The organism is uncultured Roseobacter sp. (genome assembly GCF_947495275.1).
Lineage (GTDB): Bacteria > Pseudomonadota > Alphaproteobacteria > Rhodobacterales > Rhodobacteraceae > Roseobacter.
On sequence record NZ_CANLYL010000001.1, the window covers coordinates 628,772 to 684,285 of the forward strand.

General features: G+C 60.2%; 56 protein-coding genes and 1 tRNA gene (1 of these 57 cut by a window edge). 23 read left to right on the forward strand and 34 right to left on the reverse strand.

What is annotated here, in order from left to right; genetic code table 11:
• Both Q0802_RS03045 and Q0802_RS03050 read right to left on the reverse strand, forming a co-directional pair.
• Positions 1–873, reverse strand: the beginning of a protein-coding gene (locus Q0802_RS03045) for an ABC transporter ATP-binding protein/permease (RefSeq protein WP_298913320.1). It extends 969 nt beyond the left edge of the window; only the first 873 of its 1,842 coding nucleotides appear in the window; it begins with the start codon at positions 871–873; its stop codon lies beyond the left edge, outside the window.
• Positions 874–1,013: 140 nt separating this feature from the next.
• Positions 1,014–2,642: a LysM peptidoglycan-binding domain-containing protein gene (locus Q0802_RS03050; RefSeq protein ID WP_298913321.1), complete on the reverse strand. Its 1,629-nt coding sequence runs from the start codon at positions 2,640–2,642 to the stop codon at positions 1,014–1,016.
• Between the two features lie 136 nt (positions 2,643–2,778).
• Between Q0802_RS03050 and Q0802_RS03055 the strand changes: the two genes are divergently transcribed.
• Positions 2,779–3,330 carry a TIGR00730 family Rossman fold protein gene (locus Q0802_RS03055; protein WP_298913323.1) on the forward strand — a complete coding sequence of 184 codons (552 nt, stop codon included), beginning with the start codon at positions 2,779–2,781 and terminating at the stop codon, positions 3,328–3,330.
• Here the strand turns inward: Q0802_RS03055 and rarD are convergent.
• The 8 genes from rarD to Q0802_RS03095 all read right to left on the reverse strand — a co-directional run bounded on the left by rarD (position 3,270) and on the right by Q0802_RS03095 (position 10,357).
• Positions 3,270–4,190 carry an EamA family transporter RarD gene (gene rarD / locus Q0802_RS03060; protein WP_298913325.1) on the reverse strand — a complete coding sequence of 307 codons (921 nt, stop codon included), beginning with the start codon at positions 4,188–4,190 and terminating at the stop codon, positions 3,270–3,272. The genes Q0802_RS03055 and rarD overlap by 61 nt on opposite strands.
• 103 nt (positions 4,191–4,293) lie before the next feature.
• On the reverse strand, positions 4,294–4,893 hold the full coding sequence (locus Q0802_RS03065; RefSeq protein ID WP_298913327.1) for a superoxide dismutase: 600 nt from the start codon (positions 4,891–4,893) through the stop codon (positions 4,294–4,296).
• Between the two features lie 100 nt (positions 4,894–4,993).
• On the reverse strand, positions 4,994–5,407 hold the full coding sequence (locus Q0802_RS03070) for a hypothetical protein (RefSeq protein WP_298913330.1): 414 nt from the start codon (positions 5,405–5,407) through the stop codon (positions 4,994–4,996).
• A gap of 105 nt (positions 5,408–5,512) precedes the next feature.
• Entirely contained in the window at positions 5,513–5,941 is a 429-nt protein-coding gene (locus Q0802_RS03075) for a hypothetical protein (protein WP_298913333.1), read from the reverse strand.
• A 139-nt stretch (positions 5,942–6,080) separates the two neighbouring features.
• Positions 6,081–6,647 (reverse strand): sarcosine oxidase subunit gamma family protein, encoded by a 567-nt coding sequence (locus tag Q0802_RS03080; RefSeq protein WP_298913336.1) that lies wholly within the window; start codon positions 6,645–6,647, stop codon positions 6,081–6,083.
• Positions 6,640–9,654, reverse strand: coding sequence for a sarcosine oxidase subunit alpha family protein (locus tag Q0802_RS03085; protein WP_298913338.1), 3,015 nt, complete (start codon positions 9,652–9,654; stop codon positions 6,640–6,642). Before Q0802_RS03085 ends, Q0802_RS03080 begins: the two co-directional genes overlap by 8 nt.
• A gap of 79 nt (positions 9,655–9,733) precedes the next feature.
• Entirely contained in the window at positions 9,734–10,063 is a 330-nt protein-coding gene (locus tag Q0802_RS03090; RefSeq protein ID WP_298913341.1) for a sarcosine oxidase subunit delta, read from the reverse strand.
• A gap of 90 nt (positions 10,064–10,153) precedes the next feature.
• Positions 10,154–10,357, reverse strand: coding sequence for a hypothetical protein (locus tag Q0802_RS03095; protein WP_298913344.1), 204 nt, complete (start codon positions 10,355–10,357; stop codon positions 10,154–10,156).
• A gap of 242 nt (positions 10,358–10,599) precedes the next feature.
• Between Q0802_RS03095 and Q0802_RS03100 the strand changes: the two genes are divergently transcribed.
• Positions 10,600–10,788: a hypothetical protein gene (locus tag Q0802_RS03100; protein ID WP_298913347.1), complete on the forward strand. Its 189-nt coding sequence runs from the start codon at positions 10,600–10,602 to the stop codon at positions 10,786–10,788.
• A 2-nt stretch (positions 10,789–10,790) separates the two neighbouring features.
• Here Q0802_RS03100 and Q0802_RS03105 read toward each other — a convergent pair whose 3' ends face one another.
• The gene (locus tag Q0802_RS03105) at positions 10,791–12,035 is read right to left on the reverse strand and encodes a sarcosine oxidase subunit beta family protein (protein WP_298913350.1); all 1,245 of its coding nucleotides are present in this window, start codon (positions 12,033–12,035) and stop codon (positions 10,791–10,793) included.
• Between the two features lie 221 nt (positions 12,036–12,256).
• On the opposite strand from Q0802_RS03105, the gene ccmI reads away from it, so the two are divergent.
• From ccmI to Q0802_RS03120, 3 genes are read left to right on the forward strand one after another with little or no spacing between them, the layout of a single operon-like run.
• A complete protein-coding gene (gene ccmI / locus Q0802_RS03110) occupies positions 12,257–13,486 on the forward strand; it encodes a c-type cytochrome biogenesis protein CcmI (RefSeq protein WP_298913353.1) in 1,230 nt (409 codons plus the stop codon).
• A complete protein-coding gene (ruvX, locus tag Q0802_RS03115) occupies positions 13,483–13,971 on the forward strand; it encodes a Holliday junction resolvase RuvX (RefSeq protein WP_298913356.1) in 489 nt (162 codons plus the stop codon). Before ccmI ends, ruvX begins: the two co-directional genes overlap by 4 nt.
• Positions 13,972–13,974: 3 nt before the next feature.
• Positions 13,975–14,205: a DUF1289 domain-containing protein gene (locus Q0802_RS03120; protein ID WP_298913359.1), complete on the forward strand. Its 231-nt coding sequence runs from the start codon at positions 13,975–13,977 to the stop codon at positions 14,203–14,205.
• Positions 14,206–14,215: 10 nt separating this feature from the next.
• Here Q0802_RS03120 and Q0802_RS03125 read toward each other — a convergent pair whose 3' ends face one another.
• The 3 genes from Q0802_RS03125 to Q0802_RS03135 form a co-directional block, all read right to left on the reverse strand.
• Complete coding sequence (locus Q0802_RS03125) at positions 14,216–15,367, reverse strand: DUF3095 domain-containing protein (protein ID WP_298913362.1); 1,152 nt, start codon at positions 15,365–15,367, stop codon at positions 14,216–14,218.
• 220 nt (positions 15,368–15,587) lie between these two features.
• Positions 15,588–16,682: a hypothetical protein gene (locus Q0802_RS03130; protein ID WP_298913365.1), complete on the reverse strand. Its 1,095-nt coding sequence runs from the start codon at positions 16,680–16,682 to the stop codon at positions 15,588–15,590.
• An 85-nt stretch (positions 16,683–16,767) separates the two neighbouring features.
• The gene (locus tag Q0802_RS03135) at positions 16,768–17,673 is read right to left on the reverse strand and encodes a LysR family transcriptional regulator (protein ID WP_298913368.1); all 906 of its coding nucleotides are present in this window, start codon (positions 17,671–17,673) and stop codon (positions 16,768–16,770) included.
• A gap of 88 nt (positions 17,674–17,761) precedes the next feature.
• Between Q0802_RS03135 and metF the strand changes: the two genes are divergently transcribed.
• Together metF and Q0802_RS03145 are read left to right on the forward strand one after the other, a co-directional pair.
• Positions 17,762–18,631: a methylenetetrahydrofolate reductase [NAD(P)H] gene (gene metF, locus Q0802_RS03140; protein WP_298913370.1), complete on the forward strand. Its 870-nt coding sequence runs from the start codon at positions 17,762–17,764 to the stop codon at positions 18,629–18,631.
• A 60-nt stretch (positions 18,632–18,691) separates the two neighbouring features.
• Positions 18,692–19,171, forward strand: coding sequence for a PaaI family thioesterase (locus Q0802_RS03145; RefSeq protein ID WP_298913373.1), 480 nt, complete (start codon positions 18,692–18,694; stop codon positions 19,169–19,171).
• Positions 19,172–19,191: 20 nt separating this feature from the next.
• On the opposite strand, the gene Q0802_RS03150 is transcribed toward Q0802_RS03145, so the two are convergent.
• From Q0802_RS03150 to Q0802_RS03160, 3 genes are all read right to left on the reverse strand, one after another.
• Entirely contained in the window at positions 19,192–19,566 is a 375-nt protein-coding gene (locus tag Q0802_RS03150; protein ID WP_298913376.1) for a hypothetical protein, read from the reverse strand.
• Positions 19,567–19,632: 66 nt separating this feature from the next.
• Positions 19,633–20,673 (reverse strand): DUF2235 domain-containing protein, encoded by a 1,041-nt coding sequence (locus Q0802_RS03155; RefSeq protein ID WP_298913587.1) that lies wholly within the window; start codon positions 20,671–20,673, stop codon positions 19,633–19,635.
• A gap of 16 nt (positions 20,674–20,689) precedes the next feature.
• Positions 20,690–22,987: a xanthine dehydrogenase family protein molybdopterin-binding subunit gene (locus Q0802_RS03160; RefSeq protein WP_298913379.1), complete on the reverse strand. Its 2,298-nt coding sequence runs from the start codon at positions 22,985–22,987 to the stop codon at positions 20,690–20,692.
• Positions 22,988–23,187: 200 nt separating this feature from the next.
• Between Q0802_RS03160 and Q0802_RS03165 the strand changes: the two genes are divergently transcribed.
• The 4 genes from Q0802_RS03165 (at position 23,188) to Q0802_RS03180 (ending at position 28,282) form a co-directional block, all read left to right on the forward strand.
• Positions 23,188–24,066, forward strand: coding sequence for a phytanoyl-CoA dioxygenase family protein (locus Q0802_RS03165; RefSeq protein ID WP_298913381.1), 879 nt, complete (start codon positions 23,188–23,190; stop codon positions 24,064–24,066).
• A gap of 11 nt (positions 24,067–24,077) precedes the next feature.
• Positions 24,078–24,683, forward strand: coding sequence for an HD domain-containing protein (locus Q0802_RS03170; protein ID WP_298913590.1), 606 nt, complete (start codon positions 24,078–24,080; stop codon positions 24,681–24,683).
• Between the two features lie 95 nt (positions 24,684–24,778).
• Positions 24,779–27,943, forward strand: coding sequence for a valine--tRNA ligase (locus Q0802_RS03175; RefSeq protein ID WP_298913384.1), 3,165 nt, complete (start codon positions 24,779–24,781; stop codon positions 27,941–27,943).
• A 9-nt stretch (positions 27,944–27,952) separates the two neighbouring features.
• Positions 27,953–28,282 carry a DUF1992 domain-containing protein gene (locus Q0802_RS03180; RefSeq protein ID WP_298913387.1) on the forward strand — a complete coding sequence of 110 codons (330 nt, stop codon included), beginning with the start codon at positions 27,953–27,955 and terminating at the stop codon, positions 28,280–28,282.
• A 10-nt stretch (positions 28,283–28,292) separates the two neighbouring features.
• Here Q0802_RS03180 and Q0802_RS03185 read toward each other — a convergent pair whose 3' ends face one another.
• Positions 28,293–29,081: a crotonase/enoyl-CoA hydratase family protein gene (locus Q0802_RS03185; RefSeq protein ID WP_298913390.1), complete on the reverse strand. Its 789-nt coding sequence runs from the start codon at positions 29,079–29,081 to the stop codon at positions 28,293–28,295.
• Positions 29,082–29,193: 112 nt separating this feature from the next.
• On the opposite strand from Q0802_RS03185, the gene Q0802_RS03190 reads away from it, so the two are divergent.
• Positions 29,194–30,297, forward strand: coding sequence for a pyridoxal phosphate-dependent aminotransferase (locus Q0802_RS03190; protein ID WP_298913393.1), 1,104 nt, complete (start codon positions 29,194–29,196; stop codon positions 30,295–30,297).
• A gap of 54 nt (positions 30,298–30,351) precedes the next feature.
• Entirely contained in the window at positions 30,352–30,567 is a 216-nt protein-coding gene (locus Q0802_RS03195) for a hypothetical protein (RefSeq protein ID WP_298913396.1), read from the forward strand.
• Here Q0802_RS03195 and Q0802_RS03200 read toward each other — a convergent pair.
• Both Q0802_RS03200 and Q0802_RS03205 read right to left on the reverse strand, forming a co-directional pair.
• Entirely contained in the window at positions 30,564–31,772 is a 1,209-nt protein-coding gene (locus tag Q0802_RS03200) for an aminotransferase class V-fold PLP-dependent enzyme (protein ID WP_298913399.1), read from the reverse strand. The genes Q0802_RS03195 and Q0802_RS03200 overlap by 4 nt on opposite strands.
• A gap of 97 nt (positions 31,773–31,869) precedes the next feature.
• Entirely contained in the window at positions 31,870–32,544 is a 675-nt protein-coding gene (locus Q0802_RS03205; protein ID WP_298913402.1) for a TIGR04283 family arsenosugar biosynthesis glycosyltransferase, read from the reverse strand.
• A gap of 68 nt (positions 32,545–32,612) precedes the next feature.
• Between Q0802_RS03205 and Q0802_RS03210 the strand changes: the two genes are divergently transcribed.
• On the forward strand, positions 32,613–33,353 hold the full coding sequence (locus Q0802_RS03210; protein ID WP_298913405.1) for a folate-binding protein: 741 nt from the start codon (positions 32,613–32,615) through the stop codon (positions 33,351–33,353).
• Positions 33,354–33,365: 12 nt separating this feature from the next.
• Here the strand turns inward: Q0802_RS03210 and efp are convergent, their stop codons facing one another.
• Positions 33,366–33,929 carry an elongation factor P gene (gene efp, locus Q0802_RS03215; protein WP_298913408.1) on the reverse strand — a complete coding sequence of 188 codons (564 nt, stop codon included), beginning with the start codon at positions 33,927–33,929 and terminating at the stop codon, positions 33,366–33,368.
• A gap of 220 nt (positions 33,930–34,149) precedes the next feature.
• On the opposite strand from efp, the gene Q0802_RS03220 reads away from it, so the two are divergent.
• Positions 34,150–34,470, forward strand: a complete 321-nt coding sequence (locus tag Q0802_RS03220) for a DUF6280 family protein (protein ID WP_089420757.1) — start codon at positions 34,150–34,152, stop codon at positions 34,468–34,470.
• A 57-nt stretch (positions 34,471–34,527) separates the two neighbouring features.
• Here Q0802_RS03220 and Q0802_RS03225 read toward each other — a convergent pair whose 3' ends face one another.
• A complete protein-coding gene (locus Q0802_RS03225) occupies positions 34,528–35,106 on the reverse strand; it encodes a cobalamin biosynthesis protein CobQ (protein ID WP_298913422.1) in 579 nt (192 codons plus the stop codon).
• Positions 35,107–35,168: 62 nt separating this feature from the next.
• Here Q0802_RS03225 and Q0802_RS03230 point away from each other — a divergent pair, with 62 nt between their 5' ends.
• A complete protein-coding gene (locus tag Q0802_RS03230; RefSeq protein ID WP_298913425.1) occupies positions 35,169–36,641 on the forward strand; it encodes a cobyric acid synthase in 1,473 nt (490 codons plus the stop codon).
• 15 nt (positions 36,642–36,656) lie between these two features.
• Here the strand turns inward: Q0802_RS03230 and Q0802_RS03235 are convergent, their stop codons facing one another.
• The 3 genes from Q0802_RS03235 to Q0802_RS03245 all read right to left on the reverse strand — a co-directional run bounded on the left by Q0802_RS03235 (position 36,657) and on the right by Q0802_RS03245 (position 39,632).
• Positions 36,657–37,418 (reverse strand): hypothetical protein, encoded by a 762-nt coding sequence (locus Q0802_RS03235; protein WP_298913427.1) that lies wholly within the window; start codon positions 37,416–37,418, stop codon positions 36,657–36,659.
• A gap of 70 nt (positions 37,419–37,488) precedes the next feature.
• Positions 37,489–38,877: a TolC family outer membrane protein gene (locus Q0802_RS03240; RefSeq protein WP_298913593.1), complete on the reverse strand. Its 1,389-nt coding sequence runs from the start codon at positions 38,875–38,877 to the stop codon at positions 37,489–37,491.
• Between the two features lie 101 nt (positions 38,878–38,978).
• Entirely contained in the window at positions 38,979–39,632 is a 654-nt protein-coding gene (locus Q0802_RS03245; protein WP_298913430.1) for a protein-L-isoaspartate O-methyltransferase, read from the reverse strand.
• 146 nt (positions 39,633–39,778) lie between these two features.
• On the opposite strand from Q0802_RS03245, the gene Q0802_RS03250 reads away from it, so the two are divergent.
• Positions 39,779–39,852: transfer RNA gene (locus Q0802_RS03250), tRNA-Cys, on the forward strand.
• Between the two features lie 359 nt (positions 39,853–40,211).
• Here Q0802_RS03250 and ptsP read toward each other — a convergent pair.
• The 7 genes from ptsP to Q0802_RS03285 form a co-directional block, all read right to left on the reverse strand.
• Entirely contained in the window at positions 40,212–42,455 is a 2,244-nt protein-coding gene (gene ptsP / locus Q0802_RS03255) for a phosphoenolpyruvate--protein phosphotransferase (protein ID WP_298913433.1), read from the reverse strand.
• Between the two features lie 47 nt (positions 42,456–42,502).
• Entirely contained in the window at positions 42,503–43,741 is a 1,239-nt protein-coding gene (locus Q0802_RS03260; RefSeq protein ID WP_298913436.1) for an aspartate kinase, read from the reverse strand.
• Positions 43,742–43,916: 175 nt separating this feature from the next.
• Positions 43,917–44,552, reverse strand: coding sequence for an SDR family NAD(P)-dependent oxidoreductase (locus Q0802_RS03265; protein ID WP_298913439.1), 636 nt, complete (start codon positions 44,550–44,552; stop codon positions 43,917–43,919).
• Positions 44,553–44,556: 4 nt separating this feature from the next.
• Positions 44,557–44,982 (reverse strand): DUF1178 family protein, encoded by a 426-nt coding sequence (locus Q0802_RS03270; protein WP_298913442.1) that lies wholly within the window; start codon positions 44,980–44,982, stop codon positions 44,557–44,559.
• Positions 44,983–45,061: 79 nt separating this feature from the next.
• A complete protein-coding gene (locus Q0802_RS03275; protein WP_298913445.1) occupies positions 45,062–45,517 on the reverse strand; it encodes an NUDIX hydrolase in 456 nt (151 codons plus the stop codon).
• Positions 45,518–45,643: 126 nt separating this feature from the next.
• Positions 45,644–46,405 carry an EcsC family protein gene (locus Q0802_RS03280; RefSeq protein ID WP_298913449.1) on the reverse strand — a complete coding sequence of 254 codons (762 nt, stop codon included), beginning with the start codon at positions 46,403–46,405 and terminating at the stop codon, positions 45,644–45,646.
• A gap of 36 nt (positions 46,406–46,441) precedes the next feature.
• Positions 46,442–46,951: an N-acetyltransferase gene (locus Q0802_RS03285; RefSeq protein ID WP_298913452.1), complete on the reverse strand. Its 510-nt coding sequence runs from the start codon at positions 46,949–46,951 to the stop codon at positions 46,442–46,444.
• 89 nt (positions 46,952–47,040) lie between these two features.
• Between Q0802_RS03285 and Q0802_RS03290 the strand changes: the two genes are divergently transcribed.
• Positions 47,041–47,646 carry a flavin reductase family protein gene (locus tag Q0802_RS03290; protein WP_298913455.1) on the forward strand — a complete coding sequence of 202 codons (606 nt, stop codon included), beginning with the start codon at positions 47,041–47,043 and terminating at the stop codon, positions 47,644–47,646.
• Positions 47,647–47,757: 111 nt separating this feature from the next.
• Positions 47,758–48,585: a GMP synthase gene (locus Q0802_RS03295; RefSeq protein WP_298913458.1), complete on the forward strand. Its 828-nt coding sequence runs from the start codon at positions 47,758–47,760 to the stop codon at positions 48,583–48,585.
• Between the two features lie 60 nt (positions 48,586–48,645).
• On the opposite strand, the gene Q0802_RS03300 is transcribed toward Q0802_RS03295, so the two are convergent.
• Positions 48,646–50,280: a SulP family inorganic anion transporter gene (locus tag Q0802_RS03300; RefSeq protein WP_298913460.1), complete on the reverse strand. Its 1,635-nt coding sequence runs from the start codon at positions 50,278–50,280 to the stop codon at positions 48,646–48,648.
• Between the two features lie 221 nt (positions 50,281–50,501).
• Here Q0802_RS03300 and Q0802_RS03305 point away from each other — a divergent pair, with 221 nt between their 5' ends.
• On the forward strand, positions 50,502–52,328 hold the full coding sequence (locus Q0802_RS03305) for a hypothetical protein (RefSeq protein WP_298913462.1): 1,827 nt from the start codon (positions 50,502–50,504) through the stop codon (positions 52,326–52,328).
• 130 nt (positions 52,329–52,458) lie between these two features.
• Positions 52,459–53,334, forward strand: a complete 876-nt coding sequence (locus Q0802_RS03310) for an S-methyl-5'-thioadenosine phosphorylase (RefSeq protein ID WP_298913463.1) — start codon at positions 52,459–52,461, stop codon at positions 53,332–53,334.
• Positions 53,335–53,366: 32 nt separating this feature from the next.
• Here the strand turns inward: Q0802_RS03310 and Q0802_RS03315 are convergent, their stop codons facing one another.
• On the reverse strand, positions 53,367–54,071 hold the full coding sequence (locus Q0802_RS03315; protein WP_298913465.1) for a hypothetical protein: 705 nt from the start codon (positions 54,069–54,071) through the stop codon (positions 53,367–53,369).
• A 263-nt stretch (positions 54,072–54,334) separates the two neighbouring features.
• Between Q0802_RS03315 and Q0802_RS03320 the strand changes: the two genes are divergently transcribed.
• Both Q0802_RS03320 and Q0802_RS03325 read left to right on the forward strand, forming a co-directional pair.
• Positions 54,335–54,955 carry a LysE family translocator gene (locus Q0802_RS03320; protein WP_298913467.1) on the forward strand — a complete coding sequence of 207 codons (621 nt, stop codon included), beginning with the start codon at positions 54,335–54,337 and terminating at the stop codon, positions 54,953–54,955.
• Between the two features lie 11 nt (positions 54,956–54,966).
• The gene (locus Q0802_RS03325; protein ID WP_298913470.1) at positions 54,967–55,497 is read left to right on the forward strand and encodes an adenine phosphoribosyltransferase; all 531 of its coding nucleotides are present in this window, start codon (positions 54,967–54,969) and stop codon (positions 55,495–55,497) included.
• The last annotated feature ends 17 nt before the right edge of the window (positions 55,498–55,514 follow it).

Genomic DNA, 55,514 nt, shown 5'->3' on the forward strand with positions numbered 1-55,514 from the left:
CAGCCCGCTCGTGATCAGCATCGACTGGCCGAAGTTCAGAAATGCGAGACTGTAGTTGGTCTTGATCGCCGCCGCTTCGTATTTCTCCATAGATGCGTCATAGCGCCGGGCTTCACGCGCTTCCGCGCCGAAATATTTGACCGTTTCAAAATTCAGCAGACTGTCGATGGCTTTCTGATTGGCATCAGTATCCTGATCGTTCATTTCCCGCCGCAGCTTGACCCGCCATTCGGTCACCGCAAAGGTGAACCAGACATAAAGCCCGATGGTGACGGCCACGACCAGCAGGTAGGTGATGTCGAAAACCACCGCAAGGATGATCCCCACCAGCAGCAATTCCAGCATCAGGGGCCCGATGGAAAAAAGCAAAAACCGCAACAGGAAGTCGACGCCCTTTACGCCGCGCTCGATGATCCGGCTGAGCCCGCCCGTCTTGCGGGTGATGTGATAGCGCATGCTGAGCCGGTGGATATGCTCAAAGGTCTCCAGCGCCAGCATTCGCAGCGCCCGCTGGCCGACACGCGCAAAAACCGCGTCGCGCAATTGCTGAAATCCAACCGTCATCAACCGCGCGACACCGTAAGCAATGGTCAGACCCACGGCACCCAGCGCCAGCATCGGCACGCCGTCCTGCGCCAGCGCGTCGACGGCGCCCTTGTAGAAGAAGGGTGTGGCGACCGAGATCAGTTTTGAAATCAGGAGCAGGGCCATGGCCATGACCACCCGCCGCTTCACCCATTCGGGGTCTTTGGGCCAGAGGTAGGGGGCGACTTTGCGGATGGTGCGCAGGCCTGACTGCCTGTCGTGCAATCCGGTGTCTTTTGCGTCCGCGTCCCGGGCGTCATCAGGCGCGACTGAGGTATCGGCTGGCATCCAAGGTCCTGCTTGCTGTGAGACTTGCTACGTAAGGCACAGGCCCGCCCTTTGCCAGACTCCGGGGCAAAATAAATCTCCGGCGAAATGCGGAAACTGAATTGCACCACGGCCCGTCTGATCGGAAATGACCGGCCGGGTTACTCGCCCGGCAGATCGAATATCTGGCCCGGGTAGATCAGGTCCGGGTCACGGATCGCGTCGCGGTTCGCCTCAAAGACCCGCACATAAAGCAAACCCTCGCCGTAGCGGTCACGTGCAATGGCCCAAAGTGTGTCGCCAGTCTGCACTGTCACGGCGGTGACGGGGCCGGTCTGGCCCTCGGTTGCGGCTGCGAGCACCGCAGGGGCTTCGCGTTTGAACGGTGTCTCAACCCGGCTGGTGACGTCACCTTCCGCGTTCAGCTCATCGACCCGCAATGTATAAATGCCAGCGTCGACCCCGGATATTGCCCCTCGCCAGGTGCCATCTTCGGCCACGGGAAACGCCGCGACATTCTGATTGTCGAGATAGACGCGCACCTCCACCGAGCCCGCAACCGCACGGCCGGAAAGCTGAACATCGCCGGTTTCAGAGTACCCTATCGTATCGAGTGCGATGTTGGTTTTGGGAGCCTCGGCAGGCTGCAACAATTCCACCCCTTCCGGCGTCGACTTCAGGACCGCGACGGTTTGCGAAGGCTCGGCGGGGGCGCCTGACTCGGCGGGCCGCGTTGGCTCCGGGGTCGCAACCTGCGGTGCTGCCACTTCTGCGGTTTCAGTTTCCGCCGCCGGCACGGGCGCGGTCTCGGGCTCCTGCACAGGGGGGGCATCAGCTTCAGCCACATCAGTTTGCGGAGGCTTCAATTCGGCGTTTTGCGCAAGCGTTTCGGAGGCAGGTGCCTCCGGCTCCGCGGCGGTACCCTCGCTCGGCGTCGCAATTTCCTCCGCGCGCGCTGCGTCTTCCGTGCTTGGTTCCGCAACTTCGGGTGCCTCAGCGACGGTTTCGGGTACGACCTCGGTTAACTCCCGAGGCGCTTCGGCAACCTCAACTTCGTCGGTCGCTGGCGCTTCGGGTGAGGTCTGCGCCACCGATGGCACTGCCACGTCGGTCTCTTCAGCGACCACAGCATCGTTCGACGCGGGCGCGTCTTGTTGAGCGTCTTCCGCCTCGGCTACCGCCACGGGCTTCGGCAGCGGTGCCAGAATGATCTCATCGACGGAGGCAACAGAAACATCCTGCCCGTCGGCCCGCAGGGTCAACACCTGTGCTACGTCGCTTGCCGGAATGAACCCCACTGCGGCAAAGGCTCCACGCGCATCGGCAACAGCGGTCGCCACCTCAACACCATCCACCAGAACCGAGACCTTCGCTCCCGGTGCCGCACGCCCGGCGATGACCGTGAGCCCGTCCTCTTCCAGACGCACCTCATCCACGCTGGGAACGATGGGCTCCGGCGTATCCGCCACAATCTCTTCTTCAGCCGGTTCGGCCGCTTCCGCCTCCTCGGCAAGATCGTTTTCATCGGGGACTTCGGGTTCTGATACCTCTTCGGCAGGCGCTTCTTCCTGCGGTGTCTCGGCGGCTTTCTCGGGCTCTGCTGGCGGGGTTTCGGCAACCGGCTGATCGGGTGCGTCAGAAGCAACGATAGCGGCCAGTTCCTCCGGGCTTGGCGGCCCCTGATCGCGCAATCCGAAATAGGCGCCAGCGGCGATCACCGCCGCAATCACCAATCCAGCCGTGACAAGCCCCGTACCGCCGGATTTGCTGGCAGCGTCATCTTCGCGCATAACCGTCTCTTCTTCTCGTTTAGACACCCGTCGCGAGCAGACGGACAGGCGTTGAGCCTACATAACAACTGCTCTATCACCGGTCAAAACCCAGAGCGTCACATTTCCTTTAAATTCAACAGCAAGGGATAGCCATATGAGATCGAAATCTGTTTGCGTCTACTGCGGCTCCCGCCCCGGTGCCGACCCCGCCTATATGCGCGACGCCAAGGACCTCGGGCGCGCGCTGGCCGAAGAAGGCTGGCGGCTTGTCTACGGTGCGGGCGACGTGGGCCTGATGGGCGCTGTCGCCAGAGAGGCACAGTCCGCGGGCGCCGAAACCTTTGGCGTGATCCCGCAACACCTTGTCGATTGGGAGGTCGGCAAGACCGATCTGACCTCCTATGTGGTTACTGAGACCATGCATGAGCGCAAGAAGGTGATGTTCATGAACTGCGACGCCGTAGTGGTTCTGCCCGGCGGGGCGGGCTCACTTGATGAGTTTTTCGAGGCGCTGACCTGGCGCCAACTCGGCCTACATGAAAAGCCGGTTTTCCTTGTGAATACAAATGGCTACTGGGATCCGCTTGTGACGCTCCTGACCCATGTCACAACCCAAGGATTTGCCGATGACAGCCTGCACGGCTACTACAGCACCGTGCCGGATGCCGAGGCCGCGCGTGCCGCCCTGCGCCGCGCATTGTCCTGACGCAGGGCTGAGACGGAATAGAACGCCAGCGCCGTCCAGATCAGGACAAAGGCGATCAGGTGCCAGCGTCCAAAGGGTTCGGAGAAGACAAAAACCGCGCAGGCGAATTGCAATGTCGGGTTGATGTATTGTAACAGCCCGACCGTGGTCATCGCCAGCCTGCGCGCGGCAAAACTGAACATGATCAGCGGCAAGGCGGTGATCGGTCCGGCAAAAACCAGCAGCGACATCGTGGTCAGATCGCCGCCAAAAACCGCTCCGCCATTGTGATAGGTTTGCAACAGAATGACTACGGCAAAGGGAACCAGCAGGAGCACTTCGGTGGTCACGGACACCACGGGCCCAACGTCGAGTTGTTTTTTGATCATTCCGTACAGGCCGAATGTCAGCGCCAGCGTCAGGGCAATCCAGGGCGCGGTGCCCAAACCAACCGTCAGAACCACCACCGCGACAGCCGCCAGTCCGACCGCCAGCCACTGCACCGACCCCAGCTTCTCGCCGAAAATCACCCGACCGATGACGACGGCGACCAGCGGATAAACGTAGTAGCCAAGAGAGGTCTGCGTCGTGCGCCCGGTTTGCACGGACCAGATAAAAAGCGCCCAATTGGCCGCGATCATCACAGACGCAACGGCGACCAATGCAAAACTGCGGCGGGTATTCATAGCCTGCAAGACTTCGCCCAGCCGTCCTTGTGCCCCCAGAACGACACCGAAAAACACCAGCGACCAGATCATGCGGTGCGACAGAACTTCCATCGCCGGGATATGCGACAGCATCTTGTAATACATCGGGGACAACCCCCAGACGGTACAGGCCCCGACCATCGCCGCCACGCCCTTGGCTGGCCCACTCAACATATTGGCACTCCTTCTTGCCGCCGGTTGTGATCCGAAAATCACCGCGCAACAAGCAAAAAGGCCCCGCCAGATGGCGAGGCCCTTGAATGCAGTCCGTTGAGGATCAGAGGCGCGAGGCGACGTTTTCCCAGTTCACCAGATTGTTCAGGAAATTATCGAGATACGCCGGGCGCTTGTTGCGGTAATCGATGTAGTAGGAATGCTCCCAAACATCACATCCCAGCAGCGCCGTTTGCCCAAAGCACAAGGGGTTCACGCCGTTTTCGGTCTTGGTGACCTTCAGCCCGCCATCTGCGTCCTTGACCAGCCAGGCCCAACCCGACCCGAACTGGCCCGCGCCTGCGGCCGCAAACTGCGATTTGAATTCATCCATTGAGCCAAAGCTCTCGTCGATCGCCTTGGCCAGTTCACCCGGTACGCCAACCGGGCGCGGCGACATCATTTCCCAGAACTGATTGTGGTTCCAAAGCTGGCTGATGTTGTTGAAAATCCCGTTCTGCGCCACGGCAGAACCGTCATAGGTGCCCTTGATGATCTCTTCGAGGGATTTACCTTCCCATTCCGTGCCTTCAATGGCCTTGTTGCCATTGGTCACATAGGCATTGTGGTGCAGGTCATGGTGATATTCCAATGTCTCGGCCGACATGCCCTGTGCTGCAAGCGCATCATGAGCGTATGGAAGGTCAGGTAGTTCAAAAGCCATTTGGGCCCCCTTTGGTGATTCAGATGGGTATGGAGAGACATGAAGCTCACCCAATCATAAGTTCAAGTGTTAACGGGCGCAAAAAGTTCCTGAAGCGCAATTATTCGGTGCGCGGCGTGCATTTTCCCTTACCCGAAAACCGATTGGGATAGTTCTCCGGCTTGGCGTAGATGGCAAATTTGTTGGTCTTCTTGTTGATCTGCGCGGAATAGTCGAAATAGCCCACCCGCTGGTTGGCGTCATCCTTGGCACCGCGGATCGTCCAGCGGACATCGAGACGTTTAGCATCGTTGCGCACGACCTTGGCGCTCATCGGTGTCTTGTTGAAATAGAGGATGACAGCATCAATGACCGTCACCTGACCATTTGGTTTGACGACAATACCGACCTTATCCGAAATCCAGTCGAGGTCCTTTCTCTTCTGCGTCACATCGCAGTCGTAAAGGACCCCCTGCGCGGCGCCAGCCTGCGCCATGAAACCCGCGAATAAGATTACCAAAAAACCACGTAACATCTTCACTCCTTACCACTTTTCCATTGCCATAGGGCATTTGCGTCGTTGAAAACCATTCTTGCGGCAGGAGCCTCCTGATGAGGTTCTATTGCCGTTATCCGGTCACTAGCCGGTACGTTTCTTGCAGGTGCCCTCTCCGGAAAACCGATCCGGATATCCATCCGGACGGGCATAAACCGATATCTTTCCGTTTTTCTTGATGGTCGCCTGATACTCGAAAATGGGCGCAAGTTGATTGTGAGAGTTCACAAAACCAGCGACCGTCCAGCCAACAAACAAGCGGCGATCATTCTTCCTGACCATATCCGCCTCGATCGGGCTCGCATAGACATGGAGGATCATCCCATCGCTGATCGTGGCCTTGCCATTCTGATCCAGAACAATGGCCAGCTTCTCCGAAATATAGCCGCCGCCCCTCTTCAACTGCGTGATGTCACAGTCATAAAGCACACCGCCGGAGGCGGCCTGGGCGACGGGTGCCAATGTCAGCAGGCCGAGGGCGGCCAGGGGTGCCATAAGGGCTTTAATGTGCATCGTTCATCCGCAGGTTTTTGACGTTCCGCCCCTCGGGTTGCGCCGAATTGTCGGAGCCGCAAGCCCGGGTCAGTTGAACGCCCCGTTATCATCAGGCGGAAAATCGCATTGACGCTAATGGGCGTCAACCCCACGATTGCTAAAGATTGACCTCGGAACCAGGCTGCGCGGCAACAGTCAGCAGGTCAAACACATATTGTGCTTGAGACCGGAAACAGATGATCTGAAAACTGTCTTCATCGCGCATCCAGAAGGCGGCAGGCACCTGCGCCATGCGGGTCCGGCGGAACATCCCCGGCTTGAATGCATCCGGCGACAGATCAACGGGGCAAAGCTTGGCGATGACCTCGCGCGCCCGGCCTCCGCCAACGCGAAAGGACGCGCGGGCGTCCGAGACATTGACCGCCAGCGCATGGGCATCGCTCAGGGTTTTCTGCATCAATTCGATATTCGCGGCTACTGTCTCATAGGGGCACAGCACCAACATCTCATCCGGGCTCATCCAGCAGATACCGCGATTTTCGACGCAATTGGCCTCGCCCTGCCCGGGCATATCTACCGCCGCAACGCCGGTCGCCGCATTCTTGACGGCCGTCGTGGAGAGATCGCCGCGCAGCGTGATCATGCCCTGCAAAGGCACTTCGGTAATGGTTGCGATACCGGCGTCGGACACGGCGCCATCGAGGGCGGTCACGGGATCAGACATTCCCCTTCTCCCCTTCCTTGTCATAGAAAACTGGATCGACGATCCGTGCTTTGTAGGTTGCGCCATTGGTGCCGGGGAATTCGATCACCTCCCCCATACGGTCCGGACCATGCAGCACCAGCCCCATGGCAATTCCTTTTTCAAGGTTGGGGGAGTAGTAGCTGGACGTCACGCGCCCGATCATGTTTTTCTGACCGTTGGCGTTTTCGCCATCCCCCAACGCGTAAGCGCCATCCGGCAGCACCGACCCCGAAAGCGTCTCCAGTCCGACCAGCTTCCAACGTTCCGGATCGGCCATATGACTGCGTTCCTGCGCGCGCTTGCCCAGAAAATCCTCTTTCTTTTTGGAAATCGCCCAATGCAACCCCAGATCCTGCGGGATTACGGTGCCGTCGGTCTCGTCACCGATCATGATGAACCCTTTTTCGGCCCGCAGAATGTGCAGCGCTTCGGTGCCGTAAGGCATCACGCCGAGATCATGATCCACGACCATCAGCGCATCCCAGAAGGCTTGCCCCTGCCCAGCATCGACGGCAATCTCATAGCTCAACTCGCCCGAGAAGGAGATGCGGTAGACCCTCACCTTGAAACCACCGAGTTCGCCATCGGCCCATTCCATAAAGCCCAATGCCTCCTTGGAGACATCCATACCGCCCAGCTTTTCCAGCGCTTTGCGGGCGTTTGGGCCGACCACGGCGACCTGCGCGTATTGCTCGGTCACATTGGCCACATAGACCTGCCAATCCCACCATTCGGTCTGCAGCCATTCTTCCATATGGCCGTGAATGCGCTCAGCCCCACCGGTGGTGGTGTGGCAGAGGAAGGTGTCCTCGTCGATGCGCGCCACGACGCCATCGTCGATGAGAAATCCGTTCTCCGAACACATCAGCCCGTAGCGGCATTTGCCGGGTTTCAGCGTGCTCATCATGTTGGTGTAGAGCATGTCGAGGAACTTGCCCGCATCTGGCCCCTTGACGATCAGCTTGCCCAGGGTCGAAGCATCCAGAAGGCCAAGGTTTTCGCGCGCGTTCTTGGTTTCGCGCATCACCGCGTCGTTCACGCTCTCGCCCGCGCGCTGATAACAGTAAGGTCTGCGCCAATGGCCGACCGGTTCCCAATGCGCCCCGTTGGCGTCGTGCCAATCGTGCATCGGCGTGCGCCGCAACGGCTGGAACACCTCGCCGCGCGCTTCACCCGCAATCGCCCCCATGGAAATGGGCGTGTAAGGCGGGCGAAAGGTGGTCGTACCGACTTGCGGGATCGTGGTATTCAGCGATCCTGCCAGTGTCGCCAGCCCGTTAATATTGCTCAGCTTGCCCTGATCCGTCGCCATCCCGAGGGTTGTGTAGCGTTTGGCATGCTCGACACTTTCAAAACCTTCCTGTGCTGCCAGTTGAACGTCAGAGACCTTGACATCGTTCTGATAGTCCAGCCAGGCTTTGCTGCGCAGCTCGATCCCGGCCCCTTGCGGCATCAGCCAGACAGGCGACATAGGCGCATCTTCCAGGCTTTCGGCCACCGGGCAGGCGGTTTGTTTGACCTTGTATCCTGCCGCTGATGCTGCAAGCTTGCCCGCCTGATCACCATCCCCCAATGCATCGCCCAGCAGCAGGCTGCCGTTGGCAGCACCAGCGGCGGTCACAAAGGGCTGACCGTCCGCGCCGGTCGGCGCTTTGTCCACATCCGGACGGAAATGTGCCTGCGCCACGTCCCAGACCAATTTGCCACCACAATGCGACCAAAGGTGCACCACCGGGGACCAGCCACCCGACATGGCCACGGCGTCACAGGCAATCTCTTCCAGAACCGCCCCTGCACCCGCCTGGCTGCAAATGGCGACACCGGTCACGCGCTTGGAACCTTTCACCGACGCAATCGCATGGCCCATCATCACCCGAATACCCAAGGCCTTGGCCTGTTCCATGACCGGGCTGTCCACGGCCTGCACACGTGCATCAATGATGACCGGCACGCTCAAACCGGCATCTTTAAGGGAAAATGCCGTCAAATAGGCATCATCGTTGTTGGTGACCACAACCGTACGATCGCCCGCAGAGACCCCGTAATTCACTACGTAATCGCGCACAGCAGAGGCCAGCAGAACCCCCGGGATGTCATTTCCCGCAAACGACAGAGGCCGTTCGATGGCGCCGGTGGCCGTCACGATATGGCTCGCGCGAATGCGCCATAACCGTTGGCGTGGCCCCGGTTTTTCGGGGCAATGATCGCGCAGCTGCTCGTATCCCAACACGTAACCGTGGTCATAAACCCCCGCGCCCATCAGGCGATTGCGCATCGTCACATTGGGCATGGACTGCAGCTCGGCGACGGTTTGCTCCACAAAGTTCTCCACAGGCGCGCCATCAATTGAGCCGCCATCGACCGGTGCCCGCCCGCCCCAATGGGCGGATTGCTCGACCAAAAGCACCTTGGCCCCTGTCTGAGCGGCCGCCTTTGCGGCCTGCAACCCTGCGACACCACCGCCGATCACCATCACATCGCAAAAGAAATGATAATGTTCGTAGGTATCGACATCGCGCGCCTTCGGTGCCCGCCCCAGACCCGCGGAATGGCGGATGATCGGCTCATAGACATGTTTCCACAGGGGCCGTGGGTGGATGAACATCTTGTAATAAAAACCGGCGGGCAGAAAGCGGCTGAGACGGCTGTTGATTGCACCGACGTCGAATTCGAGGCTTGGCCAGTGGTTCTGGCTCTGGGCACTCAGCCCCTCGAACAACTCAGTGGTCGTGACGCGCTGGTTCGGCTCGAATTTCCCTTCCGCACCAAGGTTGACCAGACCATTGGGCTCCTCGGCACCGGATGCCACCACGCCACGCGGGCGGTGGTACTTGAAAGACCGGCCGACCAGCATCTGGTCATTGGCTAACAGGGCCGAGGCCAGCGTATCCCCTTCGCAACCGCGCAATTGCTTGCCATTGAAGGTGAAATTCATCGCCTTTTGCCGGTTCAGCAGACGGCCACCTTTTACCAGACGCGTGCTCATTTCAGGATCCTCACGGAACGCCGGGGCATCATGGCCGCCGGGCAGGAAAAATTCTTGTCAACGAAAGTGGCGTGCTGCGTCACTTGAAAAGCCTCCACGACCAGCCCGGGCGCTCGCCACTGATTTTCTCACAGATATCCTTGGGGGGTTCATAGGTTTGGGCCGCGTAGGTGCCGAAAACCTGCAACGTGGTCGTGCAACGGGCCGCGTGGAACCATTTGCCGCAGCCATAGGCATGACGCCAGCGTTCGAAATGAACCCCACGAGGGTTTTCGCGCATGAAGAGATAACCTTCAAAGTCATCGTCAGTGGCACCGGGGCCAAATCTCTTCAGATGCGCTTCACCACCTCCGTGGAATTCGGTTTCTTCGGCAGTCACACCGCAGACAGGACAGGTAAGGCTCAGCATGGCAAGGCTCCGGCAATCGGGGCACGGCACGCCAAAAGGGCGGACGTCAAAAGACGCCCGCCCTTGGCGGTCCGCACAATGAAGTGGGAGTTATTCGACGACAGCCGGCGCTGTTTCAGCGGGGGCTGTAGGTGCGGACTCGATGGCTGCGGGATCACCGGCAGCATCGGGGTCAGTGGGGACGGTGCCAGTGCCAAGCACTGCCAGCAGGAAGACAAATGCGCCGATAACCACCAGCGCGATGAAGATGCCTTTACCACTGACGCCGTCGTTGTGGGTCGTATAGTCAGCCATGGTTCTGTCTCCTTGTTACGGGAGGCCAGTGTGTACGGCAGGGACCGGGTCGCAATATCAGCGGAAAACCCCGGTGAATTTCGGCGCGCGCAAGCCGGTTGGCCCTGTTTTGGACGGCCAGATTGTGCCGAAAGGCCACCGGAAATTGCCGGGTCGAGCCCGCGCAAGCGTGCATCTTCCGTATCGCCAAAGGCACTTATGCGCGTTAACATCCTCAGACCCGAGAGAATAAAGGACCCGATATGAGCGACACGATGATCGCGGTGCTGGGCTTTGGCGCCATTGGCGCGGTGGCACTTTTGATGCTGATCAGGGAAAGACGTGCCATGGCCGCCCGTAAAGCCGCGCGCGGCGGGCGCGAAGTCGATGTCAGCCAGTTGATCGCCTTTGGCAGTGCCGCCGGTGAAGGCAAAAAATCCATCGAAGACTGACATCAGTGCGCCACCCCGGCGGCCACGCTTTCGTCGATGAACCGCCCCTCGCGGAAACGCTCCATGCCAAAGGCATCCGTCAGCGGCCCGTGACCCTTGGCGATCAGCTCCGCCATGGCCCAGCCGGACCCTGGCGTCGCCTTGAACCCGCCGGTGCCCCAGCCGCAGTTGATGAAGACATTCTCGACCGGTGTTTTTGACAGGATCGGCGAGCGGTCCCCGGTGATGTCCACGATCCCGCCCCATTGGCGCAGCATTTTCAGGCGGCTGACCATCGGGAAGGTCTCGACCAGCGCCCGCACCGTTTCCTCGATATGGTGGAACGATCCGCGCTGGGTGTAATTGTTGTACCCATCGGTGCCACCACCAATCACCATCTCGCCCTTATCGGACTGGCTCATGTAGCCGTGCACGGTGTTGGCCATAACGACAACATCCATGCAGGGTTTGATTGGTTCGGAAACCAGCGCCTGCAAGGCCACACTTTCAATCGGCAGCCGGAAGCCCGCCAGCCCCGCCACATGGCCGGAATTGCCCGCAACCACAATGCCCAGCTTGTCGCAATCAATCGACCCCTTGCTGGTATCAACGCCGACCACTTTGCCGCCTTCGCGGCGCACGCCCGTGACCTCGCATTGCTGGATCACATCCATGCCCATGTCCGAACACGCCCGCGCATAGCCCCAGGCCACCGCATCATGCCGCGCCGTGCCGCCGCGCGCCTGCCAGAGCCCGCCCAGCACCGGGTAGCGTGGCCCGTCGATGTTGATGATCGGCACCAGTTCCTTGACCCGCGTCGGATTGATGAATTCGGTTTTCACCCCTTGCAGCGCATTGGCATGGGCGGTGCGCTGATAGCCGCGCACCTCGTGATGGGTCTGCGCCAGCATAATCACGCCACGCGGGCTGAACATCACGTTGTAATTGAGATCCTGGCTCATGGTCTCATAAAGCGACCGCGATTTTTCATAAAGCGCCGCAGACGGATCCTGCAAATAGTTCGAGCGGATGATGGTGGTGTTGCGCCCGGTGTTGCCGCCGCCCAACCAGCCCTTTTCCAGAATGGCCACGTTTTTGATGCCGAACCGCTTGCCCAGGTAATAGGCCGTCGCCAGACCATGGCCGCCCGCGCCAATGATGATCACATCGTATTTCTTTTTTGGCTCAGCCTTGCGCCATGCCCGTTCCCAGCCCGTGTGATAGCGCGCAGCTTCCCGTGCGACCGCAAAAACCGAATAGCGTTTCATGGCAAGACCACCCCAAGACAAAGAATGCGGATTCGGCCCGACATTCAGAATGACACCGTTCTGCTGCACTGGCCGAAAAAGAGGATACTGCGCGCGCCGCTTTCTAACAAGTTTGCGACACCTTTCACTATTGCAACAGCGGCCACGCGAAGGCGTGATCATTTGTCTCTTTTGCACCGGCGCAATGGTGGCTACATCTGACGTCGAAGGAGCCGTTACGCATGACACTATTCTGGATCATAGCCGGGGGGCTGGCGCTGATGGTATCGGTGGTACTGGCCGCGGGCCTGCGCGCTCCGCGCAAAGGACTGGTTGAACCGGCCGCTGCCTATGATCTGCGTGTCTATCGCGATCAACTGCGCGAAGTGGACAAGGACCTTGCGCGGGGTGTTGTCAGTGCGGCGGATGCCGAACGGGTGCGTGCCGAAGTTTCGCGCCGTATCTTATCGGCTGATGCCGCCCTGCAAGCGGAAAACCTGTCAACGGATGCCAGCAAGGGCGCGCCAGCGCTTGTCGCGGGTGTTCTGGCCCTGATCTTGATCGGTGGCAGCGTGGCGCTCTATACGCAGCTCGGCGCACCGGGTTATGGCGATCTGGGTCTCCAGAGCCGGATTGCCCTGGCCGAAGGCGCGCGTGAAAACCGCCCCAGTCAGGAGGCGGCAGAAGCCAGCCTGCCCGCCGGGGCCACGCCACAGGCAAGCCCGGATTACGTGGCGCTTGTCGAGAAGCTCAGGGAAACCGTTGCCGAGCGTCCGGATGATCTGCAAGGCCATATTCTGCTGGCCCAGAACGAAGCCAACCTGGGCAATTTCCCGCAAGCGGCTCGCGCACAGGCCCACGTCCTGCGCATCAAGGGCGATGAGAGCACCGCAAATGATTTCGTGGATTATGCGGACATGCTGGTGCTGGCGGCAGGTGGTTATGTCTCTCCGAGAGCCGAAGAGGCCCTGCGCGCGGCCCTGACGCTCGATGCAACCAACGGCACCGCACGCTATTATCTGGGGCTGATGATGGCCCAGACCGGGCGGCCCGACACGGCGTTTCGGCTCTGGGACGCGCTTTTGCGCGAAGGCCCGGAAGAGGCCCCCTGGATTGCCCCGATCCTGTCGCAGATCGAAGACATGGCGTTCCGCGCAGGCGTAACCTATCAGCTGCCGCAGATCGGCACCGGGCGCGGCCCCACAGCCGCCGATATCGAAGCCGCGCAGGACATGAGCCCCGCAGAGCGCATGGAGATGATCCAGAGCATGGTCGCGGGTCTCTCCGAGCGGTTGGCAACCGAAGGTGGCACGGTTCAGGACTGGGCGCAGCTCATCAGCGCATTGGGCGTCCTTGAACGATATGATCAGGCGCGCGCAATCTATGAAAACGCCATTGAGGTTTTTGCCGATGACACCCGCGCTCTTGATTTGTTGTTGCGCGCGGGCCAGCGCGCTCAGGTTGTCGAATGATCTTTGAAGATGTCGCGGAATTTGCGGCCAGCCTGCCACCCAAGCAGAGCATCGCGGGGCTCGATCTGGGCACGGTGACCATCGGGGTTGCAGTCTCAGACACCTTCCTGTCGGTCGCCACCCCGCTGGAAACGATCAAAAGGCGCAAATTCACGCTGGATGCGGCCCAGCTGGCAAAAATCATCGCAGACCGCCGCATTGGCGGGATCGTGCTAGGCTTGCCACGCAACATGGATGGCTCCGAAGGACCACGCTGCCAGTCCACGCGCGCCTTTGCGCGCAACCTCGCGCGCGCAGACGGGATCGGCGTGCCAATCACCTTCTGGGATGAACGCCTGTCAACCGTCGCCGCAGAACGCGCGCTTCTGGAGGCGGATACGTCGCGAAAACGTCGCGCCGAGGTTATTGATCACGTGGCCGCCGGGTATATCTTGCAGGGAACCCTGGACCGTATCCGTGTGATCCGGGCGGGTATGGAAGGGTAGCACATGACAGATGACATCTGGCGCCGCGAGGAGGTCGAAAGCCCCTGCATCAAGATCTGTGTGGTGCACCCGGAGGCCCGCATCTGCACCGGCTGTCTGCGATCCATCGACGAGATCACCCAGTGGTCACGCATGACGCCCGAAGCACGCCGCGCGGTCATGGATGAATTGCCGACCCGCACCGGCCTGATCACCAAGCGCCGGGGCGGACGCGCGGCGCGGCTGGCCCGCTAGAGGCACCCGCTCATGCCCGCTTGCGTGCCTTGATCATGGTCGCCGCCTGTGTGTACCCGCCCGAGGCACCATCGATGAAGTGGATGTGGTCATCGGTCAGAACCGAGGGCACGATGCAGGTCATCATCGCCTGATCCTGCTCGAAAACACCATAGTCCACCACCCCGTCCGCCTGCGCTTTGTCCAGCAAGGCCTTGATTTTCCTCAAGGTATCCGGGTCGCAATCCAGCGTCATCTTCAGCCCGTCATCATATTTGCGAAAGTCCGAATTGCGCGAAACAGTGCGCGCATAGTGGTGACCGTTGAAGCCGCCCACGGTCAGACCGCTGCGGATCAGCACCCAGGCCAGCAGCGTTTCGAGCAGTATTTTCCGCCGCGTGGCGCTGAACGATCCGTCGCCTTTGGTCGCATGTGCCTCCAGCTTGACGCCGGGCGGCGGCCAGCGGTTGCCCGGCCCGTCTGCGGGCACCGGATGCCCACCCCGCGCCAACCCTTGCGTCAACGCGATGACCTGGCCCACCACTTGCGTGAACCTCGCGCCATCCACACCGCCCACGGGCTGCATCACCAGCGACAGGATCGTGCCATTCTGCGCCGTGGTCGGCGACCAACGGCAGGACAGGCCAGTCAGGTCAGGCACGGTGCCCGCAGGCGCTGGATCGAACCCGTAATTCTTTGATTTCAAGGAGCTTTCCGCCCAGGATACGCCGCCCCCGTTGAACATAGCATAGTCCGCCGTCTCAGAAGCCTGATAGCGTGCCACCCTGATGCTGAGACCGGCGGCCAGAATGTCACGCACCGGCACCAGCCCGGCGCGCAACCCGATCTCGAACTCATCCGCAGCCCAGCGCTGCACCGCACGCAGAGCGTCTTCAGCCACGGCCCGCTGCTCGGACCAGATCGCAAAAGTCGCCCCGTCCCCGCCAAAAACAAAAGGAAAGGGCGCACCACCCGCCGCGTTGATCTGCGCCGAAATCACCGCTGCCCCGACCATGTTGACCGTCTTGTAGCGCCCGTTGGCCACCTCAACCGTGGAATTGACCACGTCGGACACCCCCACCAGCCAATCCTCGGGAATGGCGGTGAAGCAGGCGGGATCGCACAGGCTGTCAAAACTCGCGGTGCGCGGAAGATCAGCGTAGAATCGCGTGCTTGTGCCCATGCTTTCCCCCCGCGTCTGGCCTCCGAAGCAGCCTAGCACAGCCTGCCGCCGCGATGAACTCCGCCCCTCAGTGCGCCTGCAAATTGCGCACTTCGGTCCCGGCCAGTTCCAGAAGCTGTTTCATAAAGAGCGTTTCCAGATCGTCCTGCCGGACTGCCGCATAAAGCCTGCGCGGGATGCCTGCTTAGGCCCGTTGGTCAGAAATCCGGGCACCGAAACGTCAGAGCTTTTTGATCAGATCGGGAAGCTTGCGATAATCCAGTGTGATGATCAGGCTGGGCCCCATAGGGTTTTGATCGTCCATCAGCACTTCTTCATAGGCATCCATGACGGTCTTTGCGCCCTCGGTATCCGCCAGCATGTTCGGGTTCATCATGGTGTGTATTTGTTCATCCGTCAGGCCAGCGTTGGTTTCCGGGTTGGAAAGAATGGCCCGGTCCTCGTCTGAGATGGGCCCGCCCTTGTAACCGATGCTCACGCCTTCGGCCCCTTTGAGCGACTTCATGAAGTGCATGTGTTCCGGCACGACATCGCGGTCGATCTTGCCCGCCAGATTCTGACGTTTCACCCCGGATTTCTGCGCTGCCGATTTGCGCCGTTTCTGCGCTGCGAAACCCTTGGCCCATTCAAACCAGCCCCCCAGACTTGAGCCCAGAAGCTCGACAATCTGTTTGGTCACGACGGCCCCTGTCGGATGCCATTCCAGCACGCCCGCAACGCCCGAAAACCTGTGATGACCCGCCATCAGGCTGTAAAGTTCCTGAAAATAGGCCTTCAGGTCACCTGGATTTGCAGGCTCGCCGATCTTGCCCGTGACATGCAAATCCGCCCAGTTGCGGTTGGGACCGGTTTCGATCGTGCCGGAAAAAACGCCGTGCTTCAAAGAGTTGCTGAAAAACTCCGGTACGTCCTGAGCCACAGCCTCCACTTCGGGCTCCGGCTCGGCCAGCGCGCCGGCACCGGCGTCCCTGTCCAGATCAAGATCGGTGCGCGCCACGGTTTCAGGCCCGTCACTGCCTTCGAATTCAACGCTGTAGCTGTCTGTATCGTTGTTGTCTGACACCACGATCCGGCCCCGCCGACCCGTGGCATCCCGCACCCTTGTACCCGGCGCCAGCCCCTCTGCCACGACACGTTGCAACGGGGCATCGGGGCGCGCATGCAAATTGGCGCGGGTCTGGATAGCGTTCAATGCAACAACACTTTGGCTGGTGCTGGCCTTCTGCGCCAGAACACTCAGTCTTGCACCACCCGGTTTCGCGATGGGGTTGGCCGATCTCTCAGGAGGCGCGCGGCGCTGCTTGTCAGCCTTCATGCCGGCTCGGTCTTCTCTGTGAAAGCATCCATTACTTGCAACCTATACTAGAAAATGCTCCGCGCGAAAGCCTGATGGATGTCCCTCACTGCATTTGAAGTTTGCGTGCTTCTGTCCCGGCCAGTTCCAGCAATTGTTTCATATAGGGTTTTTCCAGATCGTCCTGCCGGACAGCGGCATAAAGCCTGCGCGTGATACCCGCCTCAGTCAGGGGCCGCGTGATGTAGTCAGAGGAATATTTGACCTCGCGCACAACCCAGTCGGGCAAGACCGACACCCCGCGATTTGACGCAACCAGCAGCAGGATCACCGCGGTCAGTTCCACCTGCCGGATCGCTGCCGGTTCCACCTTGGCCGGGATCAAAAGCTGACTGAACACATCCAGCCGGGTGCGCTCCACCGGGTAGGTGATGAGCGTCTCACCCCTGAAATCGGCCGCATCCACATAGGGTTTCTTGGCCAGCGGATGTGTGCTGGCGGCGACAAAAACCGGCGCATAATCAAAGAGTTCCACAAATTCCACACCTTGCAACTCCTCGGGGTCGGAGGAAATAACCAGATCGACCTCTTCTTTCAGCAGCGCAGGCAGCGCGTCAAAGGCGAGCCCGGGGCGAATGTCCACATCCACATCGCCCCAGTTCTTGCGGAACAATTCCAGCACCGGAAAAAGCCATTCAAAACAGGCATGGCATTCAATGGCGATATGCATCCGCCCGGTCGATCCCGCTCGCAGGCCGGTGAATTCTTCCTGCAAGGCCTGCACCTGCGGCAGAACCTGCTGAGCAAGCTTCAACAGGCGCATACCGGCCGGCGACAGTTTCAGCGGTTTGGAGCGGCGCACGAAAAGTTCCACACCGGCCTGATCCTCCAACCCCTTGATCTGGTGGCTCAGCGCCGATTGGGTGATGTGCAGCTGATCGGCCGCCCGCGCCAGCCCACCCGCCTCGTGAATGGCCTGAATGGTGCGCAGATGGCGGAACTCGATATGCATATGATCCTCATGTTAAAGATGAGAGTTATGAATTTGTCTCACGAACACATCTGTGGCACAAGGCATGAAATCATGAGGATCCTGTTTGATGCCCACGCCCTCCGTCTCGTTTGAAGTCTTCCCGCCCCGTTCCATCGACGCCTCTTTCAAGCTGTGGGAAACCGCGCAGGCGCTGGCACCGCTGGAGCCACGGTTCTTCTCCGTCACCTATGGTGCGGGTGGTAGCACCCGCGACCTGACCCATGATGCCGCCTATACCCTGCGCAAATCATCCGGGCTGCCGGTCGCCGCACATCTGACCTGTGTGGGGGCAACCAAATCCGAAACCATGGCCACGGCCCAGCGTTTCGCCAAGGCAGGTGTGACCGACATCGTGGCCTTGCGAGGCGATCCCCCCGAAGGTGCCGCCGGGTTTGAGCCACACCCTGAGGGTTTCGCAAATTCCTGTGAATTGATCGAAGCGCTGGCGCAGACCGGCCAGTTTACCCTGCGTGTCGGGGCCTATCCCGAGAAACATCCGGATGCGCAAAATCAGCAGGCCAACATCGATTGGCTCAAGGCCAAGATCGACGCAGGGGCTGACGAGGCCATCACCCAGTTCTTCTTTGAGACGGACACGTTTTTGCGCTTCCGGGATGACTGCGCCAAAGCGGGCATCACAGCGCCGATCACACCGGGCATTCTGCCGATCATCAACTGGACGAACGCGCGCAAATTCGCGCTGCGTTGCGGCGCAAACGTACCGGACTGGCTCGATCAGGCGTTTGATACCGCCATCCGCGATGACCGGCATGACCTTCTGGCCACGGCAATCTGCACGGAGATGTGCTCGGACCTGTTGGACGAAGGCGTCGACAGTCTGCATTTCTACACGTTGAACCGGCCCGAAATGACCCGAGAGATTTGCCACGCGTTGGGGGTCACACAGGCCGTTACCGGCGTGCGGGACGTCGCGTAAGTCTTGTAGCTCAAAACCGATAATCCTAGCTTCCGGGGTAGCGCAGCCCCGGAGACGCCCATGCCCATCGCCACATCCCCCGCCGATCTGATGCCCCAACACGAGGTGCTACAGCTCTCCGGTCTGGCATTCATGCAATCGATCCTGGAGGGCAAGACGCCCGGCCCGCCGATTGGCCAGACCATGGGCTTCACGCTGCAAGATGTGGCCGAAGGGCGCGCGGTTTTCACCGGCACGCCTGAGTTCAACGTGACCAACCCGATGGGCACCGTGCACGGCGGATGGTACGGCGCGCTTCTGGACAGCGCTTTGGGCTGTTCGGTGATGACCTGCGTGCCGCGCGGCTCGGTCTATACAACGCTGGAATTCAAGGTGAACATCCTGCGCGCCATCCCGCTGGGCACGCGCGTGATCTGCAAGGCTGAAGTCGATCACGCCGGACGTTCCACCGGGGTGGCCCATGCTGAGATCAGGGGCGCTGATGATGACAAGCTTTACTCTACGGGCTCCACGACCTGCATCATCATGAAGCTAGCCTGACCCACGACCCGCAAACGGGATCAATCGGGATCGATGTGCAGGCCCCTGCTGCGTGCCAGCGCCCGGCAATAGGACGTCCAGTCGCGAAAATCCTCGCTGAAAAAATAGAGCGCGCCCTTGTCCGACCATTGCGCGCATTTCTCACCCCAGAGGTGGGAGACATAGCCTTCGGTATCGGAGCGTCTTTCATTTTCGGCCTGCGCCAGTGCTGCGTCCGCCCAAACCTGCGCTGCGGCATGAAGCCGTCGGGCGCGATCAAAGGTGCTGACGCGGTCGGATGCAACGGTGTAGAGCGCACCGCATTGGATCATGCTTTCGCTGATCGGCTGACCGGCATGGGCGGGCAAAAACCCCGCCATCCAGACAGCGCAAATCAATGAAGTCTTTCGCAACATCAACCACCTCCAGGATACGCAAAAGGTGAATAACAGGGCAATATGGTGAGAATTTGGCGGGGTTCTCTAGACCGTTTTGCTGAACCGGACCCAGCCGCGCGCCGGAGGTTTTGCGGCCTCTCTCAAGGAAACGCTGTCGTGCAGATGTTCCGATGGATCGAGGCCTACTTTGCGAGCGCGACGGGAAATGAACCATCTGCCGTACCCTCTGAAAGTGCCCGTCGAGGGTGCTGTGGCATCCTGCGCAAACCGTTGCGCCCAGCCATCGGGCAGCGGCAGCCCGCAGATTTGCGCGCGCTCCAGCATCCAGACAAGCGGTATGTTGGATAACTCGCGCGCCTCCTCATAGCCGCCCAGCTGCCCCCCCACATCGCCATGAGTGCCCGGAAACCAGACCTGCTCAACCTGCCCTTCGAACCCCTCCGGGGACGTCCACATCACCGGCGCATAAACCACGCGGGTTTCATCAAGCGCCAGTGCCTGGAACCCGGCTTTGACGTTGTGGCTCAGATGGTGGTTGTGAAACGCATGACGCGCTTCGCTCAGGCGCCACAGAAGCGGCGCATTGAACCCAAGTGATTTGACCGTGTCCCAGACGCCGATCATTTCGATCTGCACCTCGCCCAGACAATGCGCGGCGCGAAATTCGCGGGCGCAGGCACTGTCCGGATCTCCCTCATAGTGGCGGTAGACATCGCGAATATTGCGTTCCGTTGCCTCTTCTGCACGCAAGAGCCCCATGCGGTCGATCACGCCCGCAAGGCTGCGGACCGCATAGGCCCCCCGCGAATACCCCATCAGGAAAATCTTGTCGCCCGGACGGTACCGCGAGGCCAGATAGCCGTAGGCGCGTCGTATCTGGCGGTTGATCCCACGCCCCTGCAACACATCCATGGCCGAGCGCCAGCCATTCCATTGCAATCCCGGTTCATAGTAGATCGACAGTTCGCTGCCGACTTCGCGGCACAGATGATAGGCCCTTCCTGCGTTGGTTTCGCACCCCGGTTCGAGCGAGGACATGGTGCCATCCAGGATCACCACATGGACAACGGGGCCACGGCGGGGGCCAAAATCGCTATCGGGCCGGCGCCAGAACCTGCTGCGCAGCCAGCCGAGCCATCTGTTATTCCGCCGCGAGGACCTCACTGTTCAACAGCTCCCAAACTTTATGCGGTGTGAAAGGCATATCAGCCTGTCGTACGCCCCGCTCCCAAAGCGCATCCTGAACCGCGTTCGCAACGGCGGCCAATGCACCCACCGTGCCCGCTTCGCCACATCCCTTCATACCCATGATGTTGGCGGTGGAGGGCACCGGTTCCGATGTAAAACTAATAGTGGGTATGTCATCCGCGCGCGGCAAGGCGTAGTCCATGAACGATGCCGTGAGCAATTGCCCATCCGCGTCGTAGACAACATGCTCTGTGATCGCCTGACCGATCCCCTGAGCCACCCCGCCATGAACCTGACCTTCGGCCAGCATCGGATTGATAAGATTGCCGAAATCATCAACGACCGTGTAACGCTCGACCGTGACCACACCGGTCTCGGGGTCGATCACAACCTCTGAAACATGACATCCGTTTGGAAAGCTGCGCGCGGGCAGAGTGGCGCGCGCTTCATGTACCAGCAGATCATCGCGCCCTTTCGCGCGGGCCATTTCTGCCACCTCCAGCATGGTCGGTGTCAGGTTCGACCCATCAGCGCGGAACCGTTCGTCGTCAAAGCTGATCTCTGAAGCGGGTACGCCCATTTCATCGGCCAGAAAGGCAGAGAAACTCTCGGTCATCGCTGAAACCGTGGCCAGTGTCGCATTGGTCTGCACGGTGACGGATCGCGACCCGCCCGTACCACCGCCCGAGGCGATCAGGTCACTGTCGCCTTGTACAACGGAGATCATTTCAGCGGGAATACCGGTCTGATCGGCAAGGAAGGCGGCAAAAACCGTCTCATGCCCCTGCCCTGTGGATTGTGTGCCCACGTAAATCGTCACCGTACCGTCCTCATTAAACGTCACCTTCGCGCCTTCCGAAGGATCACCCAAAATACTTTCAATATAGTAACACAAACCAACGCCTCTCAGAAGACCGCGTTCGGCATCAGCCTTTTTGCGCGCCTCAAAGCCTGAAAGTGCCGCTTCCTGCACCGCCCGGTCGAGCACCTTGTTGAAATCCCCCACGTCGTAGGTTTCGCCCACGGTGGTGTCGTAGGGGAACTGTTCGGGCTTGATGAAATTGCGCCGCCGCAGCGCAATGGGGTCTACGCCCAACTCGCGCGCCGCCCGGTCCATCAGCCGTTCCAGGACGTAAATCGCCTCCGGACGCCCAGCGCCGCGATAGGCATCCACATAGGTCGTATTGGTGTAAATCCCCTCAACCCGCAGCCAGGTTTTCTGCACGTCATAGACACCCATCATGACGCGGCTGAAAAGCTGCGATTGAATGAATTGCCCGAAATGGCTGTTATAGGCGCCCAGATTGCAGCGGGTGTGCACCCGGTAGGCGATGATCCTGTTGGTCTCGTCAAAGGCGAACTCAGCCGTGGAAACCAGATCACGGCCAGCATTGTCCGACAGCATGGCCTCGGTGCGTTCCGACATCCAGCGCACAGGACGCCCCGCAAGCCGTGCGGCATGGGCCGCAAGGGCGTATTCGGGATAGGGAAACCCCTTCATGCCAAAACCACCGCCCACATCCGGCGTGGTCACGCGCACATCGGCTTCTTCGAGCCCCAGTGCCTTGGCAATGAATTCCTTCTGGCCCCAGACCCCCTGTCCGCCCAGCGACACATGCACCCGGTTACCGTCCCATTCGGCAAAACACCCGCGCGGTTCCAGCGAATTGACGATGATCCGGTTGTCTCCAACATCCAGGCTGACGGTTCTGGCCGCTGATCTGAAGGCGGCATCGGTTGCTGCCTCGTCCCCCATTGCCCAGTCAAAGGCCCGGTTGTCTGGCACGTCATCATGCACAGGCGCGCCCCCGGCCGCCACATCCATCTTGGCGGGCAGATCATCGTAATCAAGCAGTATCAGCTCTGCCGCGTCGCGCGCCTGATCCAGCGTTTCGGCCACCACAAAAGCAACCGGCTCGCCGACAAACCGCATCTTCCCCTTTGCCAGCAAGGGGCGCTTGGGTGCCGCCCCCGGGGTGCCATCGTGGTTTTTGACCGTCGCCCCAAACATGTTGACATCCATGCCGGCCGCTTCGAGGTCATCTATGGTCAGAACCGCATGGACACCTTCGGCCTCTCGCGCGTCCGACACATCCAGTGTAGTGATCACACCATGCGCGACAGGAGCCCGGAAAACGAAGGCCCGCAGCGCATTTTCCGGCGCGATATCATCTACATAACGGCCATGGCCGGTCAGGAACCGCACATCTTCCACACGTCTGATCGATTGTGATTTGCCGAACTTTTCCATGGGGAATTTCTCCTTGTGCCATCTTGTGCCATCGCGTCACGCGGACACTAGCGGCAAGGGCGCGCTTGTCCAGTCACGCGAGCGATGGTTTGATCACCCAGTCGCCGGATCGGCGGGAATGCGACCTCCGCCCAGGTCGCAAACAGAACAGAGGATCGCCGCCGCCTCAGACATCGTTGTGGCAAAAGAGGAGGTATCACATGGTCTCATCCCTGCCCCTGGAAAAAGGCCGTCTCAGCGAGAGCCAGACCAAATCCTACTGGGACGATGGCTACCTTTTTCCGATCCCGGTCATGCCAGCTGATGAGGCGCGGAACTTGCGCGCCGAACTGGAACGGATCGAAGATACCTGGCTGGCGGCGGACCTGCCCCTGTCCTTGAACACCTACAAGCGTGTCAACGCCCATTGCGTGATGCCGCTGGCCCATCGCATCGGGTCTGATCCGCGCATACTGGATGTGGTGGAGGGCATTCTGGGGCCGGATATCCTGATTTACGCCGTCGAGTTTTTCATCAAGGAACCGAGGACGGCCCATAAGGTCTCGATGCATCAGGATCTGACCTATTGGGGTCTGGGCGCGGTTGACGGGCTGGTCACCGCCTGGCTGTCGCTGTCGCCCGCCACGCCCGCTTCGGGCTGTATGGATTTCGTCAAAGGCTCCCACAAAAACCCGATCCTGCCCCATGAGGATACCTTTGCCGAGGACAACCTGCTGAGCCGGGGACAGGAGATCAGGGTGGATGTCGCCGAAGAGGACAAGACACCCATTGAAATCCATCCCGGCCAGATGTCGCTGCATCACGGGCTGACCATTCATGGCTCCGGCCCCAACACAACCGATGATCGTCGCATCGCCGCTGTCATCCGCTACTGCACGCCAGACATCAAACAACGCTTGGGTGATGTGGATTACGCAGTGCTGGCGCGGGGCGCGGACCGGCACGGCAATTTCCTCAGCTTTGATCCGCCTGAAACGGACTTTGCGCCGCAGGCCCTCGCGCAATATGAAGAGATACGGCAAGCACAGGCCAAGGTGATGATGGCCGGCGCCAAAAGCAAGAAAGGCCTATACGCATGAGCACCAGTGACATGAAACACGTGGGCTTCACGCAAATGAAAGATGGCACCGCCGAGGATTACGCCTTTCTGACCGAACACGAGGTCGCCTACACGCGGGGCACCGCCGGGCGGTTGCTCAAAGCATTGGTCGATCTCGATGAAAGCCTGTCAGGCTATCAGGTCACCCGTCTGGGCCACTCGCTGCAATCGGCGACACGGGCGTGGCGGGATGGTGCGGATATCGACTGGATGGTCTCTGCGTTGCTGCATGATATCGGCGACATCTACGCGCCTCATAACCACGACGAATATGCCGCCACCATTCTGCGCCCCTTCGTGCGCGAACAATGCGCTTGGGTGGTCGAGAAACATGGCGATTTCCAGATGGTCTATTATGGCCACCACGTCGGGGCTGATCCGCACAAACGCGACAGATATGCAGGCCACCCGTATTTCGAGGATTGCGCCACGTTCTGCGAACGCTGGGATCAGGCGAGCTTTGATCCCGATTACGACACGCTGCCGCTGGCGCATTTCGCCCCCATGGTCGAGGAGGTCTTTGCCCGCACACCCTATGACGCGCAGGTTATCTGCAGTGGGCAGCGCGAGCCTCTGGTCGCAACCCCACGCAGTTGATCACAGGCCGGGAGCAAATTATCCCCGGCTGCCACCTTCCCCTTTTCCGCAAGCTCGGTTAGACCCGCGCGGGCAGAGTGACGAAGGACGTGATCATGGCGCTGACCAAGACATTTGACGCAAAAGAGGCCGAAGCGCGGCTCTATGCCGCCTGGGAAAAATCAGGTGCTTTTCAGGCCGGGGCCCATGCCAAACCGGGTGCCGCGCCGTTTTCGATCATGATCCCGCCGCCCAATGTCACGGGCTCGCTGCACATGGGACATGCCTTCAACAACACGCTGCAGGACATCCTGATCCGCTGGCACCGGATGCGCGGGTTCGACACGCTCTGGCAGCCCGGCACCGATCACGCCGGCATTGCCACGCAGATGGTGACTGAGCGTGAAATGGCCGCCAATCAGGAACCCTCGCGCCGCGAGATGGGGCGTGAGAAATTCCTCGAACGGGTCTGGCAGCAGAAGGTCAAATCCCGCGGCACCATCATCGGCCAGCTCAAACGCCTTGGTGCCTCCTGCGACTGGTCGCGCGAGGCTTTCACCATGGGCGGCGCGCCCGGTGATCCCGAACCCACCGAGCAGAACTTCCACGACGCCGTCATCAAGGTCTTCGTGCAGATGTACAACGACGGCCTCATCTACCGTGGCAAGCGGCTGGTGAACTGGGACCCGCATTTCGAGACCGCCATTTCCGATCTGGAGGTTGAGAACATCGAGGTCGATGGCCACATGTGGCATTTCAAGTACCCGCTGGCGGGCGGTGCCACCTATGAATATGTCGAGAAGGACGAGGACGGCGTTGAGACCCTGCGCGAAACCCGCGACTACATCTCCATCGCCACCACGCGGCCCGAAACCATGCTGGGCGACGGCGCCGTGGCCGTGCATCCGTCAGACGCGCGTTACGCCCCCATCGTCGGCAAGCTCTGCGAAATCCCGGTGGGGCCAAAGGAGCACCGCCGTCTGATCCCGATCATCACCGATGACTACCCCGATCCCACCTTCGGCTCGGGTGCCGTGAAGATCACCGGCGCGCATGACTTCAACGACTATCAGGTTGCCAAACGCGGCGGCATCCCGCTCTACCGGCTGCTCGACACCAAAGGCGCGCTGCGCGACGACGGCGCGCCCTACGCCGAGGCTGCCGCGATTGCCATGGCCGTCGCACAAGGGGAGCGGGAGCTATCGGAGGCCAAGGCCGATGCGGTCAATCTGGTGCCGGACGATCTGCGCGGGCTTGACCGGTTCGAGGCGCGCAAGAAGGTCGTCGCCCAGATCACCGACGAAGGCCTCGCGGTCATGCAGACCGTGACCAAGCTCGATGGTGAGGGCAATGAAGTCGAGAGCCTTGCGCCGCTGGTGGAAAACAAGAAAATCATGCAGCCTTTCGGCGACCGCTCCAAAGTGGTCATTGAGCCGATGCTGACCGATCAGTGGTTTGTCGAGACCTCGAAAATCGTGCAGCCCGCCATTGACGCGGTGCGCAACGGAGACGTCGCGATCCACCCCGAACAGGACAAGAAGGTCTATTTCAACTGGCTGGAAAACATCGAGCCCTGGTGTATTTCCCGGCAGCTTTGGTGGGGGCATCAGATCCCGGTGTGGTATGGGCCAGCTATCGAGGAATTGCCCGCTGAAGGCGACCGGCCGCGTGGGCAGACTGAAAACTGGGACAATCCGGTCTCATTCTGTGCACCTAGTTTTGAGGAAGCCAGCAAAGCCGCCCAAGTCTACTATGATGAAAAATCTCACTTCCCGCTGACCGTGGTCGGAGAGGCAAGCTGCTATAAGTCTGCGATTGAAAAGACAGAAGGCCCATTGCAAGACGTATCACCCAATACGAACTTGGGAAGAGATCTGGGAATTGACAAGCCAACGAAAGTTGACGCCGTCTATCTTGCGCGCGACCCCGACGTCCTCGACACTTGGTTCTCCTCCGGCCTCTGGCCCATCGGCACGCTGGGCTGGACGGGCGATGCGGATCAGGACGCCCAGAACGCGGCGCTGCAAAAGTACTTCCCCACCTCCACGCTGATCACCGGCTTCGATATCATCTTCTTCTGGGTCGCGCGGATGATGATGATGCAATACGCCGTGGTCGGGCAAAAGCCCTTCGACACCGTCTACGTGCATGCGCTTGTGCGCGACGAGAAGGGCAAGAAGATGTCCAAGTCTTTGGGCAACGTGCTCGACCCGCTGGACATGATCGACGAGTACGGCGCGGATGCGGTGCGCTTCACCCTGACGGCCATGGCCGCCATGGGGCGTGATCTGAAACTCAGCACCGCGCGCATCGCCGGATACCGTAATTTCGGCACCAAGCTCTGGAACGCCTGCCGCTTTGCCGAGATGAACGGCGTTTTCGAGGCGCGTGCATCCGCGGTGCACACCCTGTGCACAGGTGGTGCATGCCCTGTGACCCCCACCGCAGCCGTCAACAAGTGGATCATCGGAGAGACCGCCAAGGTCCGCGAAGAGATCGACGCGGCCCTCGAAAACTACCGGTTCAACGATGCCGCGAACGCCGCCTACAGCTTTGTCTGGGGCAAGGTCTGCGACTGGTATGTGGAGCTTTCCAAACCGCTGTTGCAGGACGCCGCCAACGCCGATCTCGCACCGGAAACCCGCGACACCATGGCCTGGGTGCTGGATCAATGCATGATCCTGCTGCACCCGATCATGCCCTTCATCACCGAAGAGCTTTGGGCCGCCACCGCCCGCCGCGACAGCCAGCTTGTGGTTGCCGACTGGCCCAGCTACAGCGCCGCCGATCTGGTCGATGAGGCTGCCGACAAGGAACTGAACTGGGTGGTCAGCCTGATTGAGGCGATCCGCTCTGCCCGCGCCCAGATGCATGTGCCCGCGGGGGCCTATGTGCCGCTGGTTGCTGTCGGTATGGATGCGGCGGCCCGCGCGGCGTTTGAGGCCAATGAGACCATGATCAAACGTCTGGCCCGGATCGAGAGCATGAGCGAGGTGCAGAGCTTCCCCAAAGGGTCCGTCACGCTGGCCGTCACGGGGGGCAGCTTTGGCCTGCCGCTGTCTGATGTCATTGATGTTGAAGAAGAAAAAGCACGTCTGCAAAAAACACTGGATAAGCTTGGCAAGGAATTGGACGGGTTGCGTGGGCGTCTGAACAACCCCAAGTTCGCGGCTTCCGCCCCGGCGGAGGTGGTCGAGGAAACCCGCGCCAATCTGGCCTTGCGCGAAGAGGAAGAGAGCAAGTTGAAAGAGGCGCTCGCCCGATTGGCTGAATTGGGGTAAACTGCCGCCATGCGCAGTTTTCGCTCCCTCATCGAACAGCAGATCGCCAAGGCGCGAGCCTCAGGCGCGCTGAGCGGGTTGAAGGGTGAAGGCCGCCCCCTGCCCGACCGCCCGGTGGAAACAAGTGACGAGGCGGCGATGTCAACCGGTATGCGGATCATGGCCGAGGCCGGTGTGGTCCCCGAAGAATTCGCGCTGAAAAAGGCGCTGGAGGCGGCCCGCAAATCCTACAGCACCTGTAAGACAGAGGCCGAACGCAAATCCGCCATGGCCCATCTCGCCGACCTGGAACTGCGCTATGAGATCGCCCGCGAGGCCCGGCGCAAATTCATGTCCTGAGCGCTGTAACTCAGTCGAAAACCGGCGCGCGTTTGGCAAATTGCGCGGCGATCACTTCCATCTGTTCCGGCTTGCCCAACAGCGCGCCCTGAAGGCGCGATTCAGCCAGCAGAACCGCCTCAGTATTTTCGTTTTCTGCAATATCTATCAGTGACTTGGCGGCACGAATTGCCTTGGGGCTTTTGCCCGCAATCTCTTCGGCCAGCGCTGTCGCGGCCGCCAGCGGATCCTCTGCAATCTCGGTCACAAGACCCCATTGCGCAGCCTGTTCGGCGCTGATCGGCGTGGCGGTATAGGTCAGACGGCGCAGCACGTCCGAACGCACCAGACGCGGCAGCAGAACCATGCCCCCCATGTCCGGAAGAATGCCCCACTTCATCTCCATCACCGCCAGTTTCGTGTCCGGTGCCGCAATCCGGATGTCTGCGCCCAAGGCGATTTGAAGTCCGGCCCCGAAGGCAACACCGTGCAGGGCGGCAATGACCGGGATGTCCAGACGGTGCCAGACCATCGCGGCCTCCTGCCATTGGTTGGTGGTGCCCGCGCCATGGGTGCGGCGCATGATTTCGGCCGCGATATCCTTGCTCAGCATATCGCCGAGGCTGCTGATGTCGATACCTGCGCAAAACGCCCCGCCCGCACCTGACAAAACCACCGCGCGCGCGTCCGATGCAGCCACTTGCTGACCGGCGTCAATCAGGGCGGTGAACATGTCCTGATCCACAGCATTGCGCTTTTCGGGGCGGTTGAGCTGAACATGAGCGACGTGGTCGATCTGGCTAACGGTAACGCGGGGCATCTGTGTCTCCTCTGTCTCAGATCATCAGACCGCAACGGCATCTTTTTGACCAGAAAAACGTTAGGGCAATCGGGGCCTTGCTCAAACCCGCCAAGCCGTTTTAAGAGACGCCATGACCAGCTTTCGATTGACACCACTCGCCCAGTCCCTGCCCGCAACCGTCCCCTTTGTTGGCCCGGAGACACAGGAACGCGCCCGCGCCCGGATCTTCGACGCCCGCCTTGGCGCAAATGAAAACGTATTTGGCCCGTCGCCCGCTGCGACCCGTGCCATGGCAGAAACCCCGCAGTGGATGTACGGCGACCCCGAGAGCTTTGAACTGCGCGAAGCGCTCGCGGCCCATTACGGCATCACCCCGGAAACGATCATGCCGGGTGAAGGCATCGACGGGCTTCTGGGCTATCTGGTGCGCCTGATGGTTGGTCCCGGCGATGCTGTCGTCACCTCGGACGGCGCTTACCCTACATTCAACTATCATGTGGCGGGGCATGGGGGCGTCCTACACAAGGTCCCCTACAAACAGGATTTCGAGGACCTTACCGCGCTGTTTGCCAAAGCCGCCGAGGTGGATGCGAAACTTGTCTATCTGGCCAATCCCGACAATCCCATGGGAACGGCGCACTCGGGACGGGACATCGTGTCCGCCATGTCCTCGCTTCCGGAAGGGACGCTCCTGATACTTGACGAAGCCTACATCGAATTTGCGCCCCAAGGTACGCCGCTGCCGCTGCCGATGGATGATCCTCGCGTGATCAGAATGCGCACGTTTTCCAAAGCATATGGACTTGCGGGCGCGCGCGTCGGCTATGCGATCGGGGCCCCGGAGCTGATTTGTGCATTCAACAAGGTGCGAAACCACTTTGGCATGAACCGCGCCGCACAGGCCGGCGCATTGGCCGCCCTGGAAGATCAGACATGGCTACGGTCGGTTCAGGCGCGTGTTGTCGCCTCTCGCAATCGCATCTGGGACATCGCGCGGAACAATGGGTTGAGCCCGCTTAAGTCCGCCGCCAATTTCGTAACCATCGACTGTCGACGGGACCCGGCGTTCGCCCAGACGGTCCTGCGAGAGATGGTAGCCCGCGGTGTCTTCATCCGCATGCCTTTCGTGGCGCCTCAGAACCGGTGCATTCGCGTCAGTTGCGGCACACCTGCCGATCTCGATATTCTGGCCGAAGTTCTGCCTGTCGCCCTGAGGGCCGCAGAAAAGTGCTGACGGCTGATTTGGGTTGGATATAATTGGCGCACCTGCCCTGAGACGGGATGCGCTATGGAAAACCACAGACTGGGCCGCGCGCCCAATTACACAAGTGCCTGTATCGTGATGTTCGGTGTGAACCTGTCGTGGATACTGCTGTTTCTGTTTGCGATCTGGGGCCTGATCGCAGCGGTTTTCCTATGCCTCACGGTCAATTACTGGCTGAACTGGCTTGATTTCCGGCGCCGCGCATCAGAGCGGCGATATCGGGCAAAACCAAATCTCTAGCCGCTGGCAATCACCTGGGCCGCTGCCGCCAGAGCACCTGGGCCATGTGCGATGTTCAGAGCCTTGAACCCCGCCTCCATTCCGCCCAGCAACCCCATGATCATGTGGCCATTCACATGACCCATATGACCCAACCGAAAAAACCCATGCCACTCAGGATCATCGGGGGCGGTCATGCCCAATCCGATGCCGAGGGTCAGCCCCAGGTTCTGAGCGGTCCAGTCCCGTAGCGCAGTGGCCTGAGGCGCTTCCAGATGCAGCGCTGTGACCGCATGGCTACGCTGTGCCGGATCGTCGATGTTCATGCGCAGCGTGCCCTGCGCGGCCCAGGCACCACAGGCCGCCCAGATCGCCCGCGCCAGCACCGCGTGACGCGCCCAGACAGCCTCCATGCCCTCCGCGTGGATCATATCCAGTGCCGCCCGCAACCCGTAGACATGATGGGTGGGCGCTGTGCCGTCCCAGTACTGATAGAACTCCTGCGGATTCGCACGCGGCGTCCAGTTCCAGTATTCGCTGACCCGGGGCATTGCCGCACGCACCTCGGCGGCTTTGTCATTGAAAAAGACAAACCCCATGCCCGGGGGCACCATCAGCCCTTTCTGGCAGGCAGAGACCATGACATCGACGCCCCAGGCATCCATCTCGAATGCGTCGCACCCCAGCGACGCAATGCAATCGGCCATCAGAAGCGCGGGATGGCCAACCGCGTCCATGGTTGCGCGCAGGGCGGCAATATCGTTGCGCACGGAACTTGATGTATCCACATGCACGCCCAGCACGGCCTTGATCCTGTGGTCCTTGTCCGCTGCCAGCGCCTCAGCGATGCGGCTCATGTCCATTGGCGCGGATTTACCGAAATCAATGACCTCTGCTTGGGCCCCCAACCCTTCGGCAATTCCCGCCCAGCCCTTGCCGAAATGCCCCGTAGAAGGCACCAGAACCCGCTCGCCCGGTGCTACGACATTGGCCAAGGCGGCCTCCCAGACACCGTGACCATTGGCAATGTAGATGGCCACCTGCCCATCCGTGCGCGCCACGCGTTTGAGGTCCGCAACAATCCCCGGCATCATCTGCGGCAGCTCGCCTGCGTAGATATTTGGCGCGGGCCTGTGCATGGCATTCAGCACCGCCTCCGGCATGACAGACGGTCCCGGAATGGCCAGATACCCCGTGCCGGAGGGCGTGATGGATTTTTGGGGCATAAGGGCTGTCCTTTTGATCTGGCGCCACACTAGCCCAAGTTATGGCGACGTCAATTGCACCTTTTCGTGCCTGTCAAATCGGAAAAACCGGAACCGTTCAGCGGCGGTAACTCTCGGCCAACCGATGCGGCGATGCACCGCCGAAATACCGCAGCAAAGTCCAGATATTGCGCGCACCGCGCCGCAACCAGCCCTGACGATGATAGCGCGCCGCGCTGGTAAGCGCGATGGCATCAAGCGCACGCAAACGCCCCCTGAGCGCGCGCGCGATTGCCACGTCTTCCATCAAAGGTTGATCCGGGTATCCGCCAACGTCAGAATAAAGGGCACGCGGGATCAGCAGCCCCTGATCCCCATAGGGCAGCCCCGACCGGCTGCGCAAATTGGCCCAGCCGGCGACGATCCGTCCAGCAGTGCCGCCTTGGGCAAACCGCAGTTTGAACCAGCCTGCTTCATGCGTCTCCAGATGCTTGACGACAGCCGCCACCCAACCCTCCTGCAACACCGTATCGGCATGCAGCACCAGCAGCCACATACCCTGCGCCTGCGCACAACCGCGTGCGAGTTGCCCGCCGCGTGACGCAGGGCATTCGACGGTCTCCGCCCCCCAGGCGCGCGCAATGGCAAGGGTAGCGTCATCCGAGCCCCCATCGGTAACGATCAGCTCGCGGATCAGACCGGCTTCCAGCCCCGGCATCAGCGCCGTCAGGCAAGCCCCCAACTGATGCTCGGCGTTGAGAGTTGGCACAATCACTGAAATCGGTGCACGCATAGGTTATGCCCCTTCTTCTTCGCGGCGAAACTTCTATATGTCATGCAAGGCCAGAAGAGGAACCCCCCATGAGCACATACCGCATTTTGCATCTGACCGGGGCTGATGTCCGGGATTTCCTGCAGGGCCTGATCACCAATGACATCGCAGGCCCCGACACCGGCCTGATCTATGCCGCCCTGTTGACGCCGCAGGGCAAATACATCGCGGATTTCTTCCTCTCAAAAGCACCACAGGGTTACCTGCTCGACGTGCATGAGAGCCTCGCGGATCTGCTGGTGCAACGGCTGAGCATGTACAAGCTGCGCGCCGACGTCACCATCACGCCGACCGAAAAACATCTGCACCGGGGGCTGGGCCCCGTTCCCGCCGATGGCTACGCCGACCCGCGTCATGACGCTCTGGGCTGGCGAGCGTATCGCGACGTGGCAGCCCCGGAAGACACCATTGACTGGACAGCCCTCAGAGTCGCGCATCTGATCCCGCAGACAGGCATTGAACTGACCCCGGACACTTTCATCCTGGAGGCCGGTTTCGAACGGCTCTCCGGCGTCGATTTTCGCAAGGGCTGCTATGTCGGGCAGGAGGTCACCGCCCGGATGAAGCACAAAACCGAACTGCGCAAAGGGTTGGCGAGGGTGGCGCTCAGTGGTCCGGCGGAAACCGGCACCGACATCACCGCGAATGGCAAAGTCGCAGGCCAACTCCTTAGCCGCACCCAGGATGCCGGTATTGCCTATCTGCGGTTTGACCGTGCCCGGGGCGACATGCGGGCAGGTGACGCCATGGTTACTTTACTGGACAGCTGATCGCAGCCTGCCTCAGGCGCGTTCGGAATATTCCATCGTTTCGGTATTCACGATGATATCCTCATCCTGCCCGACGAAGGGCGGGACCATCACCTTGACGCCATTGTCCAGAACCGCCGGTTTGAATGAATTCGCCGCCGTCTGACCTTTGACCACCGGTTCGGTCTCCACGATCTTGCAGGTCACCTTTTGGGGCAGCGTCGCGTTCAGCGCTTCATCCTCGTAGAACTCTACGACGATGGTCATGCCGTCTTGCAAAAACGGACGCCGTTCGCCCAGCAGTTCGGCAGGCAACTGAACCTGTTCGTAGGTTTCCGTGTCCATCACAACCAACATGCCGGCATCCTCATAGAGGAATTGCTGATCTTTCTGCTCCAGACGAACCCGTTCTACCTTGTCGGCACTGCGGAACCGCTCGTTGAGTTTTGAGCCGTTGCGCAGATTGCGCATCTCCACCTGGGCAAAAGCCCCGCCCTTGCCGGGCTTGACATGATCGACTTTGACCGCAGCCCACAGACCACCATTATGCTCCAGAACATTTCCGGGGCGGATCTCGTTTCCGTTGATTTTAGGCATATGACCAAACCATGACAAAAGGTTGATGAATTGTTGACGCACCCTATATCTGGCGGGATGGGTGGTGACAAGACAACGAAATCTCGTGCTGCAATTGCGAAAAGCCATGCGCCGGGCGCATGCGAGCTATGCAGTTTCGGGGTATCCGAATCAACTAAACTCCTCCATAAGGAACGTCACGCCGAAAAGACAAGAGCAAGAATAATGGAAAGGACGACGAATGAAGGATTTCGTTGACGGCACAGCCTTTAATAACGAGCAAGGCAACCGTGCACGTAAACTTTTCGCAGCCGTTGTACTGGCTGCGTTGGACGACGCCATCGCGGACGACAAGAAATATGGCAATGGTCCTGAGCAAATCGCACGCTGGGCGCGTTCGCGCGATGGCCGCGAAGTGCTGAGCTGCGCCGGTATTGACCCCAACGAACGGGTTGTGTCCGGACTGATGGAATTTGTGGGCAAAGGGGTACGGACTTCTGTGGCACTGTCACGTGAAGAATCCGAGCGTCGCAACGCCGCCCAACAGGCCGAAGCCGCCTAGTAACAAGCTGATTTCAAAAACAAAAGCGCGCCCCACCCCGGGCGTGCTTTTGTGTTTTCAGCTGTCTGTGAAGTAAAACAGCCATTGCCGGACGATCCATAATTCGGCCACCAGCAGGCACCCTACCAAGACCATAACCCCGATCCCAATTCGCTGCTGCCACAGCAGCACGGCTGCTACCGTCGCCAGAAACGCTTCGATGGGCGCCACCCAGAACGCGCCATGGTCGCGATCCCAATAGCTGACCGGACTGTCAAAAACCCACCCCGTAAGAGGCCAGAAATGCGCCCGCCCGTCGTCATGGTGCAGCGGTAAATCGAGGCAAAGATGCAGCAGCGCCGCCCCGGTAAGCGCGATTGCCCATGCCGACCTGCGCCAGATAGCGACCCCCAGAAGCCCGCCCCAAAGGATCATCGAATTGTCGATGGCAAAAATTGCCTGCCAGGATGTGGAAAAATAGAGATCATTGAAGACAATCGGCGGAGCAATGCCGAAAAGATATATCGCCCCACCCGCCAAAAGATACAGCGACAGATCCGGCAACAGGGCACCAATCAGGGCCGCCCAGACCACGGCGGCGCTGCCTTTGCGCCCCATGACCGCAGCGCCGATCAGCAAATGTGCAGGCGTGTTCATGATTGCTCCTTTTCCTTCGGGCGATCATGCGGCAGGTTGCGGAAAACAGGAAGGGTTGAGGCGTGGCGCGTGCGATCATGATTCAGGGAACCGGCAGCAATGTCGGCAAGTCCATCATCGTGGCAGGGCTTGTGCGCGCCTATACGCATCGGGGTCTTTCGGTACGTCCTTTCAAACCGCAGAATATGTCGAACAATGCCGCCGTGACCTCGGATGGTGGGGAAATTGGCCGTGCACAGGCACTTCAGGCACGCGCGGCAGGCGTTGCGCCCCATACGGATATGAACCCAGTATTGCTCAAACCGCAGTCCAACACGGGTGCCCAGATCGTCGTTCAGGGACAGGTGCGCGGCGTTCAGGAAGCGGGCGACTTCGGCAAACACAAAGACGCCCTGATGCCACATGTTCTGGAAAGTTTCACACGTCTTTCCGAGCAATGCGACCTGGTGATCGTGGAAGGCGCTGGCAGCCCGGCAGAGACAAACCTGCGCGCCCGCGACATTGCCAACATGGGATTTGCGCAGGCCGCCGATGTGCCGGTGGTTCTGATGGGTGACATCGACCGTGGCGGCGTGATCGCACAGGTGGTGGGCACGCAGGCGGTTCTCGATAATGCGGATAACGCGCGGATCAAAGCCTTTGCAATCAACAAGTTCCGTGGAGATGTCAGGCTGTTTGACAAGGGGCGCGATGATATCCGTCTGCGCACCGGATGGCCCTGTCTGGGTGTGATCCCCTGGTTTGGCGATGCCCACAGGTTGCCCGCCGAAGACGTCGCGGACCTTCCTGCGCGATCTCAATCCGGGGGGTCGGGGCTAAAAATCGTGGTGCCGCAATTGCCGCGCATCTCAAATTTTGACGACCTTGATCCGCTTGCCGCAGAACCCACGGTCGATCTGCAAATCATCGCGCGCGGAACCCCCCTTCCCGCCGATGCCGATGTGGTCATGCTGATTGGCAGCAAGGCCACGCTCGCCGATCTGGCAGCCTTGCGCGCGGAAGGCTGGGACGTTGATATCGCCGCCCATATTCGACGCGGCGGTCACGTGCTGGGCCTGTGCGGCGGGTACCAGATGCTGGGGCAAAGCATCTCCGATCCCGAAGGCCTCGAAGGCACCCCTGGGACCGCCCAAGGGCTCGGCCATCTGGAGGTCGATACGGTTTTGACACCCCGAAAAACACTGACGATCAGCAATGGCACACATCTTGCCAGCGGCGCGGATCTGAACGGCTATGAAATCCATATGGGGCAAACCACGGGACCCGACTGCGCCCGCCCGTGGCTCAGCCTTGAGGGCTCCCCGCAGGGCGCCGGTTCCGCGGATGGCAAGATCAAAGCCTGTTACCTGCACGGCATTTTCAGTTCCGACAAGTTTCGCAAAGCCTGGATGTCGGAATTTGGTGCAGTCTCACATATCGCGCATGATCAGCTTGTGGAGGCAACGCTTGATGACCTGGCCGCGCACCTGGAACAGCATCTCGATCTGGACATGTTGCTCAAACTGGCTGAAATTCCGGCCCGGGTAGATGCCTAGAAGAATTTTGGAAGATTATTCCAACTCTTTCGCTGCAAGTGCCCGATGAATCTCTCGCCTCACAAGCTTACGTACGTTGCGCGTAATCCGCTCTCCAAGTGCACCCTGTAATTCCGACCGCACAATGTCCGACACCAGATCGCGCAGGGCCTGTTCGTCAAGAAGCTGCTCGCGATCCGGCCCGTCACCTGCATCAGCAGAATTGTCGCCGGCCTGCGTTTCGACAGGTACCGGCGCGCCTGTCGCATCCAGTTCCACACTGTCCTGCCACGCCATTGCCTGCGATTGCGTGCCGGAATAGTCATCCCGGCTGTTGCCGTCGGGCTCCCATTGGTCAGAAGTGCGCGCGATCGCGGTTTCCAACGCCGCAATCTTTGCGGTTAGTGCCTCGATCCGCGAGGCTTTGCCGCCTGACCGACCCGTGGCTTCACCATCATTCAACGGGTTCGGCAGAGGCGGAAGAGCATCGTCAGCCGCACCAGTGATTGTCGCCTCACTGACTTCTTCGGCGTTCGAATGGGATGGCGTCTCATCAGCTACATCCGCGGCCCCGTCATGCCCTTTCGGCGTATCCGGTTGGTCGGCGGCGTCTATCGCATGCTCAGGCTGCAAACGCAGCACACCCTCGGGCGCCACCCGCAAATTCGGCGACAGTATCAGACGATCTGATGCTTGCGGATCTGAAGCCCCAGAAGCGGGGCGCTTGTTGTCACTTACCAGCCGACGAATGGACGACAACACGTCCTCAACATCGGCGTTTGAAACCGGCTCTGTCATTTTTTTACCACTCTTGCCCGATCACAAGTCTAGCGCTCATGACCGTATCGCACAATGGGTGGCACGAGGGCTATTTCTTTTGCAATGACCTCAGAACCCGATCGAGTTTCTGCCCTTGAGCCGAAGAAGGCACCGGCGCATCTTTGACCAGATCATAATAGGCATTCGGATCGTAAACCTGCACCCCAAGTGCGAGATCCTTGGCCGTCAGGCGCCCGGTGGCCTGCAAGACTGCGTAGGCAGCAATGTACACATTAGCCTGCGCCGAAATACGCGATGTTTCCGCGTCCAGAAGTTCCTGTTCTGCATCCAGCACGTCCAGCGTGGTACGCGCGCCCAGTGTTGCTTCCTCCCGCACACCTTCAAAGGCGATCCGTGCGGCGCGAATACGTTCTTCGCTGGCCTGCAAACTGGCCTGCTGCGAAGTTAGCGACGCATATGCATTACCCACGTTCTGTGAAACGGTCTTGCGCACCTCAAGCAAATTGCCGCGCTGCGCATCACGCGATGCCATGGCCGAGCGAATGCCCGATGACAATCCCCCGCCCTGATAGATCGGACCGGTCAGCTGGATGCCCACGGTGCCGGAGCGGGAGTAGTCGCTGTTGCCAAAATCTTCTGTGAGGTTCAATGAACCCACGGCAGATACCGTCGGGTTCAGTGCCGCCTTGGCCCGTAATATGTTCAATTCGGTGACCGCCACCTGATGCTGAGCGGCCCGCAGATCCGGGTGGGTCTGAACCGCCAGAGATCGGGCATTTTCCAGATTGTTGTCGATCCGCGGCAAAGACGGCGGGGGGGACAGCTGGCCGGGCGTTCTGCCAACCACGTTACGATATTCTTCCGTTGCCTGCAGCAAATCGCCCTGAGCGGTTGCCAGACCGCTGCGCGCTTCTGCCAGGCTCGATTCCGCCTGCGCAACATCCGTACGCGTAACTTCACCAACCTCGAACCGGTCCTGAGCCGCGCGCAATTCCTGGGTCAGCAGACGCAGGTTGTTCTGCCGCAGGGAAACGAACTCTCTGGTGGACACAACGTTGAGATAAGCCGTCACCGCGCGCAGCAACACAGATTGCTCGATACTGATCAACTGCTGACGCGTTGCCAGAACCGTTTCTTTCGCCGCTTCTTTGCCCAATCCCGTGGCACCGCCGTCATATAGCAACAGCGACGCTGAAAGCCCGATGGTCCCTGTCGTGGCCTCGAGATTAGTGGTTGTATTAAACCCCGTGGCAGTCTGTGACCGGCGATCCCCAAAATCCCGCGCGATGCTGGCGTTGTAGTTCAGGATTGGCCTCAGGGCCGCAACGGCCGCCGCGACATCTTCATCCGCTGCCCGCAGCAAAGCGCGGTTCTGATCCAGCAAGCCGCTTGTCTTGTAGGCACCCACGAGCGCATCAGCGAGTGTTTCCGCCCGAACGCCCTGCCCGGTGAAAACGACAATCATGCCCACCGACATTGCCACACCGCGGAGCAATTTTCGCACTCCGGTCTTTTTTTCTGTTCCCACCATAACAATGCGCCTCATTTTGTTCGCTTCAGTTCTGCCAACTGAAGCTTTTAGAATTCGAATGCCTGTTCCCGCGTAAACCCTGCCAGTACCGGTGCGCCGGCGTTGAATGACCGGCGCCATGAAATCTCGCCTTCGCGCTTGTAACCGACCCGGACCTCACCCAACGCCCCATCCATGAACAGGCAGGCCACACGCCCCCCTTCCTTGATCTGATCCTGCAATCCGAGCGGCAGTTCCTCAACACCGCCCTGCACGATCATCACGTCATAGGGCCCATGTTGGGGGGCACCTTCGGTCAGCGGAGCCATATGCACAACAACATTGTCAACACCAGCCTCGGCCAGCGCATCCTGCGCCTCTGCCGAGAGGCTTTCGCTCTCTTCAACCGCGACGACAGCCTCGGACATATGTGCAATCACCGCAGAGGAATACCCCATGGCCGCACCGATATCGACCACCATTTCGTCCCGTGAGATATCGAGCGCGTCCAGCATCTTGGCCAGCGTCCGCGGTTCGAGCAGCACCCGGCCTTCACCCAGGTCCAGGTTTTCCCCCATATACGCGGCTTCGCGCTTTGCAGCCGGCACAAAATCCTCGCGCTGGATGGTGAGCATCGCATCGATGATGGGAAACTTGGTGACGTCAGAAGGTCTGACCTGTGTATCTACCATCATCGTACGGCGGGCGGCGAAATTGGTCATTCGGCTAAACTCATCCGTTCAGTTACCATTTCGTCAGATGTGACACATTCAAATGCCTGCGGCAACGCTCATGGGAGGGATTTTGCCAATCTATGGCTCTTGCAGCACGCAAACTTATCAGATAGCACATCGCTCACACCATGCGCGGCGAGTTGGCGGAGTGGTGACGCAGCGGATTGCAAATCCGTGTACACCGGTTCGATTCCGGTACTCGCCTCCATTTAAAATCAGCAACTTAGCGTGCGTCACAGTATGGGTAGAAACGATCTCCACCCACATATCCACCCATTCATGTTCTGTGTTTGTTTTGCTTCGGCGTGCAATGCTGAACCCGTGCACTCTTCGATGTGAACCAAGCCAACCGCGCGCAAACCACTGTATTTGCGGGAGCAAGACGAGATCACTCTATCGGTGCTTTAGAACACCATATCCGAGACCGGCTAGATCGAATACCTTTTCAAAGCAGTAGACGCGACGCATGGGGGTGCTGAAAAGTGTCGACTGGATCGTCCCTTGGTCAACTTTTGGTCATGGCACAAGCACGCCGGTCAAGCCAATTTACGCGGGCCGCAGGCAGGGTCAGTTCTGGTTGCGCAGCCATTCCATGATTGAGGGGCGCACCGACATTTCGCCGCGATGACGTGCGTCAACAATCACTTTTCGAACTTCCTCGAGGTTACTGCGCCTGAGCAGGCTTTTGACCGGACCAATCGACGCTGGACGCATGGACAGGCTGCGCAACCCGATGGCCGCCAGGCATAGCGCTTCAACCGGGCGGCCGGCATCTTCGCCGCAAAATGACAGGGCGGTTCCCGTCGCATCGCAACGTTCCACAATCCGTTCCAGAAAGCTCAGGAAGGAAACGTTCAGCGTATCGTAACGGCGGCGCACGCGTTCGTTTTCACGGTCAGCGGCAAAGAAGAATTGTTTGAGGTCGTTGCCGCCAATCGACAGGAAATCAACTTCTTCGAAAAACTTCGCCGGGGCAAAGGCCAGGCTGGGCGTTTCCAGCATAGCTCCGACTTCGATGGTCTCCGGCAATACATGGCCCAGACGTTTTTCCGCCGCGAGCGTCTTTTCCATTAGCTTGCGGGCCTCGCGGTACTCTTCGAACTGCGCCACGAAGGGGAACATCACCGTCAGCGGGCGTCCGTCAGCAGCCCGGATCAACGCCTGCAACTGCATCCGCATGATCCCCGGCTTGTCCAGCCCCACCCGAATGGCGCGCCAGCCCAGTGCCGGGTTGGGCTCATCATTCGGCTTCATGTAGGGCAGCACCTTGTCGGACCCGATATCCAGCGTGCGAAACACCACGCGCTTGCCCTGGGCCGCATCCAGCACGCGTTCATAAAGCGCCACCAGCTCTGACCGGCGCGGCATCTGGTCGCGCACCAGAAACTGCAGTTCCGTCCGGAAAAGCCCCACACCCTCCGCGCCCGAATTCTGCAGAGACGGCAAATCGGCCATTAGGCCCGCATTCATCTGCAAGGACAAGACAGCGCCGTCCTGCGTCTCAGCGGGTTTGTGCCGGATCGAGGCATAGCGTTCCTGCGCCGCCGCCAACATGGCAATCTTGTCGCGGAAGGCGGTGACGACGTTGTCATCCGGTCGCAGGTGCACGATCCCCTGCTCGCCATCGACCATGATGTGATCCCCGTTGAGCGCCTCGGTCGTGACCCGGTTGGCGTGCACCACAAGGGGGATGGCGAGCGCACGTGCTACAATCGCCGCGTGGCTGCCAACCGAACCCTGTTCCAGCACAATCCCCTTGAGCCCGCGCCCGTATTCCAGCAATTCAGCCGGGCCAATATTGCGGGCAATCAGGATCGGATCGGCAGGCATCTCGGCACCGGTATCGGCCCCCTGCCCGGTCAGAATGCGCAGCAGCCGGTTGCTGAGGTCATCAAGATCGCTCAGCCTTTCGCGCAGATAGTTATCGGTGACTTGCCCCATGCGGGCGCGCGCCAGCGACTGCTCTTTCTCCACGGCCGCTTCGGCGGAGAGCCCATTGGCGATATCCTCCTCCATCCGGCGCATCCAGCCTTTGGAATTGGCGAACATCCGGTAGGCTTCCAGCACCTGCAACTGGTCCTTGTCCTGATTTCCGGCGATTTCCAGCATCTTGTCGACACCCACACGCAAATCTTCGATCGCCTCGTTCAGGCGTTCCAGCTCGCGCTGCGGATCATCCGCAATCGGATTTGTCACCACAACGCGCGGCTCATGCAGCCAGACATGGCCTTCGGCGGCCCCCTCCTGACCCACGGTGCCCTTGAACATCACCGGTTGCTGGTGCCGGGCGGACATGGCTGCCCCTTCGCCCACGAAAGCACCAAGCTCCGTCATTTCCGCCAGGACCATCGCCACGACTTCCAGCGCATAGACCTCATCGGCGGAATAGGCGCGCGCAGATTTCGACTGCACCACCAGCACACCCAGAACCTCGCCCAACCGCTGCACCGGCACGCCCAGGAAACTGGAGAATATCTCCTCCCCGGTCTCCGGCATATAGCGGAAACCCCTCGCCTGCGGCGCATCCGGGGTGTTGACGACCTGGCGTTTCTTGGCGACCTGGCCCACCAACCCTTCGCCCAGTTTCATGCGCGTCTGGTGCACCGCATCGGGGTTCAACCCTTCGGTCGCGCAAAGCTCCAGCGTATCCTCATCCCGGAACAGGTAGATCGAGCAGACCTCGCAGCCCATGCTGTCACCGATCAGGTGGGTGATCTTGTTGAGGCGCGCCTGCCCTTCGACATCGCCCGCCATGGCATCCCGCAGCCGCCCCAGCAGCTTGCGCGATCCGGTCTCCAGACGTTCAGCCACGCGTGCTTCCCTCCCTAGAAAGACACCCGCCCCCGATCAGACGGGGATCAGGCGGCTTTTTCCAGCTCGAAAGCATCATGCAGCGCCTGCACCGCAAGTTCCATGTATTTCCGGTCAATCAGCACCGAAATCTTGATCTCCGATGTCGTAATGACCTGAATGTTGATGCCTTCGGCACTCAACACCTCAAACATCTTCGCCGCAACACCAGTGTGGCTGCGCATACCGATCCCCACAACCGAGACTTTGGCCACATCCCTGTCGGCAATCACCTCCTGATAGTTGATGATGCCATCTGTCTTGGCGTCTTCAACAGCCTTTTGCGCGCGCGCCACCTGATCGGTCGGGCAGGACCAGGTCATATCCGTGCGCCCCTCTTCCGCGATGTTCTGCACGATCATGTCCACATTCACGCCGCCATCGCTGAGGGCCGTGAAAATCTTGGCCGCGATCCCGGGACGGTCGGCAACAGAGACAAGGGTCATCTTCGCCTCGTCACGCGAAAAGGCCACACCGGCCACCACATTGCTTTCCATGATTTCCTCCTCGTCGCACACCAGCGTGCCTGCGTCGTCAGATTGCTCTTCGAAACTGCTCAAAACCCGCAGCTTCACCTTGTATCTCATCGCCAGTTCCACCGACCGCGTCTGCAAGACCTTGGCCCCCAGGGAGGCCAGTTCCAGCATCTCCTCAAACGCGATCCTGTCCAGCTTGCGCGCCTTGGCGGAAACCCGCGGATCAGTGGTGTAAACACCGTCCACATCCGTGTAGATGTCGCAGCGCTCGGCGTTGAAGGCCGCCGCAAAGGCCACCGCCGTGGTATCCGATCCACCCCGTCCCAGCGTCGTGATCCGCCCCTCCGGGCTCACGCCCTGAAATCCCGCAACCACGGCGACTTTCATGCCTTCGGCAAACTTCGCCATGATGTTCTCGGGCGGAATATCCTCGATCCGCGCGGCAGAATGCGCAGAGGTCGTCTGCACCGGCACCTGCCATCCCTGCCAACTGCGCGCGGGCACGTCCATTTCCTGCAAGGTCAGCGCCATCAGACCGGCGGTGACATTCTCCCCCGACGACACAACCGCATCATATTCGCGGGCATCAAACAACGGCGAAGTCTCACCCACCCAGCCCACCAGCTCATTGGTCTTGCCCGACATAGCAGAGACGATGACGATCACGTCATAGCCCTTCGCAACCTCCACGCCCACGCGTTTTGCCGCGCGGCGAATCCGGTCCAGCGTGGCAACGGAAGTGCCCCCAAATTTCATCACCAGAACAGGCATGTCTTGTCCCCTGCATCAATCGCGGCGGGTGTACGCGCTCATGCCCGGAACCACAAGGCTTCGCAAAAGCAACTTATTTTGAAATCCTCACGAGCCTGCGCCAGACCAGCTGCGGGACGCAGCTGACAGCATCGCGTGGCGGCGCCAGCCGCCGCATTTTGACAAGAGCTCCGGCTCAATAGGGGTGGACACGTCCGTCCCAGGTCAAAAACGCGCCAGTGCTAGCCATGTCCAGCGCATCAAAACGCGTCAACAGGCCCGATACCGCCTGATCGACCGTGATGTCGGCTCCCTCGCCCCCCATATCCGTCACCACCCAGCCCGGATGATAGATGCCCACTGCGATGCCATCCGGGCGCAGATCCGCCGCCAGATTGCGGCCCACATTCAAAACGGCGGCTTTTGAGGCGCGGTAGATGTAGCTGCCGCCCGGCGCACGTTCATGGGACGCCATTTGCGAAGAGATGATCGCGATCTTGCCGGACGCCGCGCGTAGGTTTGGCAACAGCGACTGGACGGTCAGGAACACGCCCGTGACATTGGTGGCAAAGCTCCGCGCCCAGAGATCTGCGCCAAACCCGGTGTCCAGCGCGTCGCCTTTGTCCAGATACACGCCCGCATTGCAGATCAGCAAATCAACCGGCGCATCTGCCAATGATCTGGCGAAATCAGCCTGACTTTCGGGCGAGGTAACATCCAGCACATGCGGCCCGTCGCGCGTCGTTCCCACAACTTCTTCACCCCGGTCCCGGTAGGCCTCGGCCATGCCTGCACCAATGCCGCGGCTGGCCCCGGTAATCACGATTTTCATGAGGTCAGTTTGCCTTTCGGTTGGGCAGAAACGGCAGAGGTGCGACCGGGATGCCTTCGTCAATCAGGGCCTTGGCTTCAGCCCCGTTGGCTTCGCCGTAAATGGCACGCTCGGGCGTACTTCCCAGATACATAGAGCGCGCTTCTTCGGCGAATTTCGGGCCCACGTAGTCCGCGTTTTCTTCCACATGACGGCGCATCTCGGCCAGCGCTTTTTCTTGATCGCTGCGGGTCTGGGTCAGGGGTTTTTCCGACACCACTTCGGCAGAACTCGACACGCGCGGGGCCATCACCGCCTTGGTCACCTCCTCGCTGCCGCAAATCGCGCAAGACAGATGACCGGCCTTGTCCAGAGCGTCAAAAGCCGACGCCGACTGGAACCAGCTGTCAAACCCGTGCCCTTTGTCACATTTGAGCGCGTATTGGATCATGGTGCGCAAAATATCCCGCTGCCGTTAACATTTGATTATGAAATGGGGCTTTCCAACTGCCACGTCAAGCAAGTCGGTTTCAGTCGCGCGGGTCAAAGTCCTGCAAAATCCGCGCCAATTCCGGCTCGTCAACCCGTTTCGCAGCCTTTTTACGGGACATCCACTTGCGCTTGCGCTGACCTGCTTCGGGATATTCCTTGGACAATCTCTCCACCCGAACGGCAAAGACCATGACCAGACAGGGCAAATCGCCCGATGCCACGGTCTCCTTGCTGTAGGAAAAAACGCCCAGACAGCGCCCATCGGAGGCGCCACGCACGCCGGCCTCTTCCCAGGCCTCCTGAGCTGCGGAATCCGCCGGGGTCATCGCGTCCATGGGCCAGCCTTTGGGCACGATCCAGCGCTGCGACCCGCGCGACGTGATCAAAAGAACCTGCACATCGCCCTTGCGTACCCGGTAGCAAAGTGCCGCAAACTGCGTGCGCAGCTCGCTTTTGCGTGCCCCTTGCAAGGATATGGGAAGCTGCTTGATCATCGCCGGTTCACGTCAGTACTCGATTTGTTGCCGTCTTGGGACGGTCTATGCGCCGATCATGCCCGATAACCCCGCAGTTGCCAACAAATGATGCGCCGCCACCGGTATCAACGGCCGCGTTCGGGTTCAGGTCAGATCGCGGGACTGCATCCGCGATTGCAGGCGCGCGGCCAGATCTTCGACAGGAATATCTGCATCAATGGCCAGCTTGCGCAGACCAAAATGCACATGCGCCATTTCCTGATAGTAATTCGTGTAGGCATAGTTCGTCGCCGCCCCCGCCACGGCCCCAAGCACGGGCACGGTCTGGGCGGCCAGTTTCTGCCCCATCGCCGTGGCCAACCGGGGCGCTACCCGGGCGATGATGCCTTGCAGCGCCGCTCCGCTCAACGTGACCCGCGCGGACAGGAACCCAAGATCAGCACCGTCATCCTTCGACAGGGGTCCGGCTGAGGCAAAAACCTCAATGCAGTCAAATTGCACATTCTGCTCGGTAGGATCAAACCCGTGTTCCACCGCAACACCCTGAATGATCCGCAGCAATAATGTGGTGGTGACCGGCAATTCGGCCAGCGCTGTGGGCAGACCGCCCACGCCCCCAACGGCCCCCATTGCAGTCCCGACCGCCGTGTTGAGCCAGCTTTTCTGATCCGGTACCATGTCGCGGCTCGAATGGGCCAGCTTCATCGCTTGCTCCAGCGCGCTGCGCGTGGCGTCCTGCAATCCCGAACGCGCAGGTGCGGGCAAACGCTCCAGCAAGCCCTCGGCGCGGCCGCCCACAAGGTTCAAAAGTTCAATCGCACCACCGCCCGCGCGTTTGTAGCGATGCGCCAAGGCGTCCAGCTCTTTGTCAACGTCGACCGGGTGAAACTTCGTAATGTCGTTCATATGTGCCCCTTTCCTTCAAGATGGGCGCAATCGACGTTATTTCAATCCAGAAGGCATAGTCCCCTGCCAGCGGGACACCTCGCCCACAACGCCTTGCCAGGCCTGCGGCTGCAATGCGCGGCCCAAAACCCGGTCCGGGTTTGTCGGCGGTGGCATCACCACATCGTCGAGCCTGGTAAACCCGAAACGCGCATAATAGGGGGCATCGCCTACCAGCATCACGCGGGCCCAACCTTGGGATTTGGCGCACTCCAGCGCGTCACGGATCAGCCGGGCCGCCAGCCCCTCGCCCTGCCGCGTCGGATGCACCGCAACCGGGCCCAGCAATAGGGCTGCGACCGAGCCGACACGTACGGGCCAGAAACGGATTGCGCCCGCCAGAATGCCACCCGGATCGCGCGCTACCTGATTGAGACTGGCAACAGAAGCGATGTCATCGCGCAAACGATATGAGGACAAAGCTTCGCGCCCCGGTGCAAAACACAGGTCAAACAGGGCTTCCACCTCATGCACATCCTGCGCAGTTTCGACAGTTAATTCATACACAAGCGCCGCCGCAGTGTCTCGCTGAGGGTTTCCGGTGGTCCGCCCCTAGCACATGCGCTACATGGCCTGCAAACGATCAGGAGAAAGCAATGTTCTACCGCCCCGAGGACGGCCACGGCCTGCCCCATAATCCGTTCAATGCCATTGTCACGCCGCGGCCCATCGGCTGGATTTCGACGCGCAATGCGGCAGGCCAGAACAACCTCGCACCCTATTCGTTTTTCAACGGCGTGGCCTACACGCCGCCGCAGGTCATGTTTGCTTCCACCAGCCATAAACCGGATCAGGGCGATACCAAGGATTCCGTGGCCAACATCCGCGCCACCGGCGTCTTTTGCGTGAATATCGTGGAATACGCGATGCGCGACGCGATGAATGCCTCATCGGAAATGCTGCCAAAAGACGTGGATGAATTTGCCGCAGCGGGTCTTGAGCCTGCCGACTGCGCGCAAATCGACTGCGCCCGCGTGTCTGGGGCCCCCGCTGCGCTGGAATGCCGGATGACGCAAATTGTGCAAATCGAAGGGGCCAGCAATTTCGTGGTCTTTGGCGAAGTGGTCGGCGTGCATATTCGCGATGACACTATTGTCGACGGGCGGTTCGACGTGCGCACCTATCAACCGCTCAGCCGTCTGGGGTACCGTGATTACACACGTGTGACCGACCTTTTTGAATTAGCGCGCCCGGACGACTGAGCCCTCAGATCACGCAAAACGCAACATTGTCACAACCTGTGCTAGACTGGGTGGTGCGCGGCTGCGAATTCGGTATTGCTGCTGACCGCGCTCAATTTTGCGGAGGGCACTATGACGAATTTCAACCATTCCATCATTCGCGCGGCGGTCTGGAACCTCGCCGGTTTTACCAGACCGGGCCAGCCTGTGGGCATTTCAGCACGCTCGAAAAAGGCGGAAAAACAGGCCGAGGGGCTGGCTCTGCTTGATGCGGAATTCGTGACGCTGGTGGAGGTATCGCCGGAGAATTACATCACGACGCTGGTCGAGAAACTCAAGAAATACGGCGTCGAATACAATCACACGATGCTGCCCCAGCAAAGCGGCCATATCCACATCGGCTTTCTTCATAAACCCGGCATCGAAGTGACCAACCCGCGCTTCATTCCCGGCTCCGAAGGCGCCTACAAAGGCGGGCGGCAGGCGTTTGCAGTGGATGTGAAGATCGCCAAACTCAAAGCCATCGTCATCGGTGTCCACCTGAAATCCGGGCGCGGTCGTCACGAACAAAAGACCCGCGACAGCCAGTGCGAGGTGATTGGCGACTACATTGCGGAAATTCACCAGACCCCGGGCCTGAAACGGCGGGCGATCTTCCTGATGGGGGATTTCAATATGATCCCCGGCCAGGATGTATCGAACTTTCACTACTTAGGTGGCGATGACGCAATGGATTTTGTCTCAAGCTGGGATCTGCAGGACCGCTTCTCGCATATTCTCGAAAAGGGCCGCGCCAATCTGCTGGACGGGTTTGCGGTCAGCCGTAACTTTTCCACTGACTATATCAAGGGGAGCCTGCGCCTCTTCCCGATGCACTGGACCATGGACATGGGCCGCGAAGCTTTCCGCAAAGGCGTCTCGGACCACCTGCCCTTCGTGGCCAGCTTCAAAATCTACTGATCCCCCTGACGGGACGGCGGGCGGGGCGCCTTGGCCGCAGGCCAACAGCGCCGCACGCCGTCAGTGACCACCCAGAATGCCGGTACGTACCGAATAATCCACGGCCAGCTCGTAGTCAGGATCATCATCGCTGTCGATCATCAATTGACCAGCCTTTTGCAACAGTCTGTGGCAATCGCGGCTGAGATGCCGCAGCATCAAGTTCTTGCCTGCATCCTCGTATTTCGCGGCAAGCGCCTCAATCGCCTGCAGAGCCGATTGATCCACAACCCGGCTGTCGGCAAAATCCACGATCACGGTGTCCGGGTCTCCCGCCACATCGAACAGCTCCATGAAGCCATCGGATGAGCCGAAAAACAGCGGACCGGTAATCTCGTAAACCTTGGCCCCCTTCTCGGTCAGCGACTCCCGGGTCCTGGCATGAATGCGCCGCGCATTGTTCCACGCATAAGCCAGCGCGCTCACGATCACGCCGACAACCACCGCGACAGCAAGGTCTTCATAAACCGTGACCACAGTCACCAGCAGGATCACGAAAGCATCGGTCAGCGGCACCTTGCGCAGGATCGTCAGGCTGTTCCAGGCAAAGGTCCCGATCACCACCATGAACATCACACCCACCAATGCAGCCAGCGGGATAAGCTCGATGATCGACGACCCCACCAGAATGAAAAGCAATAAAAACACCGCCGCCGCGATCCCCGCCACCCGCGTCCGCCCGCCGGATTTCACGTTGATCATCGACTGGCCGATCATCGCACAACCGCCCATTCCGCCGAAAAACCCGGTGACCGTATTGGCAACACCCTGTGCGATGCACTCCTGGCTCGCACCGCCCCGCTGGTTGGTCATGTCCCCCACAAGGTTCAGCGTCAGCAGGCTCTCGATCAATCCAATCGCGGCCAGAATGACCGCATAGGGCAAAATGATCTCGAAGGTCTCCCAATTCAGCGGCACCATCGGAATATGCAACGTCGGCAGCCCCCCCTGAATCGAGGCGAGATCGCCCACGCGCGGCACATCCAGCCCAAACCCGATGACCACCGCCGCGACAATCCCGATACCTGCCAGCGGCGCCGGGATAAGCTTGGTCATGCGCGGCATCACCCAGATGATCGCCATGGTCGCCGCCACCAGCGTCAGCATCAAGAACAGCGGCTGCCCGCTCAGCCATTCGCCCCCGCCCATGCCATGACCGGTATCAACCATCGTGCCCGGCACCTTGAACTGGCTAAGCTGCGCGAGGAAAATCACGATCGCCAGGCCGTTCACAAAGCCCAGCATCACCGGATGCGGCACCAGCCGGATGAACTTGCCCCATTGCATCACACCCGCAAAGACCTGCAACAGCCCCATCAGAACCACCGTGGCAAAGAGGTATTCCACCCCATGCTGCGCCACCAGCGCCACCATGACCACCGCCAACGCCCCCGTGGCCCCGGAAATCATCCCCGGACGCCCGCCAATCAGCGCCGTGATCAGACCCACCAGAAAGGCCGCGTATAACCCCACCAACGGGTGCACCCCCGCCACAAAGGCAAAGGCCACCGCTTCGGGTACCAGCGCCAATGCGACCGTCAGACCCGATAGCAACTCGATGCGCAGGCGCGCTGGCGAAAACCCGTCTTCGGGCATCCAGCGCAAATCAGTGATTGCAAGGTTCTTGGTAAAGCTGCGGAACGTGGTTCGCACCATGGGGAAAATCCTGATGTAGGGTCACTTTGCGGACAGGCGCGGGCCAAATCCTCTTGCGCCGCTCCCTAGACGGTTTGGGACGGAATGAAAACCCTGCCCCTCGGGATCGTTAGCCGCGCATGGCTAACAAATCCCTAATGCCAGAGGGTGCTGCCCCCTACGCGCACTTGATTTCAAACCCGCCCCGCGCGACGATCAGCCAACCCTGAACGGAGCCGCCCTTGCCCCTCATACACACCCGCCAAGACATTGACGATCTTCTGGACGGCCCGACGGAAGCGGAGGAGAAACTCCTCACCGCCTGCAGGGCCGGTGACCCGTGCGATCTGGGCGGGTTGCCCCGCGCAGGTGATGCGGCGCGTGAGGTCCGTGCCGATGTGCTGCGCTACCTGATCCTCGGCGGCTGCACGGACTGCCCTGTCCAGGGCTGGGGTGTTGACCTTACCGGTGCCTATATCTCCGGCACCCTCGACCTCAGCTTTGAAAAAGCGCGCAAGGCAACGGGGCTGGAAGCGTGCAGATTTGCCGGTGACATCCTCGCCCTTCAAGCCAAGTTCGACGTACTGGCGCTGAACGGCAGCACCCTGAACGCGTTGAACGCCCAGGGGGTCGCGGTGACCGGGGGGGTCTTCCTGCGCGGCATCACCGCCACAGGCGAGGTCCGCCTCTCCAGCGCGCAGATCGGCGGGCAGTTGGATTGCGGCGGTGCGACATTCTCCGCAACGGACGCGGACGCGCTGAACGCCCAGGGGGTCGCGGTGACCGGCAACGTCTTTCTTCGCGGTATCACTGCCACAGGCGAAATCCGCATCTCCGGTGCGCAGATCGGCGGGCAGCTTGACTGCGACGGTGCGACGTTCTCCGCGACGGACGCGGACGCGCTGAACGCCCAGGGGGTCGCGGTGACCGGCAACGTCTTCCTACGCGGTATCACCGCCACCGGCAAAGTCAGCCTCTCCGGTGCGCAGATCGACGGGCAGCTTTCCTGCATCGGTGCCACCTTGTCCACAACCGACGGGGACGCGCTGAACGCCCAGGGGGTCAAAGTGACCGAGAGTATCTTCCTGCGAGGTATCACCGCCACAGGCAAAGTCAGCCTCTCCGGCGCGCAGATCGGCGGGCAACTTGACTGCACCGGTGCGACATTCTCCGCCACGGACGGGCATGCGCTGACCCTGCAAGGGGCGCATATTCGGGACGGGTTCTTCTGGCGCGATGCCACCCTGTCCAAAGGAAGTCTGGATCTGAATACCGCCCATGCGAGCGATCTGGTGGATGATCTGACCTCCTGGCCCGGGGAGGGCAGCCTCAATCTCGACGGGTTCACCTATGACCGCATCGGGGCGGCCCCAACCGATGCGGTTCGCCGTCTCGACTGGCTGGCCAAAGGCAGCACTTGGAATGGAGAGTTCTTTCCGCAGCCCTACACCCAGCTTGCCAAAGTGCTGCGCGAGATGGGTCATGATGCCCAAGCCCGGACCGTTCTGGCGGAGCGGGAGCGGTTGCTGTATCGTGAAAAATTCAAAACCCGCTGGCGCCTGCATAATGGCGAGGTGTCAGAAGGCATCACCGTCACCAATATCCATTACCTCACCATCCTGTGGTCGTATTTCCTGCAGGCGGTTGTGGGCTATGGTCACCGCCCGTTCCGAAGCGTGCTGGCGCTACTGGTCCTCTGGCTGAGCGCCACGACCGTTGCCCATCTCGCGTGGGGGGAAGGCTCCTTCGCACCCAATTCCGGCCCGGTCCTGCTCTCCGACGACTGGCAGCGGTTCGCGTCTGAGCCTGCCCCGGCCAACCCCGCGCTCTTGTGGTCTGAAAAGGGCGCGCAAGGACAGGATTGGGAGAGCTTCAGCCCCCATGCCTATGCCGCCGATCTGGTCATACCCATTGTCGACATCGGGCAGACCGCCGCATGGGCCCCCTCGACCACGCGCGGTTTCTGGGGCTGGCATCTGTGGTGGCTGCGCTGGGTCTTTACGCTGGCGGGCTGGGTCGTCACCGCCCTGGGGGCGGCGGCCATCACCGGGATCATCCGGCGCGATTGAAGCCAGGCAATGCACAAATTCGGTGCACGGCCTGTGCACAGGCTGTGCACGCAGGTCATACGCTTGATTTCCCCTCAAATCCCCGCCACCATCCCGCCGAGAAACGTGCAAATTCGGAGCCTCCCCAGACATGAGCAAGACAAAGATCGCCGTGATCGGCGGATCAGGGATTTACGATATTGACGGGCTGGAAGAGGCCAGTTGGACGACGGTAGACACCCCTTGGGGCGCGCCATCGGATGCCATTCTGACCGGTGTTCTGGACGGTGTTGAGATGGCGTTTCTGCCCCGGCACGGGCGCGGCCATGTGCACAGTCCGAGCACCGTGCCCTACCTTGCCAATATCGACGCGCTGAAACGTCTGGGCTGTACGGATGTGGTGTCTGTTTCTGCCTGCGGATCGTTCCGCGAAGAGATGGCGCCGGGGGATTTTGTGCTTGTAGATCAATTCATTGACCGCACCTTCGCGCGCGAGAAGTCGTTTTTCGGTACGGGTTGTGTCGCCCATGTCTCCGTGGCGCATCCCACCTGTCCGCGTTTGAGCGATGCCTGCGAAACCGCCGCCCGGGACGCGGGGATCACGGTGCACAGGGGGGGGACCTATCTGGCGATGGAAGGACCCCAATTTTCGACGCTGGCCGAATCCCGCATGTATCGCGAAAGCTGGGGCGCGGATGTGATCGGCATGACCAACATGCCCGAAGCCAAGCTCGCCCGTGAAGCCGAGCTGTGCTACGCCTCCGTCGCCATGATCACCGATTACGACAGCTGGCACCCCGATCATGGCGAAGTGGACGTAACCCAGATCATCGCCACCCTCATGGGCAATGCAGACAAGGGCCGTGACCTCGTTCGGCATCTGCCGAAACTCCTGGGAAAGGACCGTGCGGCATGTGCCCATGGCTGCGACCGCGCGCTCGAATATGCGATCCTGACCGCCCCGGAGGCGCGCGATCCAGCCGTCATGGCAAAACTGGATAGCGTGGCGGGGCGCGTCTTGCCCTGATACGTTGCGCCGCGATCAATGCGGCGCAACTGTCAGTAAATCTTAACGATGTTTAACTTCGCTTTGAGCCGCGTAAAAGCGTCCGCCTGCACGATATCATGAAGGGTCTTGGGCTGGGGACAATCTGAACAGGTCGCGGGGTCAATCATCAGGGGATTTGCAAAACGCACCCATTTCGATTGCCCATTGGTATCCTGCACCTCGTAGATCGAGTCCACGACAAAAGGTGTCAGATCCGGGTTTGTCGACGCTGCCACAACGGTTTGCAGACAAGCCGGATCCATCGGCGCATTGACGGCCGTACGGTGCTGTTTGAAGTAGGTCCATTTCTTCTCAGGGCTTTTGACAGTGACCCAGCTTGCAATTTTCTTGGGAACATATTCCCCGACGGTTGCAAGCGTCTCGTTCAAACTGCTGCCCCAGATGTTGGACGCAGAGAGCCTGTCTTCAATAGGGGGACGATCCGCTGAGAAACTCTGTAGTGAGCAAAACTTGCTGTCTTCAAATTTCTCGTTCTTGTGGCTGTAGACAAAGACATCTCCCGGATAGGGATCCGAAATGCGGTTGGCAGGCACAATCAAACGGGCATAGCTGATATCAGCCTCGTCAGCATCGAGCAGCACACTCTCGGTGACATTGAACGCCAACACGGTCAGAACCAACGCCGTCATCGTCCAGAACTTGTAGTCGACACTTTTGGCGGGTTTGGGTTTATCGTCAGTGTCCAGGGCGGTCATTGGGGGCAACACAGGTTGCTACCGCAATTGTAGTAACCCTCAGGACAGGCAGCATAGGCGACGGCAGTTGAGACGAAAAAGGCAGCTATTGCTAGAGCAGTGATAGCACGCATGACTATTCTCCATTTGAATAAAATTCGGGAATATGCTGCATGATTCTACGTTTACGGGAAAATGTCTGTGAACAAAGTCACAGGCACACCGGGTTGATGTTGCCGCTGGAAACTGGAACTACTGTTGCGGCGCATGTGAAGGAGTAAACGGTGTCTTTCGATCTTTGGCTGACGTTCGTTGCGGCTTCCACCGCTCTCCTGCTGATCCCCGGGCCGACGGTGCTCTTGGTCTTGAGCTACGCGCTCTCGAAAGGAAAATCCGTGGCCGTGGCTTCCGCCGCAGGTGTTGCAGTCGGAGACTTGATTGCCATGACCGCGTCACTGGCGGGTTTGGGCGCGCTTGTCCTGGCCTCGGCAACCCTTTTCACCATGCTCAAATGGCTGGGAGCCATCTACCTGGTCTGGCTGGGCTTCAAACTCATCCGGTCGGCACCCCGTGAAGGCATGGCGCCGATTGCAGAGGTAAATGCGCGTGGTGTCTTTCGCCACGCCGCTGCGGTGACTGCTCTCAACCCCAAATCCATTGCTTTTTTCATTGCGTTCGTACCGCAGTTCTTACGCCCCGATACGCCCCTTGCCCCTCAGTTCATTCTCCTGATCGCAACTTTCGTGTCTCTCGCGGGTATCAACGCTTTGGCCTATGCCCTGCTTGCCGATCGGCTGCGCCGCGTTATCTCGAAACCAAATATTCTCACATGGATCACCCGTGCTGGCGGTGCCACCTTGATTGGTATGGGCCTCCTGACCGCCACGCTGCGCCGCGCAACCTGAAGGCAAATCGCATGAAAACTGTTCAAGACTACATCCGTACGATTGTGGATTTCCCACATGAAGGCATCATGTTTCGCGACGTCACGACGCTCTTTGCGGACCCTCGCGGCTTCCGCATGGCGATTGACCAGATGCTGCATCCCTACGCCGGGCTTGAAATTGACAAAGTCGTGGGTCTGGAAGCGCGCGGCTTTATTCTTGGCGGTGCCATTGCGCACCAGCTTTCGGTCGGTTTTGTACCGATCCGCAAAAAAGGCAAGCTGCCCGGCAGAACGATCAGTCAGGATTATTCATTGGAGTACGGTGAAGCCATTGTCGAAATCCACGACGATGCAATCCAGCCGGGGGAAAAGGTTCTGGTGGTGGATGATCTGCTTGCAACCGGTGGCACAGCGGAGGCCGGTATCAAGCTGATCGAAAGACTGGGCGGTGAAATCGTTTCCTGTGCTTTCATCATTGATCTTCCGGAACTGGGTGGTCGCGCCAAACTCGAAGCCTTGGGCATGGAAGTTAACGCACTTTGCGCCTTCGATGGTCTCTAGGAACCAACCAAATCCTG

What these genes read in the sequence shown, in the direction of transcription:
- Q0802_RS03050 (WP_298913321.1), bottom strand. Translation starts at nt 2,642, where the DNA reads ATGCGCGAAGATGACGCTGCCAGCAAATCCGGCGGTACGGGGCTTGTC.
- Q0802_RS03055 (WP_298913323.1), top strand. Translation starts at nt 2,779, where the DNA reads ATGAGATCGAAATCTGTTTGCGTCTACTGCGGCTCCCGCCCCGGTGCC.
- rarD (WP_298913325.1), bottom strand. Translation starts at nt 4,190, where the DNA reads ATGTTGAGTGGGCCAGCCAAGGGCGTGGCGGCGATGGTCGGGGCCTGT.
- Q0802_RS03065 (WP_298913327.1), bottom strand. Translation starts at nt 4,893, where the DNA reads ATGGCTTTTGAACTACCTGACCTTCCATACGCTCATGATGCGCTTGCA.
- Q0802_RS03070 (WP_298913330.1), bottom strand. Translation starts at nt 5,407, where the DNA reads ATGTTACGTGGTTTTTTGGTAATCTTATTCGCGGGTTTCATGGCGCAG.
- Q0802_RS03075 (WP_298913333.1), bottom strand. Translation starts at nt 5,941, where the DNA reads ATGCACATTAAAGCCCTTATGGCACCCCTGGCCGCCCTCGGCCTGCTG.
- Q0802_RS03080 (WP_298913336.1), bottom strand. Translation starts at nt 6,647, where the DNA reads ATGTCTGATCCCGTGACCGCCCTCGATGGCGCCGTGTCCGACGCCGGT.
- Q0802_RS03085 (WP_298913338.1), bottom strand. Translation starts at nt 9,654, where the DNA reads ATGAGCACGCGTCTGGTAAAAGGTGGCCGTCTGCTGAACCGGCAAAAG.
- Q0802_RS03090 (WP_298913341.1), bottom strand. Translation starts at nt 10,063, where the DNA reads ATGCTGAGCCTTACCTGTCCTGTCTGCGGTGTGACTGCCGAAGAAACC.
- Q0802_RS03095 (WP_298913344.1), bottom strand. Translation starts at nt 10,357, where the DNA reads ATGGCTGACTATACGACCCACAACGACGGCGTCAGTGGTAAAGGCATC.
- Q0802_RS03100 (WP_298913347.1), top strand. Translation starts at nt 10,600, where the DNA reads ATGAGCGACACGATGATCGCGGTGCTGGGCTTTGGCGCCATTGGCGCG.
- Q0802_RS03105 (WP_298913350.1), bottom strand. Translation starts at nt 12,035, where the DNA reads ATGAAACGCTATTCGGTTTTTGCGGTCGCACGGGAAGCTGCGCGCTAT.
- ccmI (WP_298913353.1), top strand. Translation starts at nt 12,257, where the DNA reads ATGACACTATTCTGGATCATAGCCGGGGGGCTGGCGCTGATGGTATCG.
- ruvX (WP_298913356.1), top strand. Translation starts at nt 13,483, where the DNA reads ATGATCTTTGAAGATGTCGCGGAATTTGCGGCCAGCCTGCCACCCAAG.
- Q0802_RS03120 (WP_298913359.1), top strand. Translation starts at nt 13,975, where the DNA reads ATGACAGATGACATCTGGCGCCGCGAGGAGGTCGAAAGCCCCTGCATC.
- Q0802_RS03125 (WP_298913362.1), bottom strand. Translation starts at nt 15,367, where the DNA reads ATGGGCACAAGCACGCGATTCTACGCTGATCTTCCGCGCACCGCGAGT.
- Q0802_RS03130 (WP_298913365.1), bottom strand. Translation starts at nt 16,682, where the DNA reads ATGAAGGCTGACAAGCAGCGCCGCGCGCCTCCTGAGAGATCGGCCAAC.
- Q0802_RS03135 (WP_298913368.1), bottom strand. Translation starts at nt 17,673, where the DNA reads ATGCATATCGAGTTCCGCCATCTGCGCACCATTCAGGCCATTCACGAG.
- metF (WP_298913370.1), top strand. Translation starts at nt 17,762, where the DNA reads ATGCCCACGCCCTCCGTCTCGTTTGAAGTCTTCCCGCCCCGTTCCATC.
- Q0802_RS03145 (WP_298913373.1), top strand. Translation starts at nt 18,692, where the DNA reads ATGCCCATCGCCACATCCCCCGCCGATCTGATGCCCCAACACGAGGTG.
- Q0802_RS03150 (WP_298913376.1), bottom strand. Translation starts at nt 19,566, where the DNA reads ATGTTGCGAAAGACTTCATTGATTTGCGCTGTCTGGATGGCGGGGTTT.
- Q0802_RS03160 (WP_298913379.1), bottom strand. Translation starts at nt 22,987, where the DNA reads ATGGAAAAGTTCGGCAAATCACAATCGATCAGACGTGTGGAAGATGTG.
- Q0802_RS03165 (WP_298913381.1), top strand. Translation starts at nt 23,188, where the DNA reads ATGGTCTCATCCCTGCCCCTGGAAAAAGGCCGTCTCAGCGAGAGCCAG.
- Q0802_RS03170 (WP_298913590.1), top strand. Translation starts at nt 24,078, where the DNA reads ATGAAACACGTGGGCTTCACGCAAATGAAAGATGGCACCGCCGAGGAT.
- Q0802_RS03175 (WP_298913384.1), top strand. Translation starts at nt 24,779, where the DNA reads ATGGCGCTGACCAAGACATTTGACGCAAAAGAGGCCGAAGCGCGGCTC.
- Q0802_RS03180 (WP_298913387.1), top strand. Translation starts at nt 27,953, where the DNA reads ATGCGCAGTTTTCGCTCCCTCATCGAACAGCAGATCGCCAAGGCGCGA.
- Q0802_RS03185 (WP_298913390.1), bottom strand. Translation starts at nt 29,081, where the DNA reads ATGCCCCGCGTTACCGTTAGCCAGATCGACCACGTCGCTCATGTTCAG.
- Q0802_RS03190 (WP_298913393.1), top strand. Translation starts at nt 29,194, where the DNA reads ATGACCAGCTTTCGATTGACACCACTCGCCCAGTCCCTGCCCGCAACC.
- Q0802_RS03195 (WP_298913396.1), top strand. Translation starts at nt 30,352, where the DNA reads ATGGAAAACCACAGACTGGGCCGCGCGCCCAATTACACAAGTGCCTGT.
- Q0802_RS03200 (WP_298913399.1), bottom strand. Translation starts at nt 31,772, where the DNA reads ATGCCCCAAAAATCCATCACGCCCTCCGGCACGGGGTATCTGGCCATT.
- Q0802_RS03205 (WP_298913402.1), bottom strand. Translation starts at nt 32,544, where the DNA reads ATGCGTGCACCGATTTCAGTGATTGTGCCAACTCTCAACGCCGAGCAT.
- Q0802_RS03210 (WP_298913405.1), top strand. Translation starts at nt 32,613, where the DNA reads ATGAGCACATACCGCATTTTGCATCTGACCGGGGCTGATGTCCGGGAT.
- efp (WP_298913408.1), bottom strand. Translation starts at nt 33,929, where the DNA reads ATGCCTAAAATCAACGGAAACGAGATCCGCCCCGGAAATGTTCTGGAG.
- Q0802_RS03220 (WP_089420757.1), top strand. Translation starts at nt 34,150, where the DNA reads ATGAAGGATTTCGTTGACGGCACAGCCTTTAATAACGAGCAAGGCAAC.
- Q0802_RS03225 (WP_298913422.1), bottom strand. Translation starts at nt 35,106, where the DNA reads ATGAACACGCCTGCACATTTGCTGATCGGCGCTGCGGTCATGGGGCGC.
- Q0802_RS03235 (WP_298913427.1), bottom strand. Translation starts at nt 37,418, where the DNA reads ATGACAGAGCCGGTTTCAAACGCCGATGTTGAGGACGTGTTGTCGTCC.
- Q0802_RS03240 (WP_298913593.1), bottom strand. Translation starts at nt 38,877, where the DNA reads ATGTCGGTGGGCATGATTGTCGTTTTCACCGGGCAGGGCGTTCGGGCG.
- Q0802_RS03245 (WP_298913430.1), bottom strand. Translation starts at nt 39,632, where the DNA reads ATGACCAATTTCGCCGCCCGCCGTACGATGATGGTAGATACACAGGTC.
- Q0802_RS03260 (WP_298913436.1), bottom strand. Translation starts at nt 43,741, where the DNA reads ATGCCTGTTCTGGTGATGAAATTTGGGGGCACTTCCGTTGCCACGCTG.
- Q0802_RS03265 (WP_298913439.1), bottom strand. Translation starts at nt 44,552, where the DNA reads ATGAAAATCGTGATTACCGGGGCCAGCCGCGGCATTGGTGCAGGCATG.
- Q0802_RS03270 (WP_298913442.1), bottom strand. Translation starts at nt 44,982, where the DNA reads ATGATCCAATACGCGCTCAAATGTGACAAAGGGCACGGGTTTGACAGC.
- Q0802_RS03275 (WP_298913445.1), bottom strand. Translation starts at nt 45,517, where the DNA reads ATGATCAAGCAGCTTCCCATATCCTTGCAAGGGGCACGCAAAAGCGAG.
- Q0802_RS03280 (WP_298913449.1), bottom strand. Translation starts at nt 46,405, where the DNA reads ATGAACGACATTACGAAGTTTCACCCGGTCGACGTTGACAAAGAGCTG.
- Q0802_RS03290 (WP_298913455.1), top strand. Translation starts at nt 47,041, where the DNA reads ATGTTCTACCGCCCCGAGGACGGCCACGGCCTGCCCCATAATCCGTTC.
- Q0802_RS03295 (WP_298913458.1), top strand. Translation starts at nt 47,758, where the DNA reads ATGACGAATTTCAACCATTCCATCATTCGCGCGGCGGTCTGGAACCTC.
- Q0802_RS03300 (WP_298913460.1), bottom strand. Translation starts at nt 50,280, where the DNA reads ATGGTGCGAACCACGTTCCGCAGCTTTACCAAGAACCTTGCAATCACT.
- Q0802_RS03310 (WP_298913463.1), top strand. Translation starts at nt 52,459, where the DNA reads ATGAGCAAGACAAAGATCGCCGTGATCGGCGGATCAGGGATTTACGAT.
- Q0802_RS03315 (WP_298913465.1), bottom strand. Translation starts at nt 54,071, where the DNA reads ATGACCGCCCTGGACACTGACGATAAACCCAAACCCGCCAAAAGTGTC.
- Q0802_RS03325 (WP_298913470.1), top strand. Translation starts at nt 54,967, where the DNA reads ATGAAAACTGTTCAAGACTACATCCGTACGATTGTGGATTTCCCACAT.